A 56759-nucleotide genomic window follows, 5' to 3' on the forward strand; every position below is an offset into this window, starting at 1 on the left:
GGCCTCGGTGTTTTCGTGTTGTCGGGCAACCCCTTCGTCGGCTTGCTCGCCCTGTTCGTCGGCGGGCTCGGCGTGCCCGCCTGGCTGCTCAAACGCCTGCAGAAGCGGCGCATCGCGGCATTCGTGCAGGAACTGCCCAACGCCATCGATGTGGTGGTGCGCGGCCTGCGATCCGGCATTCCGCTCGGCGACTGCCTGCGCATGATCTCGCGCGAGGCGAAGGAGCCGCTGCGCGGCGAGTTCCGGGTCGCGATCGAGGCGGAGACGCTCGGTATCCCGATGGCCGACGCGATCCTGCGCATGTACGAGCGCGTGCCCGTCACCGAGGTCAACTTCTTCGCCGTGGTGATCGGCATCCAGCAGAAGGCCGGCGGCAACCTGTCCGAGGCGCTCGGCAACCTGTCGCGGGTGCTGCGGGAGCGCAAGAAGATGGCCGGCAAGATCCAGGCGATGAGCATGGAGGCGAAAGCCTCCGCGGTCATCATCGGCGCCCTGCCGTTCTTCGTCGCGCTGACGACCTACCTCGCCAGTCCCGACTACACCTCGCTGCTTTGGACGACCGCGATCGGCAAGATCGCCCTCGTGCTCTCCGGCGTGTGGATGGGCATCGGCATCCTCGTCATGAAGAAGATGATCAGCTTCGACATCTAATACCGACCGGCGATGACCTTGACTCATCGCCGGTTGCCCGCGCGAAGGCGCGGCGGCGGGCGTCCGCCGGTCGCAGGAAAGCCGACCATCGGTCGGCTTTCCTGCAGCTTGGTACAAGGTGCTGTGTGCGCCGAAGGTGGATGCCGTTGTGGGCTTGGCGGTGCGAGCCGCCTCGGATGGAGGAGCGGAATGAACAGCGATGCTGGATGATGTCGTCAACGCCGCACTCGCCCCGCGCACCGTCGCGACGGTGCTGACCGGCATCGCCGCCGCGGCCACGGTCTTCACCCTGGTCCAGCCCCTGATCGAGACCGATCAGCTCGGCAAGCGGATGAAGCTCGTCAGCGACGAACGCGAGCAGATCCGCCAGCGCGAGCGCGAACGGCTCAACAGCCGCGCCACGCTGCGTGCCGAGCCGAAGGCCTACATGAAGCGGGTCGTCGAGCAGTTCAACCTGAGCCGGTGGCTCGGCACCGACACCGCCAAGATCAAGCTGAGCATGGCGGGCTACCGCGGCGCCGGAGCCGAGACCGCCTTCCTGTTCTTCCGCCTCGTGATGCCGATCGTCCTCACGGCGGTCGCGCTGTTCTATCTGTTCGTGCTCGAGGTGCTCGACCAGCCCTTCGCGATCCGGATCGGCATCGTCCTCGCAGCCGGCTTCTTCGGCCTCAAGCTGCCGGAGGTCTATCTGTCGAACCGCACCTCCAAGCGGCAGGCGGAGATCCGTCGGGCTTGGCCCGATGCCCTCGATCTCTGCCTGATCTGCGTCGAGGCCGGCATGTCGATCGAGAACGCCTTCCGCCGGGTCAGCGTGGAAATCGCGAGCCAGTCGGTCGTGCTGGCCGAGGAACTGGCCCTGCTGACCGCCGAACTGTCGTTCCTGCCCGAGCGGCGGGTGGCCTACGAGAACCTCGCGCAGCGCACCGGACTCGAGATCGTCAAGTCGCTCACCACGGCGCTGATGCAGGCCGAGCGCTACGGCACGCCGCTGGGCCAGGCGCTGCGGGTGCTGGCGCAGGAGAGCCGGGACCATCGCATGACGGAGGCCGAGAAGAAGGCCGCCGCGCTGCCCCCGAAGCTGACCGTGCCGATGATCCTGTTCTTTCTGCCGGTGCTGTTCGTGGTGATCCTGACGCCGGCCGGCATCCAGGCCTATGCCCTGATGCATTGAAGGCCGGATCCGGCGCGAGGCTTCAGGGCAGGTCGCGCGCTGGGCGGGCCGGCACGGAATCCGCGAGGCCGGGGGAGGGCGGGCCGCTCGCCTCCACCGGCTTCGGGCCCGGCCTGGAGAACAACCGGTCCCGCAGCCGCATGAACGGCTGCTCGACGGCGAGACCGATGGCGATCGCCAGCAGGATCGAGAGGGCGTACTTGGCGATCACCACGAGATCGGGGCTGGTGATTCCGGCGATCTCGGCAAGCCGCGGCGTGATCCGGTTGCCGATGCCGTTGTGCCAGATATACATCGGATAAGAATAGAGGCCTATGATCGCCAGGGCCCGGGCGGCGGGCGAGGCGAAAAAGCGGTGACGGCTGCCATGGAGGGCCAGGATGGCGAAGCCGGAGCCGACGGCCGCGAGCGTGTAGCCGAGGCAGGAGCGCCACGGATCGTCGCTCAGCCAGAACAGGGCGGCGAAGGCGGCCAGCGCCGCGGCGAAGTTCGCGAGGCGCGGCCGGGCCAGCCGGGCGTAGAGCGCCGGAAAGCGCTGGGACAGCAGGGCGAGGGCGACGCCCAGCGCGAGGCCGTCGAGCCGGTACTGGGTCTGGATCTGGATCGCGACCGGATCGAGGCCGGCGAGCGCCACGATCGGGCGCAGCAGCCACGTCGCGAGCACGAGGCCGACGAGCCCCGCCAGGACATGCCGGGCGCTCAGGCGCAGGCGCGCCAGGAACGGCAGGGACAGCCCGATCAGCAGGTAGAACTGCTCCTCGACGGCGAGCGACCAGAGATGGTGCAGCGGCGTCTCGAAATAGTTCTGCACGTGCAGCAGCACCTGGGGCACGAAGCCGGTCCACGGCCGGTCGGTCAGAAGCACCTGGATCGCCAGATAGACGTACAGCACCGGCCAGAGCCGGAAGGCGCGCCGGATCAGGAAGCGCCGGTAGTCGAAGCCCCGCGTCGCGCTCACCTCGCGCACGACGAGGCCGCCGACGAGGAAGCCGCTCAGCACGAAGAACAGATCGACCCCGGCCCAGCCGATCATCCGGCCGGGATACAGCCACGCGGCGCTCGCGGCGTAGGCCATGGTGCCGCCGTTGAGGTGCCAGCCCATGGCGAGCACGATCGCGACGCCGCGGATGACGTCGAGCTGGATTTCCCGTGCCTTCCGGTCGAGCATGAGGGGGTCCGGGTGGGGGCCGACGACGCGTCTCGGCGGTGTCGCCGCCGATCGCCCTTTTCGCAAACCTAACCGATCCGCGTCGTTCTCGGCCTCGGGGCGCACTGCGCAATCGCGGCTAGGCTTAACGCGCGACCGCAGGGCAACCGCTTTAAGCGATCGCCCTGGTTTTTTGCAGGCCTCAATCGCCGGCGCCGGCTTCCGCGGACATCTCGGCCCCTTGGGCTTTCGCTCCGCTCGATGCTTGTCAGGACCGATGTCCTGAAACCCCGCTCCGCGCCGGCGCTCTTGGTTGTGTCCCTTGGCGCCTGGTTGTGTCCCTTGGCGCCGCGAAGCCGCTCGCGCGGCTTCGAGCGATGGCCCTGCCGCCGGCGCCCATCCCGGTCGCGCTTGGCCGTCCGATGCTGTAGCCACGGGTCGATCTTCACCCGCGATGCGGCACGAAATGGCACTGCTCACCTTCGACGATCTCGCGCCCGGCCAGGAATTCACGGCGGGACCGGTCACCGTCACCCGCGACGCGCTCGTCGCCTTCGCCCGGGAATACGATCCCCAGGCCTTCCATCTCGACGAGGCGGCGGCGAAGGACACCTTCGTCGGCACCCTGATCGGCTCGGGCTGGCAGACGGCCGCCTTCGGCATGCGCCTGCTCGCGGAGGGCCTGCTGTCGCGGGCGACCTCGATGGGCTCGCCGGGCATCGCCGCCCTGCGCTGGCTGAAACCCGTCCTGCCGGGCGATTCGTTGAGCGCCGCGATCCGCGTGGAGGACGTTCGCCCCTCCGCCTCGAAGCCGGATCGCGGCATGGTGCGTCTCGCCATGACCCTGACCAACGGGCGCGGCGAGGCGGTGATGACGCAAGCCTTCGCGGTTCTGCTCGCCAGGGCGGGGGCCGCGCCGGCGCCACGCCCGGTCGTGCCGGCGACGGAGACCGACCCCGTGCCCGAGCCCCGGGATGCGGTGCCGCTGCCCTACCTCGCCGAGGCCGAGATCGGCGCGATCCGCGATCTCGGCGCCCATCGCTTCGAGGCGGAGGCGATCATCGCCTTCGCGCGGGCCTACGACCCGCAGGTCTTCCACCTCGACGCGCAGGCCGCGCGGGCGACGCATTTCGGCGCGCTCTGCGCCTCGGGCTGGCAGACCGCCGCCGTCTGGATGAAGCGGCTCCACGCCACCTTCGCGCGCGACATCGCGCTCGCCGCCCGATCCGGGCCGGTGCCGCAACTCGGTCCCTCGCCGGGCTTCAGGGACATGCGCTGGCTGCGGCCGGTCTATGCCGGCGACACCATCCGCTACGCCAGCCGGCTGGTCGACAGGCGCGCCTCGGCCTCGCGGCCGGGCTGGGGCATCGCCACCCACCACAACACAGCACGGAACCAGCGCGGCGAGCCGGTCTTCGAATTCACCGGCTCGGTGTTCTGGCAGTGGCGGGCGTGAGCGGCATGAGCCCTCCCTCCGCCCGACGCATCCTGGCCGCCAGCTTCGTCGGCACTGCAATCGAGTTCTACGATTTCTACATCTACGCCACCGCCGCCGCGCTGGTGATCGGACCGATCTTCTTCCCCGCCGGTGCGGCCGGCGTGCAGACGCTCCAGGCGTTCGCCACCTTCGCCATCGCCTTCCTCGCCCGGCCGGTCGGCGCGGCGGCCTTCGGGCATTTCGGCGACCGGATCGGGCGCAAGGCGACCCTGGTCGCCTCGCTGATGATCATGGGCGTCTCGACCGTCCTGATCGGCTGCCTGCCGGGCTATGCCAGCATCGGCTGGTGGGCCCCGGCCCTGCTCTGTCTCCTGCGCTTCGGCCAGGGCGTCGGCTTCGGCGGGGAATGGGGCGGGGCGGCCCTGCTCGCCGTCGAGAACGCGCCGCCGGGGCGTCGCGCCCTCTACGGCATCTTCCCGCAGCTCGGCGCGCCGATCGGCTTCATCGCCGCCAACCTCCTGTTTCTCGGCCTCAGCGTGACCTTGAGCCCGGCCGACTTCGAGGCCTGGGGCTGGCGGCTGCCCTTCCTCGCTTCCGCCGCCCTCGTCGGCGTCGGGCTCTACGTGCGCCTGAAGCTCACCGAGACCCCGGCCTTCCGCGCCGCCCTCGAACAGGCACCGCCGGAGCGGGTGCCGCTCGCCACGATCTTCTCCGCGCATCTCAGGGCGACGCTGCTCGGCACCCTGGCGATGGTGGCGGCCTACGCGGTGTTCTACCTCTCGACGGTGTTCGCCCTCAGCTACGGCACCGGCACGCTGGGCTACGCGCGAAAAACCTTCCTGCTGTTCGAGTGCGTGGCGATCCTGTTCATGGTGCTCGCGATTCCGCTGTCCGGACTGGCCGCCGACCGTTTCGGACGCAAGCCGGTGATGCTCTCGGGCCTTGCCGTCACGGCCGCACTCGGCGCCGCCTTGGGGCCGATGCTCGGCAGCGGCGAGCCCGCGCTTGTGCTCGGCTTCCTCTGCCTCGCGCTGTTCGCCATGGGCTGGATCTTCGGGCCGATGGGCGCGCTGCTGCCCGAACTGTTCCCGACCCGGGTGCGCTACACCGGCGCCTCGGTGACCTACAACCTCGCCGGCATCGTCGGCGCCTCCGGCGCGCCGCTCGCCGCGCAATGGCTCGTCGGATGGGAAGGGATCGGCGCGGTCGGGCTCTATCTCGGACTCGCCGCCGGGATCAGCCTCGCCGCCGTCGCCGCCATGCCGGAGACCGGGCGGGATGGTTAAGGTTCTGGCAGCTCGGTCGATTTCCGGCGGCCTGCCATGCGCTGCGCGAGGAGCGGAAGACATATTTTAATTGCGCGCAATCTAGTTACCCGCTATCCCGCCGCCGAGCCGAACGGATCGGCCCTCCCGACACCGACCACGAGGACGTAACCCATGACCGTCGACGTCAAGTACCGCACCACCGCCAGCGCCACCGGCGGCCGCGACGGCACCGCCCGCACCGAGGACGGCAGCTTCCAGGTTCAGCTCTCGACCCCGAAGGAACTCGGCGGCGCGGGCGGCCCCGGCGCCAACCCCGAGCAGCTCTTCGCCGCGGGGTATTCCGCCTGCTTCATCGGCGCCCTGAAGGTCGCCGGCGGCCAGCTCAAGGTGAAGGTGCCCGCCGACACCACCGTCGCCGCGACGGTGGGCATCGGTCCGCGCTCCGAGGGCGGCTTCGGCATCACCGCCGACCTCAAGGTCAGCCTGCCGGGCCTCGACCGCGCCGAGGCCGAGCGCCTCGTCGAGGAGGCCCACAAGATCTGCCCGTACTCCAACGCCACCCGCGGCAACGTGGATGTCGGGCTGACGCTGGCGTAAGCCGCACGCCTGCAGGCCTCGCTTCGAAGCGCCCTCGGCTCGTGAGCCGGGGGCGTCTTGTCGTCACGGTCCCTCGATCGTCCGCTTCTGCAACCCGCCCTTGGCCATCTGCGGCTTCCTCGCGCTGAGGATGCGGGAATTCACGCCCGTCCAGCCGATCTCGCCGGAGATCCGCCCGTACTCGATCTTCGGGCAGCGGTTCATGATCACCGTGACGCCCGCCGCCTCGGCCCGCGCGGCGGCCGCGTCGTCGCGCACGCCGAGCTGCATCCAGATCACCTTCGGCGGCACCGGCAGCGCCAGCGCCTCGTCGACCAGCGGCCCCGCCGCCGTGGAATTGCGGAAGATCTCGACCATGTCGACCGGCTCGCCGAGGTCGGACAGCCGGGCGATGACCGGGCGGCCGAGCAGGCTCCGTCCGGCGAGCCCCGGATTGACCGGGCTCACCGCGTAGCCGCGTTCGGCGAGATACTTGAACACGATGTAGCTCGGCCGGGCCGGGTTGGCCGAGGCGCCGACGAGCGCGATCGTGCGGGTGTCCTTCAGGATCGCGCGAATCTGCGCATCGGGATAGCGGTCGTGCCGGGTGGCGAGCCCCGAGGGCACGCTGTCGAGCGTCGGGATCATGCGGCCCTTGTCCGCCAAGCGCGGGCGTGCTGCAAGGCGGGCCATCAGCCTGACCACGACGCGCCTGGAGGAGACCGCGCCTTCCACGAACGCGGGCGGTCGGACCGCTCTGCGCGCGGATGGCTTCGACCGCCACCTGCGCCCCGGTCTCCGGCCCGTCGATGACGGCCCTGACCGATTACGCGCTCGACACGGCGATCCTCTCGACTCTCGGCCCGGTGGGGCTCGCCGTGACGACGAGCCCGAACGTCAACGTCCTGCGCCGGCCGGATCGCGGGCGGCCTACTCGGCCGGCACCGCCAGTGGTGCCGTGGGCGTCTTCGGCGGCGCGTCCGTCGGGCGGGGCTCGTAGCCGAGCGTCTCGGGCATGAACAGCAGGTACAGGGCGAAGCCCGCACCCGCGATGGCCGCGAGCACGAGGAAGGCCGCCGCGTAGCCCGCGCCGACGATGACCACGCCGGCCAGCGTCGCGCTGAGCGCCGCGCCGAGTCCCTGCGCGGTCGCCGCCGCGCCCTGCGCCACTTTGAACCGGCCGGTGCCGCGGGTGAGGTCGGCCACGACGATGGGGAACAGCGCGCCGTAGATGCCGGCGCCGACGCCGTCGAGACACTGGACCGCCACGAGGTAGAAGGGGTTGTCGGAGACGGTGTAGAGCACGCCGCGCAGGGCCAGCACGCCGAAGGCGGCGAGGAAGATCGGCTTGCGCCCGAAGCCGTCGGCCTTGGCGCCCACCAGCACCGCCATCGGCACCATCACGCATTGCGCCGCCACGATGCAGACCGCGATCAGCGAGGTCGCGTTGTCCTTGCCCACGACCTTGGTGAGCAACTGGCCGACCGAGGGCAGCATCGCCGCGTTGGCGAGGTGGAAGGCGGCGCAGAGCAGCGCGAACAGCATGAGGTGGCGGTTGCGCAGGAGCAGGCTCAGGCCCGAGGGCTGCTCGCAATTCCGCTCCTCCGCGCAGTCGAGGCCGCGGGCGAGGTCGTCGTCGATCTCCGCGGCCGGGACCAGCAGCATCGCACCGATCGAGCAGGCGGCGAGGATCCCCATCAGCCAGAACACGACGATCGGGCCGAACAGGTAGGCGAGCCCGCCCGCGAGCATCGCCGAGACGGCGTTGCCGGCATGGTTGAAGCCCTCGTTGCGGCCGATGCGCTTCGAGAACAGTTTCGGGCCGACGATGCCCAGCGTGATGCCGGTCAGGGCCGGGGCGAAGACCGAGCCGGCCATGCTGGCGACCGCCTGCGTGCCGGCGACGAGAGTGAAGTTCGAGATCCAGGGCAGGACGAGGCAGCTCAGCGTCACGAGGACCGCCGCGGCGATGACGACGCCGCGCTTGGCTTTGGTGCGGTCGATCAGGGCACCCGCGGGCGTCTGCGCCAGCAGGCCGGCAATGCCGGCGATCGTCATCACGAGGCCGATCGTCGCTTCGTTCCAGCCCTGCTCGGGGCCGCGCACGGCGAGCAGGTAGATGGCGAGATAGGGACCGAGGCCGTCGCGGACGTCGGCGAGGGTGAGGTTGAGCAGGTCGAGGCCGCGCAGGGCGCGGAGCGAGGGCTGCCGCGACGCGGGGGCGGTGGACGGGCGCTCGACACGCATCGGCGGTTCTCGCGAACTGAGATGTCGGGAGATCGACGCCGCCGTCTCCAAGTTGCCGGAGGGCGCTTCGATCTCGCCGCCAAGTCCCTTTTCGCGTCTTCGTTCCCCGGCCGGTCGCCGTTAATCCCGATCTCGGCATCACGTATGCGTGCGGTAACGCGGCCTTAGCCATGCGGGGATCGCGGAACGGAAATCCCTCGCGACTCAAAGGAAGGCTTAGCGGATCGCGCGCGATGGGAGCGAGCCATCCCTGCCGATGTTGCCATGCCTGACACGAACAGCGAGCCCGCCGGGGCGAACGAGGGGCGTTCGGCGATCCGAGCGCCGATCCTGGCCCTCGTGCGGCACCTCCGATCCGCCCGGGGCCGGACCTTCCTCGGCGTCCTCGCGCCCGTCGGCATGCTGCTGCTGTCGGGGTCGATGCTGCTCGACTTGCGCCAGGATGCCTGGGACAAGGCGGAGCAGACCTCGAAGAACCTGCTTCAGGTGATCCAACGAGACATCGCCCGCAACGTCGAGATCATCGACCTGTCGCTGCAAGCCGTGGTCGACAATCTCAAGGCGCCCGGCGTGACGGAGATCAGTCCGGCCCTGCGCCAGCTCGTCCTGTTCGATCGTGCCGTGACCGCGCGGGACATGGGGGTGATGCTCGTCCTCGACGAGAACGGCGACAGCGTGATCGACGCGAACGCCGTGCCGGCGCGCCGCGTCAGCAATGCCGACCGGGGCTACTTCCAGGCCCACAAGGCGCGGGCCGATCTCGGCCTCGTCATCAGCCCGCCGCTGGTCTCGCACCTGATGGGCGAGCCGGTGATCGTGCTGAGCCGCCGCATCGACAAGCCGGACGGCACGTTCGGCGGCGTGGTGCTGGCGAGCCTCAAGCTGTCCTACTTCAGCACCCTGTTCGGCTGGATCGGCCTCGGGCGGGAAGGGGGGATCAACCTCTACCTGCGCGACGGCACCCGCCTGATGCGCTACCCCTACGTGGAGGCCGATCTCGGAGCCAACATCGCCGGGGCGCCGACCTTCCGCCGCTTCGTCGCCGAGCGCAGCGGCAGTTTCATCGGGGTCTCGGTCCGCGACGGGGTCGAGCGCTACTACGCCTTCACGCAGGTCGGAGACCTGCCGCTCGTCCTCAACGTCGCCCTCGGAACGCGGGAGATCGAGGCCGACTGGCGCAGCAAGGCCGTGGTCATCGGCCTCGCGGTGCTGGTGCTGTGCGGCCTGGCCATCCTGCTCTCGCTGCTGCTCGGGCGGGAGCTGCGCCGCAGCACGGCGATGCAGGCGGAACTGGCTCGCCTCTCGCACACCGACGCACTGACGGCTCTACCGAACCGCAGGCGGTTCGAGGAGGTCTTCGAGCGCGAATGGAAGGCGGCCCGGCGCAGCGGCCGGCCGCTCGCGCTTCTCGTGATCGATGCCGATCATTTCAAGCGCATCAACGACCGCCACGGCCACGCCGTCGGCGACGTGGTGCTCAGGGGGCTCGCCGACAGCCTGACGGCGAGCCTGCGCCGGCCCGGCGATCTCGCGACCCGCATCGGCGGGGAGGAGTTCGCCGTCCTGCTGCCCGCGACCGACCGGGACGGCGCACAGCGCGTCGCGAAAGCCATGCACGGCGCGGTCGCAGGTCTTGCCGTGTCCGCGGCCGGAATCGGGCCCGGAACGGTCACCATCAGCATCGGCCTCGCCGTGAGCCGCGGCAGCGAGGCGGCCGAGGAGCTTTACCGTCGCGCCGACGCGGCGCTTTACGAGGCCAAGGAAGGCGGCCGCAACCGGACCCGCTTCGCCGACGCCTGATCCGACATCCGGTCGATGAGTTCGGCCTCTCCTGCGTTCTTGCGAGGCGAAGCCGTGGCGATCCAGGGCGCGCCCTTTCCGGACCTGTCGCGCCCTGGATCGCTTCGCGGCCGCTCGCGAGGACGGAGGGGGGCCGAACCCGAAGCGATCGATCGGACGATCAGGGTCGCCGGCTTCGGCGCGGCGATCAGGCCGCCGACGAGGGAGGCCACGATGCCGGAGCCGACGAACCATGCCCCGGCGCCGAGCGAGAAGTTCGAGCCTCAGTCGCGGCCGCGCACCAGCAGGCCGAGGCCGAAGCCGATCAGGCCGGCAATGAGGAGGGAGGTGTGCGGCCACGCGACGGAGCGCTCGTGGCCTTCCCGCAGGGTGCGGCGACCGCGGTCGTACACGTCCCCGGCCGCGTCGTAGGCCTCGTCCGCCACGTGCCGCGCGGCGTCCCTGGCTTGGCCGTAGACGTTCTCCGCCCGTCCGGCCGCCTCGCGCAGACGGCCCTCCGCGCGATCGTCGCGCGAGCCGGTCACGTCGCCGAAGGCGCTCTGCACCTTGCCGCCGACCTCCCGGGCGGCGCCCGTGATCCTGCTGCTGTCGACCATCGCCGGTGTCCTCTCGATTGTTCCACGGCATCCGCCGCGTGCCGAACGGCGCCCACCGGTGCCGCGGCGGTGCACGAACGAGTTGCGAGCAGGCAGGTTCCGCAAGGGGGAGGATGCTTCCATCGCAAACGTTCCGGCGCCGACGGTCCGATTGGGGAATCCATGGCGTTCAAATACGGTTCAACCGAACGGCTCTACGTGGATGAAGCCGGCGCGGCGCCCCGCCGCCCGATATGTACGGGAGATCGACATGCGTTCTTCTCTTCTGCGCACCCTCACCGTTCTGATCGGCCTCGCCGCGGCGCCTGCGCTGGCGCAGGCGCCGAGCCCCGCCACATCGCCCGCACCCGCGAAGCCGCCCGCTTCCGCGCCCGCGACGCCGCCCGCCGCCCAGACCGGGAAGGCGGCCGGCGAGAAGGCGGACGCGACGGCGGCGCCGATCGACATCAACTCGGCCAGCGCCGAGGAACTGAGCCAGCTCAAGGGCATCGGCGCGGCGCGCTCGGCCGCCATCGTCAAAGGGCGTCCCTATCGCGGCAAGGATGATCTCGTCCGCAAGAAGATCCTGCCGGAGGCGGTCTATGCCGGCATCAAGGACAGGATCATCGCCAAGCAGAAATAGGCGCGCATCCGTGAGCCGAGGCGGATGACGGGCTTTCCGCCCGGGTCCGGCGGTGCTACGCGCCGCCGGACCCGCCTTTCGAAGTCTGTCGCGAAACGATGTCCGCCGCCCATACCCGGATCCGCCTCCATCACGGCGACCTGCCGCCCGGTTTCGAGCCCGGCGCGGCGATCGCCATCGACACCGAGACGCTGGGGCTCAACCCGCACCGCGACCGGCTCTGCGTGGTGCAGATCTCGCGCGGCGACGGCAGCGCCGACGTGGTGCAGATCCGGCCCGGCGCCCCGGCGCCGGAGCGTCTCAAGGCGGTCCTGGCCGATACGAGCGTCGTCAAGATCTTCCACTTCGCCCGGTTCGACCTCGCGGTGCTGTTCAACGCCTTCGGCGTGATGCCGGCGCCGGTCTACTGCACCAAGGTCGCCTCCAAGCTCGCCCGCACCTACACCGACCGCCACGGCCTCAAGGACGTGGTGCGCGAACTCGTCGGCGTCGATCTCTCCAAGCAGCAGCAATCCTCGGATTGGGGTGCCGACAGCTTGAGCCAGGCGCAGATCGACTACGCGGCATCCGACGTGCTCCACCTCCACGCCGCCCGCGAGCGACTCGATGCGATGCTCGCCCGCGAGGGCCGCACGGAGATGGCGCGAGCCTGCTTCGACTTCCTGCCAACCCGGGCCAGGCTCGATCTCGCCGGCTGGCCGGAGGTCGACATCTTCGCTCATACCTGACGGGAAGCGCTTCGGGCGGCGCCCGCAGCGATGCCGGAGCGCAACGCCTGCGCGGAAGACTGCCGAGGCGGCGTGCGCCGCACCGCTTTCGGTGCGGGGGCGCACGCGGGCGACGTTGATCATTTCTCCCGGACGAGGCCATAACTTCGCCACCGCACCGGGGCATCCGGCCGGCAGGGCGCGCGTGCGGGCGCGCCGACCCTCAGGAACGCGATGCAGGCGGCCGACACCATCCAGACGGAGACGGATCTCCTCGCGCTCGCCGCGAACGAGAACGCGCGCCGCAGGCGGGCGCACGGTCGGGCGCGCCGGCATTCGGCGCAGGTGCGGACGCTGCGCCGGGTGATCCCGCTCGCCGCCGGCCTCGCCGTGCTGGGATTGGCCGCGGTCGTGCTCTGGGGGCCGCTCTCGGGCCGCATCCCCGACGTGTCCATCGGCCCGATCAGCGTGTCGGGCACCAAGGTCACCATGGAGAATCCGCGCCTGTCCGGCTTCCGCAAGGGCGAGCGCGGCTACGAGGTGATCGCCGATGCCGCGCAGCAGGACGTGCGCAGGCCCAGCATCATCGAGCTTCAGGCCATGAAGGGCCACGTCGCCACCGACGACAAGGGCGGCCGCGCCTATCTGGAGGCGCAGGGCGGCGTGTTCGACTCCACCCGCGAATCGCTCAATCTCGAGAACGACATCCGTCTCCGGACCGACAAGGGCGAGGAGGTTCGCCTCTCGGTCGCCACCGTGGATTTCAAGGCCGGCAGCCTGCGCTCGTCCAAGGCCGTGACCGTGACCGTGCCGTCAGGCTCGATCGTCGCCGACAGCCTCGACGTGGTCGAGAACGGGCGGGTCATCTCCTTCGTCGGCCGCGTGCACGCCGTGTTCCACGGCGAGGACAAGGCCGCGAAGCCGGAGGAGGCCAGGGTCGCCACGGCCGAGGCGGGACCGGAGCGCGAGCGCATCCGCACCTCCTCGGCGGAGCCCGCGGAGCGGGTGCGATGAGTGCGCGTCTCGGCCCGGCCTTCGCCGTCGGCCTCCTGTTGCTGGCGATGCCGTTCGCCGGCACGCAGGCGCAGCAGCCCGGCAAGGATGCGGGCAAGGACAAGGCGTCCGCGCCGCTCGGCACCGTCGGCGGCGGCAAGGGGCCGATCAAGATCGATGCCGATCGCCTCGACGTGTTCGACAAGGAGAACAAGGCGATCTTCGCCGGCAACGTCGTGGCGGTACAGGGCGAGAGCACCATCCGCTGCTCGGCGATGACGGTCCACTACAAGCGCGACAAGGACAAGGATGCCGCGAAGGCGGAGCCCGCGGCATCCGAGGACGTCAAGGCCAAGGCGGCCGGTGCGCTGGGCGGCGACGGCAACGGCATCCGCAAGGTCGAGTGTGCCGGTCCCGTCACCGTGGCGCAGAAGGATCAGGTCGCCACCGGCGACAACGCGGTGTTCGATCAGGTCGCCAAGCGCATCGTGCTGACCGGCAACGTCGTGCTCAGCCAGTGCCAGAACGTCACCCGCGGCTCGCGCCTCGTCTACGACATGGCCACGGGCCGGGCGAACATGGACCCGGTGGCGGGCGGGCGCGTCTCGGCGATGTTCGTTCCCGGCGAGGGCGCCGACAGGAGCGGCGCCGCGAAGGGCGGCGGGCCGAAGGGCTGTGCGGCTCCGGCCATGGCGGCCAGGCCCGGCGGAAAGGCGGCCGAGAAACCTGCCGTCAAGACGCGGGCGCAGGCGAACTGATCGTGGCGGGCGCCGGAATGCCTGCGGGCGTGCCGCTGCGGGCGGTCGCCGAGCCGAGGCCGGCCGGCCGCAAGGGCACGGGCAAGAGCCCGGGCAGGCGTTCGTGGTTCGGGCGCCTGTTCGGACGCGGCGGCGCGGCGCAGCCTGCGCCGGACGGTGCGCTTGCCGAGGGCGGCGGCCCGGGCGTCCTGCACGTGCGGGGCCTGCGCAAGAGCTACGGCGCGCGCACCGTCGTCCACGAGGCGGGCCTCACCGTCCATAACGGCGAGGCGGTGGGGCTGCTCGGTCCCAACGGCGCCGGCAAGACGACGGTCTTCTACATGATCACCGGCCTCGTGCCGGCCGACCGCGGCTTCATCAGCCTCGACGGCATGGAGATCACCCACCTGCCGATGTACCAGCGCGCCCGGCTCGGCATCGGCTACCTGCCGCAGGAGGCCTCGATCTTCCGCGGGCTGTCGGTCGAGGACAACATCCGCGCCGTGCTGGAGGTGGCCGAGCCCGACCGCAGGGCGCGCGAGCGCAAGCTCGATTCGCTGCTCGAAGAGTTCGACATCGCCCGCCTGCGCAAGTCGCCCTCCATCGCGCTCTCGGGCGGAGAGCGCCGCCGCTGCGAGATCGCCCGGGCACTCGCCTCCTCGCCGACCTTCATGCTGCTCGACGAGCCGTTCGCCGGCATCGATCCGATCGCGGTCGGCGATATCCAGGATCTCGTGAAGCACCTCAAGCAGCGTGGCATCGGCGTGCTCATCACCGACCACAACGTGCGCGAGACGCTGGGCCTGATCGACCGCGCCTACATCGCCCATTCCGGCCGCATCCTCACCGAGGGCACGCCCGAGCAGATCGTGGCGAACGAGGATGCGCGCCGGCTCTATCTCGGCGAGGATTTTCGGCTTTAGGCTGGCCTTCTTGGCCGGACCCAAGCTTTTCTCGGTCCTGATCGTGCAATCCATCGAAACGGTTTCGCGCGGCGCACGTGGAGCTTCGTCCTGCATGAGCGCGCAAAGGTCCGATACTGCCGGACCGCCCGAATGCTTCTTCCAGAACCGTTGTGCTGCCGGATTGCTTCGCCTGACGGCTCGCAATGACGGTGTGGGCCTGCTCTCCGTGTCATTGCGAGGCTTCAGCCGAAGCAATCCAGATCGCGACGACGGGCTGTGGCAATGCTGCCGATCTGCACGGATTTCGGGCGGCTGACGCCAAACAGACTTTGACGCGCGGTTCCGATGAGGCTAGACCTGAACGAAGGAGAAGCAAGGAACGTGCCGATCGCGGCGCGGCTCGCGTGCGGGCCGCGATTTGCCAACGAATTCTGAGGGTTGGGCGTCGAGATGAGTCTGCTGCAACGGCTCGAAATGCGCCAGGGCCAAGCCCTGGTGATGACGCCGCAACTGCTGCAGGCGATCAAGCTGCTTCAACTCTCCCAACTCGATCTCGCAGCCTATGTCGATGCCGAGCTGGAGCGCAATCCGCTTCTCGAACGCATCGACGGGGAAGGGGCGGCCGAGCGCGAGGCGCCGGAGGCTTCCGGCGACGGCGAGGGCTACGACGGCGGCGAGGGACCGGAGCCCGAGGCGTGGCTCGCCTCCGACCTGGCCCCGAGCCGCAGCGAGATCGAGGGCGCGCTCGACACCCGCCTCGACAACGTCTTCGCCGACGAGAACCCGGCCCCGCGCGATGCGGGCAGCGGCGACATGCTCTCGCTGACGGCCGCGCCCTACGGCAATACCGGCGGCAGCTTCGACGGTGAGCTTCCCGATTTCGAGGCGACGCTCACCGCCGAGACATCCTTGCGCGAACATCTCGCCGCGCAGCTCGACCTCGCCACGCGGAGCCCGTTCGACCGGCTGATCGGCAGCTTCCTGATCGATGCGGTGGACGATGCCGGCTACCTGCGCGAGGCGATCGACGGCGTGGCCGAGCGGCTCGGCGCTTCGCTCGACGATGTCGCCCGCCTCCTGAAACTGGTCCAGACCTTCGACCCGCCGGGCGTGGCCGCCCGCGACCTCGCCGAATGCCTCGCGATCCAGTTGCGCGAACAGGACCGGTTCGATCCGGCCATGCAGGCGCTGGTCTCGCGCCTCGACCTCGTGGCCAAGCGCGACTTTCCGGCGCTGCGGCGGCTGTGCGGCGTCGACGACGAGGATCTGATCGCGATGCTGGCCGAGATCCGCCGGCTCGACCCGAAGCCCGGCCGCGCCTTCGGCGCCCACGCCGTCGAGGTGCTGATCCCGGACGTGTTCGTCCGCGCCGCCCCCGACGGCTCCTGGCTGGTCGAGCTGAATTCCGAGGCGCTGCCGCGGGTTCTGGTGAACCAGAGCTACTACGCCCGCGTCTCGAAGGGCGCGGTGGCCGATGGCGACAAGGCGTTCCTGTCCGAATGCCTTCAGACCGCCAACTGGCTGACCCGCAGCCTGGAGCAGCGGGCGCGCACCATCCTCAAGGTCGCCACCGAGATCGTGCGCCAGCAGGACGCCTTCTTCCTGCACGGCGTCGCCCATCTGCGGCCCCTGAACCTGAAGACGGTCGCCGAGGCGATCGGCATGCACGAATCCACCGTCTCGCGCGTCACCTCCAACAAGTCGATCGGCACCAGCCGCGGCACCCTGGAGATGAAGTACTTCTTCACCGCGGCGATCCCCGGTGCGGCGGGTGCGGCGTCCCATTCGTCCGAGGCCGTGCGCCACCGCATCAAGCAACTGGTCGATGCGGAGGCCGCCGACGTGCTCTCCGACGACGCGCTGGTGCAGCGCCTGCGCGACGAGGGCGTCGACATCGCCCGCCGCACGGTCGCGAAGTACCGGGAGTCGCTGCGCATCCCCTCGTCGATCGAGCGCCGCCGGGCGAAGACGGCCACCGCCGGCCGCTGACCGGATTCTTTCCATCGCGGTTCGAAACGCCGCGGTCCAAGGCTGCGCACTACGCCTCACTATGACGCGGCGCGAGCGCGCGTCGCGCGATCGGCTCCGATCGTCTTGCGCCGGCTCCCCTTCGCGTTGACTTGGCCTCCACCCCTTTCTAACTCTCGAAGCCCTCGGGAGGAAAAGCGGAGACGTCGATGGCAGGTTTGCGGGTGACGGGGCACGGCCTCGATCTCGGTACGGCCCTGCGGGGCCGGGTCGAAGACCGCATGGCGGCGACGCTCTCGAAATACCTCGACTCCCATATGAGCGACACCTGCACCGGCCACGTCACGCTTCGGCGGGACGGCGCCGCCTACCGCACCGATTGCGTGCTGCACCTCGTCACCGGGTTGACGCTGGAGGCCTCGGGCGCGGCGCACGATGTGCACGCGAGCTTCGAGCAGACGGCCGACAAGCTCGAAAAGCGCCTGCGCCGCTACAAGCACAAGCTGAAGGACCACGCCGCGCCGAGTCACAACGGCGCCGACATCCAGGCGGCCTACGCCGTCTTCGCCGCGCCCGACGAGGAGGTCGAGGACGAGCCGGTCGAGGCGGAGACCGGGGACCACCCGCCGGTCGTGGCCGAGAGCACCCGGACCCTCAAGCGCCAGTCGGTCAGCGAGGCGGTGAGCGCCCTCGACATGACGGGCGCCCCCGTCGTCGTCTTCGTTCACGCTGGCACCGGGCGCATCAACGTCGTATATCGGCGCAGCGACGGCGCGATCGGGTGGGTCGATCCTCCCGGCGACGGCCGCTGAGGCACGGCTCGATCCGGGTTTTGCGGGCGGGGTGTGAGCCGGGGCTTCGGAGCCCCGGAGGCCGCGCATGGGGGCGGGACCATCGGATGGATCCCGCCGACGAGGCGTTTAGTTTTCATGCCGATGCTCGAATTCCTGAATCCGGATTCCGTGGTCTCGTCCCTGCGCGTGCGGGACAAGAAGCACGTGCTCCAGGAGCTGGCCGCCCACGCCGCCCGCCGCCTGGCCGGCCTGTCCGAACGCGACGTCTTCGAGACGCTGCTTCAGCGCGAACGGCTCGGCTCCACCGGCATCGGCGACGGCGTGGCGATCCCTCACGGCAAGCTCGGCCAGCTCGACCGCTTGTTCGGCCTCGTCGCCCGGCTGGAGAAGCCGGTGGATTTCGACGCCCTCGACGGACAGCCCGTGGATGTCGCCTTCCTGCTGCTCGCCCCCGAGGGCGCGGGGGCCGATCACCTGAAGGCGCTGGCTCAGGTCGCGCGGCTCCTGCGCGAGCCCGGGATGCTGGAGCGCATCCGCAGCGCCCGCGACGCCACCGCCCTCTACGCCCTGCTGGCCAACGGCCCGGCGACGCAGGCGGCCTGACCGTGCGCGTCCCTGTCCATCGCGCCGCCCTCGTCGCGGCGGCCCTGCTCGCGCCCGGCAGTCTGCGGGCGGAGAGCGAGGCGGCCTGCGCCCGCGATGTCCTCGTGGCCGGTTCGATGCAGCGTCAGGCGATCGAGCAGTTGGAGAGCGGCGGCGAGGACGATGCCAGCCGCTGCCGCGTCTGGCGCCGCCATGTCGAGACCATGCGCCGGATCGCCGGCGTCTACGGGCGCTGCCTGTCCGGTCCCGAACGCACCGAGCGCCTGGGGCAGGTCCAGACCTCGGAGAAGGAATTCTCGGGTCTCCTGCGCACCCGCTGCCGCGGGCCGTGAGGGCGAGCGCGGCTGTTCGCGGCCCGCAAATCGTGCATGATCGTTGCCGCGTGCCCGTGAGACTCGACCGGGCCCCCGGCCACGGATAGCTGATCGCCTTGCCTCCCTTTCCGTTCACCGCCATCGTCGCCCAGGAGGAGATGAAACGGGCGCTGCTGATCGCGGCGGTCGACCCGTCCGTCGGCGGCGTCCTCGTGTTCGGCGACCGGGGCACCGGCAAGTCGACCGCGGTGCGGGCGCTCGCCGCGCTGCTGCCGAGGATCCGCGCGGTGGCCGGCTGCCCCTATTCCTGCTCGCCCGACAGCCCGGCCGCCGACTGCCCGCACTGTGCGCAGGGACGGGGCAGGAGCCACATGATCCCGGTGCCGGTGGTGGACCTGCCGCTCGGCGCCACCGAAGACCGGGTCGTCGGCGCCCTCGATCTGGAGCGGGCGCTGACCCGGGGCGAGAAGGCGTTCGAGCCCGGGCTTCTGGCGCGGGCCAACCGCGGCTTCCTCTACATCGACGAGGCGAACCTGCTGGAGGACCATCTCGTCGACCTCCTGCTCGACGTGGCGGCCTCCGGCGTCAACACGGTGGAGCGCGAGGGTCTGTCGCTGCGCCACCCCGCCCGTTTCGTCCTCGTCGGCAGCGGCAATCCGGAGGAGGGGGAACTGCGCCCGCAGCTCCTCGATCGCTTCGGCCTCGCCTGCGAGGTGGCGACGCCGACCGACATCGCCACCCGGATCGAGGTGGTGCGGCGGCGCGATGCCTACGAGCGCGACGGCGAGGGGTTCTGCGCCGCTCGGGCGAAGGCGGAAAAGGCGCTCCAGAAGACGATTCTCGCCGCCCGCGAGCGTCTGGACGGCGTGGGCGTACCCGACGCGGTGCTGGAGAATGCCGCCCGGCTCTGCCTCGCGCTCGGCACCGACGGCCTGCGCGGCGAACTCACGCTGATGCGCACCGCCCGGGCGCTCGCCGCCCTCGACGGGGCCGAGACGGTCTCGACGGTGCATCTGCGGCAGGTCGCCCCGAGCGCGCTGCGCCACCGCCTGCGCCGCAACCCCCTCGACGAATCGGGCTCCACGGCGCGCGTGGCGCGGGCCGTGGAGGAGGTTTTGGGGGCGGGCTGAGGCCCGGGCCTCAGTTCTCCTGGTCGATGTCCTTGTCCAGGATCGTCTTCGACTCGACCGTGGTGTCGGCCTTGAGCCGGTAGACCAGCGGGATGCCGGTGGCGATCTCCAGGCTGGCGATGGTCTTGGTGGTCATGCCGTCGAGCACCATCACCAGGGCGCGCAGGGAATTGCCGTGGGCGGCCACCAGCACCCGCTCGCCCGCCATCACCCGCGGCAGGATCGTCTGGATGTAGTAGGGCAGCACCCGCGCCGCGGTGTCCTTCAGGCTTTCGCCGCCGGGCGGGGGGACGTCGTAGGAACGGCGCCACTCGTGGACCTGGGCGTCGCCCCAGCGCTCGCGGGCATCGTCCTTGTTGAGGCCGGAGAGGTCGCCGTAATCGCGCTCGTTCAGCGCCTCGTTGCGGATGGTCTCGAGCCCGCTCTGGCCCATCGCCTCGAGGATCAGCGTGCAGGTGTTCTGGGCCCGGCGCAGGTTCGAGGTGAAGGCGACGTCGAAGCGCGTGCCCTGGCCCTCGAGCCAGCGCCCGGCCTGCCGCGCCTCCTCGACGCCGAGGTCGGTCAGTTCCGGGTCGCGCCAGCCGGTGAACAGCTTCTTCAGGTTCCACTCGCTCTGGCCGTGCCGAGCGAGGACGAGCAGGCGCTCCATGGGACGGGTCTCTCCGGAGAAGGGCAAGGCGAGGCCGCCGCGGCACGGAAGCCTCGCCATCATGGGGCGGGCCTCTACCAGAGGCGGCGGCGCCCCCCAAGCCCGAGCCTGACGTTCGGCCGGATTCGTCATTCGGACGAAGGCCTAATCCCGGAGGCCGAGCACGTCGTCCATGCCGTAGAGCCCCGGCGGCTTGTCGAAGGCCCATTGCGCCGCCCGCAGGGCGCCGCGGGCGAAGATCGCCCGATCCTCGGCATGGTGCGCGAGGGTGATGCGCTCGGACGGCCCGGCGAAGATCACGCTGTGGTCGCCGACCACCGAGCCGCCGCGCAGGGTCGCGAAGCCGATGTCGCCGGGCCGTCGCGCGCCGGTATGGCCGTCGCGGGTCGAGACGCGGGTCTCGGAGAGCGCCACGCGCCGGCCTTCCGCCGCCGCCTCGCCGAGCAGCAGCGCGGTGCCCGAGGGCGCGTCGACCTTCATGCGGTGGTGCATCTCCAGCACCTCGATGTCGAAGTCTTCGCCCAGCGTCGCGGCGACCTTGCGCACGAGGCCGGCGAGCAGGTTCACGCCGAGCGACATGTTGCCCGAGCGCACGATGCGGGCGTGGTAGCTCGCCGCTTCCAGCCGCTTCAGGTCGTCATCGGAAAAACCCGTGGTGCCGACCACGTGGACGATGCGGGCCTGGGCCGCGAGTTCGGCGAAGGCGAGCGTCGCGGCGGGCGCGGTGAAGTCGAGCACGCCGTCGGCGGCCACGAACAGCGGCAGCGGGTCGTCCGAGACCGGCACGCCGCGTTCGCCGATCCCGGCCAGGAGCCCGGCGTCCTTGCCCAGGACGGGCGAGCCGGCGCGCTCGACGGCACCGTGCAGGGTGCAGCCCTCGGCCTCCGCGACCGCGCGGATCAGCATCCGCCCCATGCGCCCCTCGGCGCCGACAACGACGAGCTTCATGATGGTCGACGATCCCACTCCGATATCCGATGATGCTTGTAGCCCAACGCGCCGTGGCTGTGGCCCCTCGTACGACATCCGATCGATCCCTTCGGGATGTCGGATTCGCTCAAGCGCCGTGCGGGCTTGCTGTACGGTTTCCGCTTGATCGCTTCGGGTTTGGCCACTCTCCGTCATCGCGAGCGGCCGCGAAGCGATCCAGGGCGCGACAGGTCCGGAAAGGTCGCGCCCTGGTTTGCCACGGCTTCGTCTCGCAAGGACGCAGGACAGGCCGAAGTCATCAACCGGATAGCGTATCATACCCGCTGCGCGGCGATCAGCGGGCCGAGCACGTCCGAAACGCCGTTCACGGTGATCTGCGTGCCGACGCACAGAAGCAGGAAGGCCGAGAGGCGGCCGAGCACCCGCGCCCGCACCGGCCCGATCAATGTCACCACCCGGTCGGCGGAGCCGTAGGCGAGGCGGATCATGCCGGCGATGGCCACGGCCGCCAGCGAGGCGCCGAGGAAGAAGCCGACGAGGTTGCCCGGTTCGGAGGGGCGATTGGCGCCGAGCGCGATGGCGACGGCGATGGTGCCGGGCCCGGTGGTGAAGGGCAGGGTCAGGGGGAAGAAGGCGATCTCGGCGAGATTCTCGCCGGCCTCCGGTTCGGCCTCGGCATGCTTGCGCGCCTCCCGCGTCTCGGGCGCATTGAGCAGAGTCCAGGCGAAGGCCGCCACGAACAGGCCGCCGGCGATGCGCAGGGCGGCGAGCGACACGCCGAAGAAGTTGAGGATCGGCGCGCCCGCCCAGAGAGCGGCGAGCACCACCAGGGCGGCGTAGAAGCCGATCCGCCGCGACAGCTCCGCCCGCTCCGCTTGCGACCGCTCGGAGGTGATCTGCGCGAACATCAGGGCCGAGCCGATCGGGTTCACGATGGAGAACAGGCCGGACAGCGCGAGCAGGAAGCTCGTCAGCACGGTCTCGAATCCGATGGATGCCAGCATGCGGGCTCGGCTCGGCAGCGTCCGGGAAAGGGGCAGGCTCTAGCCCGGCTGCCCGGCCGGCACCAGTACCCGCGCCGGCACGCGGCTCTCCAGGCGCCGCACCTGCCGCACCGTGACCGGTCGGTAGAGCTGCTTGGTCGCATCGACCACGTGCAGGCCGGCGAACGGCATGGCGAGCCCGGTGCCGAACCGCTCCCAGGCGACGGCCGTGCGCAGCCAGAACCGGCTGCGGGTCGGCGGCATGTAGAGCGTCTCGGCCCAGCCTTCGGGCGAGAACAGCGTGTCGCGCATCAGCCGCGAGAGCTGCGAGCGGCTGTAGGGCTGGCCGTGGCCGAAGGGCGTCGCGTCGCGCCGCGCCCAGACGCCGGTGCGGTTGGGCACGACCAGGATCAGGCGCCCGCCCGGGGTCAGCACCCGCCAGACATCGGCCAGCAACTCGCTCGGGCTCTCGACGGCTTCCAGCGCGTGGACGAGGACGACGCGATCGACCGCGGCCTCCGGCAGGGGCAGCATGGTGAGATCGGCCAGTGCCGTCACCGAGCGTCCGCTGGAGGGCCAGTTCACCACCCCTTGCGTCGCCGGCATGAAGGCCAGCGTGCGCTCGGCGATGACGTGGACCGGCCCGAGATAGGGCGTGACGTAGCCGAGCCCGAGCACCCTCAAGCCCGAGACCGAGCCGAGGAAGCCGTGGATCGACCGGCCGACGACGCGGTGCGTGACGACGCCGAGCGGACTGGCGTAGAAGGCGCGCAGGTCCGTGACGTCGAGGCGCATCGGATGGGGTGCCGGCACGGCCGGTTGTCCTCCGCAGGTCTGATGCCGCATCAATGGGGATCGCGGGCGCGTCCGGCAAGCGCGGAGGAGGCTCCGTCGCCGGAACCGCTCCGGCGATGCACCGGTTCCCGCCGAGCTTCCCCGGGACAAGATATCGTCGAAAGGGTCTTCGATGGCGAACGCTCACCCCGCGATCCGCACCTTCCCGTGCCGGAGCGACAATGTCGGCGTGCTGATCCGCGATCCCGAGAGCGATGCCTGCGCGGCCATCGACGTGCCGGAGGCCGGAGCCGTGCTCGCCGCCCTCGACGCGGAGGGCTGGAGGCTGACCGACATCCTCGTCACCCACCGCCACGGCGACCACATCGAGGGCATCCCCGAAGTGGTGGAGCGCACGGGCGCCCGGGTGACGGCGCCGGCGAAGGCCCGCGCCGCGGTGCCGGGCGCGGCGCGCTACGTGGCCGAGGGCGATACGGTCGGCGTCGGCGGCCTCACCGCCGCGGTGTGGGAGACGCCGGGGCATTGCGCCGACCACGTGACCTATCATTTCGCGCAATCCGGCGTGGTGTTCGCCGGCGATACCCTGTTCACGCTCGGCTGCGGCCGGGTGATGGAGGCCGAGCCCGCCACCCTGTGGCGCTCGCTCACCCGCTTCCTCGACCTCCCCGACGCGACCGCGGTCTACAGCGGCCACGACTACGTCCTCTCCAACGGCCGCTTCGCCCTCGCCGCCGATCCGGACAATGCCGACCTGAAGGAGCGGGTGGCCGAGGCCGAGGACCTGGCCGGACAGGGCCGCTTCCTGATCCCCTCGACCATCGGCGCGGAGCGGGCGACGAACCCGTTCCTGCGCGCCGGCGATCCGGTGCTGGCCCGCGCGGCCGGCCTCGAGCCCGGCGGCGACCCGGCGGCGGTGTTCACCGCCTTGAGAGCCTGGAAGAACAGGTTCTGAGGGCCGGAGGCGATCGCTCCGTTTCCGGAGCCGCCCGTGCTCCGGCGGACTTGCCTTCGGGCCGGTGGCATGTGATCGAAACCCACGGTTTTGCGCATTGCAACACGACCCGCTCGTCCGCATGTCTTCGGCGAAAGGCCGGTTCCCTTGCCCACCCTGTTTCGCTTCCTCGCCACGATCGCGATCCTCGCGGGTCTCGTTTTCGCCGGCATGTTCGCCCTGGCCACCTTCGTCGCGCCGACGCCGCGGGAGATGAGCATCACGATCCCGCCCGCGAAGCTCCAGCCGGGCGGCCGATGAGCGGTGACGGCTCCGCGGTCTCGCGCGGGGCGGAGGAGCCCGGGCGGCTCTTCCTCGACATGCTCGCCGCCGAGCGCGGCGCGGCGGCCAACACCCTGGCCGCCTATCGGCGCGACCTCGACGACTATCTCGGCCACCTCGCGGGGGAGGGGGTCGATCCCGGGGAGGCGGAGGCCGAACACGTGCGCGCCTACATCGCTTCCCTGGAGCCGCGCGGGCTGAAGGCGTCCTCGGCCGCCCGGCGCCTCTCCTGCATCCGCGGCTTCCACCGTTTCCTCTACGCCGAAGGATTTTCGGAGTCCGATCCGACCGCGCCGGTCGCCGCGCCGCGCCGCGCCAAGGGCCTGCCGAAGATCCTCTCGGTGGCCGAGGTCGACCGCCTGCTCGCGACTGCGCGCGAGCGGGGCGAGGCGGCCGGCGCGAACCGCGCGGAGGCGCGCGCCGCCGCGCGGATGCTGTGCCTGCTCGAACTCCTCTACGCCACGGGCCTGCGCGTCTCCGAACTCGTCGCCCTGCCGCGCGCGGCCGCCGCCACGCGCGAGCGCTACCTCGTGGTCAAGGGCAAGGGCGGGCGCGAGCGTCTCGTGCCGCTCACCGACTTCGCCCGGGAGGCGATGCGCGCGCACGTGGCCCACCTGCCTCCCGACGGTCCCTGGCTGTTTCCCGCCGAGAGCGAGAGCGGCCATCTCACCCGGCAGGCCTTCGCCCGCGATCTCAAGGCCGCCGCCTCCGCCGCCGGCCTGCGCACCGACCGGGTGAGCCCGCACGTGCTGCGTCACGCCTTCGCCAGCCATCTTCTTCAGAACGGCGCGGATCTGCGCATCGTCCAGGAACTGCTCGGCCACGCCGACATCTCGACGACGCAGATCTACACCCACGTCCTCGACGAGCGCTTGAAGGGCATGGTGCGCGACCTGCACCCGCTCAACGACCGTGACGAAGGAGCTGAAAGGGATCCGTTTTCTTCCGATTGACGGAACGAACATTGCCTTTGGCATCGAAATCCTGTTCTGCCTGCCGACGCGACAGGACACGATGCAGAGGGTGCGGCGCAACGCCTCGGGCGCGCCGGTCCGGGGGAACGATGCACCTCGATCTCACGACCCTCTTCATGATGACGGTCGCCGTCACCTTCACGGTGGGGGTGCTGTTCCTGCTGTCGTGGAGCCAGACCCGACGGGAGCGATCCCTGGCGATCTGGGGTGTCGCCCACCTCGTCGGCAGTGTCGCCTCGTCGATGCTGGCCCTGCGCGATCAGATCCCGGACAGCCTCTCCATCGGGCTGGCCAACGCGCTGATGATCGGTGTCTACGGGATGATCTGGAGCGGTGTGCGCGCCTTCGAGCGCCGCCCGCCACGGCTCGGCCTGGCGGTGGCCGGCGGCCTGGTCTGGCTCGCCGCCTGTCTCGTGCCTCCCTTTTTCGAATCGCTGGCAACGCGCGTCATCCTCGCCTCGACGCTGGCCGGCCTCTACTGCGCCTTCGGTGCGCGCACGATCTGGCGGGGGCGGGACGAACCGCTGGTCTCACGCTATCCGGCCCTCGTCCTGCTCGCGACCTATGCCGGCCTGTACTGGATCCGCATCCCGCTGGCGCTCGCGGCGCCGCTGCCGGCCTCCGTCTCGATGGCCTCGCCCTGGTTCGCCATCCTGTGCTTTGCCGGCACGCTGTTCTCGGTCGCGATCGCCTTCGTGTTCATGGCGCTGACCAAGGAGCGGGCCGAGCGGGAGCAGCGTCAGGCCGCCGAGACCGACCCGCTCACCGGCATCGCCAACCGCCGGGCGCTCGTCGCCCGCGCCGAGGAGCACCTCGCCGCCGCTCCGGCCGCCCTGCTCCTGTTCGACCTCGACCACTTCAAGGCGATCAATGACCGCTACGGTCACAGCGTCGGCGACGCGGTTCTCGCCGCCTTCTGCCATATCGCGGCGCCCCTGCTGCCGAACGGCGCGGTCTTCGGCCGGATGGGCGGCGAGGAGTTCGCCTGCCTGCTGCCGCGGTGCGACGAGCGGGCGGCGGCCGACGTGGCGGAAGGGATCCGGACGGCCGTGGCCGGGTTCGCGCATCCGGACCACCCGGACCTGGCGCTGCGCGTCAGCATCGGCGCGGCGGCCGAGAGCCAGATCGGCGGCAGCCTGGACTACCTCCTGCGGCAGGCCGACGAGGCGCTCTACCGGGCCAAGCATGCCGGGCGCGACCGGGTGGTGATCGGCGGGACCGCCGACTCGCAGCACGCGCTCGACAACGACGCGCCGTCGAAGCGGACGAGCCCGCGCCTTCCGCGGGAAGGCGCCACCGTGAGCCCCCTCCGCATCGATCCGTCGGCCTGATCCGCGGCGACGTAGCAGGGCCCATCGCGCGACGCTGCGTGAACGGCTTCGCGGCGCGACCCGCGGCCTCTGTCTTCACGGTCGAGACCGGCTGCTGGCGCGGCCCGCCGGGCGGTGACGAGGCCCGGCGCCGATGAGCCGAACGACGTTCCTTCGGCGAGTCTTGCCCTCTTCATCGCCGATCCCGAATCCGCGATGTCCTCCGAGAGGGGCGGCGCCGGTTGAGGCCCGCCGCGTCGTGGCGACACGAAAGAAATCAGCCGAAGGTTTTCCGCGGGTCGAAGGCGTCGCGCACCGCCTCGCCGGCGAAGACGAGCAGGCTCAGCATCAGGGCCACCACGAAGAAGCCGGTCAGGCCGAGCCAGGGCGCGTTGATGTTGTCCTTGCCCTGCGCCAGCAGTTCGCCGAGCGAGGGCGAGCCCGGCGGCAGGCCGAAGCCGAGATAGTCGAGCGAGGTCAGCGTGGTGATCGAGCCGTTGAGGATGAACGGCAGGAAGGTCAGCGTCGCCACCATGGCGTTGGGCAGCAGGTGGCGGGTCATGATGCGGATGTTCGACAGGCCCAGCGCGCGGGCCGCGCGCACGTACTCGAAATTGCGTGCCCGCAGGAATTCCGCGCGCACCACGCCGACCAGCGCCGTCCAGGCGAACAGGGTCAGGATGCCGAGCAGGGTGAAGAAGCTCGGCACGAGGAAGGCCGACATGATGATGATGAGGTAGAGCGTCGGGATCGCGCCCCAGATCTCGATGATCCGCTGGAAGATCAGGTCGGTCCAGCCGCCGAAATAGCCCTGCACCGCGCCGGCGATCACGCCGATCACCGAGGAGAGCGCGGCCAGAACGAGGCCGAACAGCACGGAGATGCGGAAGCCGTAGATCACCCGGGCCAGCACGTCCCGCGAGGCGTTGTCGGTGCCGAGCCAGTGCCATTCGATGTCCCGGCAGCCGGGTTCGCGCCCCTCTGCCGTGAGGCCCGCCCGCTCGGCGACCGGGCGGCACTCGGCCTCGCTCAGCATCCAGGTCGGCGGCGAGGGCGACGGCGTCGGCAGGTCGCTCATGAAGGTGTCGTAGGAATAGGGGATCGGCGGCCACAGAACCCAGCCGTTCGACTCGATCTCCTTGCGGGTCTCGGGCGCCCGGTAATCGGTCCGGGCCAGGAAGCCGCCGAACTTCTCGTCCGGGTAATCGACGAGGACGGGAAACAGCCACTCGCCCTTGTACTGCATGACGATCGGACGATCGTTGGCGATGAACCCCGCGAACAGGCTCAGCACGAACAGCGCGCAGAAGGTCACCGCCGACCACGAGCCGCGCCGGTTGGCCCAAAAGTTCGCGAGGCGCCGCCGGTTGAGCGGCGAGAGGCCGCGGCGGGTCGCGGTCGGGAGAACCTGCATCTGCGGCGCGTTGCCCGGCGCGGTGACCGGCACCGCGTCGGGTTCGGGTCGCAGGTGCTCGTTCATCGGCTCTCCCCTCCCGCTCGGGCGGCCGATGCCGGGCTCAGTCGAGCCGGACCGCGGTGCCCTCGATCTCGCTCGGCCGCAAGGCACCCTTGCGCTCGAGATGGCGGCGCAGCAGGCGCACGTTGCGACGGTTCGCCTTGAAGGCCGCGTCGAACAGGTCGCCGGCCAGCGGCACCGAGCCCACCGCGCCGTCGAAGGCGACGTTGGCCATCATGCGCCAGACCAGCCAGCGCGGCGCGCCGAGCCGTCTCGCCTCGTAGACGATGTAGGACGCGATCACCATGCCCGCGATGTCGCCGAGCACGGGGACGAGGCCGATCGCCGCGTCGAGGCCGACGCGGCGGTTGAGGCCCGGCAGGAGGAAGGCCGAGTCCATCAGGTGGGCGAGCCGCTCCAGGCGCCGGAGGCTGGCCTCCGTGCCGGTATCGGCGAAGCGGCGCAACTGCGCCGCGCCGTCGGGCTCGCGGTAGGCCATGCTGGGAGTGTGGGCGGAGGTGATCATGGCGGAGGATGTGGCGGCGCCCGCCGCGTGGCACAAGGAAGCCGGCGGCACGGCGGCTCACGACGGGCGAAAGAATCCCGCCAGCCTCGCGACCGCCGCGTCGAGGGTGGCGTCGGTCTTGGCGAAGCAGAAGCGCACGAGGTTGCGCACCCGTCCCCGTTCGTAGAAGGCGCTGACGGGGATGGCGGCCACGCCGTGCCCGGTCACGATCCGCTCGCAGAAGGCGGCGTCGTCGGTGCCGAACGCGGCGATGTCGACGGTGAGGAAGTAGGTGCCCGCACTCGGCAGCACGGTGAAGCCGAGATCGGTCAGCCCGGCCGCGAGCCGGTCGCGGGAGCGGCCGAGCCCGGCGCGCATCGCCTCGAAATACGTGTCGTCCTTGGCAAGGCCGTAGGCCACCGCCTCCTGAAGATTCGGCGGCGTGGTGAAGGTGAGGAACTGGTGCGCCCGCGACAGCACGCGCATCAGCGGCTCGGGGGCCATCACGAAGCCGACCTTCCAGCCGGTGAGGCTGAAGATCTTGCCGGCCGAGCCGATCTTCACCGTGCGCTCCCGCATGCCGGGCAGGGCCATCAGCGGGACGTGGCGCCGTCGATCGAAGACCACGTGCTCCCACACCTCGTCGCAGACCGCCACCGCGTCGGTGCGGCGGCAGAATGCCCCGAGCAGGGCGAGATCGTCCTCGGTGGAGACGGTCGCGCTCGGGTTGAGCGGGTTGTTGAGGAGCACGACGCGGGTGCGCTCGGAGAATGCGTCGGCCAGGGCCGCCTCCTCGATGCGGAAATGCGGCGGCTTCAGCGTCACGAAGCGCGGCATGCCGCCCGCGCGCCGCACCAGCGGCAGGTAGGCGTCGTACATCGGCTCGAACAGCACGACCTCGTCGCCGGGCCGCACCAGGGCCATCAGCGCACCGGCCAAGGCCTCGGTCGCGCCGGACGTCACCATCACCTCCCGCTCGGGATCGAGGTCGAGACCCTGATGATGCCGGTAATGGGCGGCGACGGCCGCGCGGAGCGAGGGCAGGCCCATCATCGGCGGATACTGGTTGCTGACGGTCTCCAACGCCCGCGCCGCGGCGGCCCGCACGTCGTCCGGCCCCTGCCCGTCGGGGAAGCCCTGGCCGAGATTGATCGCCCCGTGCTGCCGCGCGAGGCGCGACATCGTCTCGAACACGGTTTCCGGCAGTTCGGCGAAGACGGGGTTGGTGCGGCAGCTCATCGGCATGTCTTCGCAGACCGATCGCGCGGCTCCAAGAGCGGTTCCAAGAGCGGTCGTGCAAGACGGACGGGGAGAGGAGACTTGGCGACGGGTGGTGTCATCGTGCGCGAAAGCAAGAGGTGTCTTGCAAAAACTTGCAGAAGACGGCGCCAGCCCGTCGAGGTCGGGTGCGTTCACGCACACGAGCTTGCGGGCCGGGCGCGAAAACCCGGCTTCGCGGCCTGTCAGCCGGCTGACGAATGTTGACGATCATCAGTCGTAAGCGCATGGTCTCTCCACGGCCGGACCGGCCGCCGCCCCGAAGGGACTTCGCCCCCTCGTCTCCAAGGGGTGGCAGACCGGTCCGGTCGTCCGCTGAAAAAGGCCGCCGCTCGACACGGCGGCCTTTTTCATGTCCGATCGCGCCGGCCGGGCGGCCGGTCCGGCGTCTCGGCGCTCCTGACCGGCCATCGCCGAAGGCCCATCGAATGGCGGCGGATCATGCGTCTGGGAACCTGCCTCCTGCTCGCCGTCGTTTCCGGAGCCTTCGGTCTCGGCCTGCGGACGGCCTTGCCCGTGACCCCCGTGGATGCCTCGTTCAGAGAGGTGGTGCACCTCTATCGGCCGCAGGGCGGGGTGGGGATCAGCAACATGCCGGAAACGTCGCCGCCGTAGGAACACCGCATTATCGAGCGAGGCTCGCGCGCTGCCCGCTCGAGGCTTGGCCGTTCCCGCGGATGCGGCAGCCCGGCTGGACCGGGTCACGAAGCCGACGCGCCTTCCAGGGGCGGCCTCCGCCACGGCCTCGGATCGTCACGAGCCCGAAGTTCTTTCGACGAGTGTGAGGGATGAACGAGAGTTCGCCGATACGCAGGGAGACGGCCCGGGAGTACCGGCCGGCGGCGCCCCTGCCGACCGCGGCGCCGGTTCGTCGGCGCAGCCGGTTCGGCCGCTGGATGCTCGCGCTGCTGATCCTGGGCGGGGCCGGTGCGGTCGCCCACCGGACTTACGAGGCCCGTCAGAAGCCCGCCGCGGAGACGGCGCAGGCGCCCGGCCATGGCGGTCACGGCCGCGGCGGGCGGCCGGCCGACATGAAGCAGGCGGTCGGCGTCGCCCCGGTCGTCGCCGGCGACATGCCCGTCGTACTCCAGGGCCTCGGCACGGTGACGCCGCTCGCCACCGTCTCGATCCGCTCGCAGATCAGCGGCTACCTCACCAAGATCGGCTTTCGCGAGGGCCAGATGGTGAAGGAGGGCGACTTCCTCGCCCAGATCGATCCGCGCCCCTACGAGGCCCTGCTCGCCCAGTACCAGGGCCAGCTCGCCCGCGATCAGGCGCTGCTGCAGAACTCGAAGCTCGACCTCCAGCGCTACCAGACCCTGAACCGCCAGGATTCGATCTCGCGCCAGAACGTCGACACCCAGGCCGCCCTGGTGAAGCAGAACGAGGGCACGGTCGCCGCCGATCAGGCGCTGGTCGATCAGCAGAAGCTGAACCTGACCTATGCCCGGATCGTCTCGCCGGTCGAGGGCCGGGTCGGCCTGCGGCAGGTCGATCTCGGCAACTACATCACCGCCGGTTCGACCAACATCGTCGTCGTCACGCAGTTGCGCCCGATCTCGGTGGTGTTCGTGCTGCCGGAGGACGAGGTGGCGCGGGTGATGCGCCGGGTGCGCGAGGGCGCCAAGCTGACCGTGCGTGCCTTCGACCGCAGCGACCAGCACGCGATCGCCACCGGCCGTCTCGATACGGTGGACAACCAGATCGACACCACGACCGGCACGGTGAAGCTGCGGGCGATGTTCGACAACGACGACGAGGGCCTGTTCCCGAATCAGTTCGTCAATGCGCGCCTCACCGTCGAGACGATCCACGACGCGCCGCTGGTGCCGAACGCCGCGATTCTGCGCGGCTCGCCGGGGACTTACGTCTATCGGATGGACGGCGACGAGAAGGTCGTCGTGCGCCCGATCAAGACCGGCGAGACGGACGGCGTGAACACCGTGGTGCTCTCCGGCCTCAACCCGGGCGACCGCGTCGTCACCGACGGTACCGACCGCCTGCGCGACGGCGCGCCGGTGCGGGTCGTCGGCCACACGCCCGGCCCCCAGGCCGCCGGGCCGGCGGCGGGCGCGCCCGGTGCGACGCTGACTTCGACCCCGGCGGCCGGTGCGCCGGCCGAGACGGGCTCGACGCAGGGCGGCCAGGAGCGCCGGGGCCGCCGGCGGCAGGCACCTTAAGGGGACGCGGCCGTGAACCCGTCCCGCCTCTTCATCCTGCGGCCCGTCGCGACGACGCTGACGATGCTGGCGATCCTGATCGTCGGTGCGGTGTCGTACCTGAACCTGCCGGTCTCGGCCCTGCCCGCCGTCGATTACCCGACGATCCAGGTCCAGACCTTCTATCCCGGCGCCAGCCCGGAGGTGATGACCTCGGCCGTCACCGCGCCGCTGGAGCGGCAGTTCGGCCAGATGGCCAACCTCAACCAGATGTCCTCGCAGAGTTCGGCGGGGGCCTCCGTCATCACGCTCCAGTTCAACCTCGACATCCCCCTCGACATCGCCGAGCAGTCGGTCCAGGCGGCGATCAACGCGGCGGGCAACCTCCTGCCGACCGACCTGCCGGCGCCGCCGATCTACGCCAAGGTCAACCCGGCCGACGCGCCGGTGCTGACGCTCGCGCTCACCTCGGCGACGATGCCGCTGACCCAGGTCCGGGATCTGGCTGAAACGCGGCTCGCCCAGAAGATCAGCCAGATCGCCGGCGTCGGCCTCGTCAGCATGGGCGGCGGGCAGCGGCCGGCGGTGCGGGTGCGGTTCAACTCCCTGGCGATGGCCGCCTACGGCCTGAACATCGACGACCTGCGCACGACGATCGCCAACCTCAACGTCAACACGCCCAAGGGCAACATCGACGGGCCGACCCAGTCCTACGCCATCAACGCCAACGATCAGATCCGCGACCCGGCGATCTACGCGAGCGCGATCATCGCCTACCGCAACGGCGCGCCGGTCCACCTCACCGACGTGGCGCAGGTCGTGGACGGGGCCGAGAACACCCGGCTCGGCGCCTGGGCCGACCGCACCCCCGCGGTGATCCTCAACATCCAGCGCCAGCCCGGCGCCAACGTCATCGACACGGTCGACCGCATCAAGCGGCTGCTGCCGCAGCTCGAAGCCACCATGCCGGCTTCGGTCTCGGTCGCGACGCTGACCGACCGCACGACGACGATCCGTGCCTCGGTGCACGACGTGCAGTTCGAGCTGATGCTCGCCATCGCGCTCGTCGTGATGGTGATCTTCCTGTTCCTGCGCAGCGTCTCCGCGACGCTGATCCCGAGCCTGTCGGTGCCGCTCTCGCTGATCGGCTCGCTGGCCGTCATGGACGCCTGGGGCTTCTCGCTCGACAACCTCTCGCTGATGGCGCTCACCATCGCCACCGGCTTCGTCGTGGACGACGCCATCGTCGTCATCGAGAACATCGCCCGCCACGTGGAGGAGGGCGACAGCCCGTTCGAGGCGGCGCTGAAGGGAAGCCGCGAGATCGGCTTCACCATCATCTCGCTCACCGTCTCGCTGATCGCGGTGCTGATCCCGCTCCTGTTCATGGGCGACGTGGTCGGGCGCCTGTTCCGCGAGTTCGCGATCACGCTGGCGGCCACCATCGTCATCTCGGCGGTGGTCTCGCTGACCCTCGTGCCGATGCTGTGCGCGCGGCTCCTCAAGCCCGTCGTCCACGGCGCCGACACGCCCGCCGCCCGACACGAGGGCCCCGTCGCCCGCTTCGGCCGCCGTCTCAACGACGGCGTGATCGCCCTCTACGGCCGGGCTCTGCGCGTCGTGCTGGCGCATCAGGGCCCGACCCTGCTCGCCACCCTCGGCACCGTCGCGCTCACCGCCTACCTGTTCGTGGCGATTCCCAAGGGCTTCTTCCCCGTGCAGGACACGGGGGTGATCCAGGGCATCTCACAGGCCGATCAGAGCGTGTCCTACGAGGCCATGGCGGAGCGCCAGCAGGCGCTGGCCGACATCGTCCTGAAGGATCCGGACGTGGCGAGCCTGTCCTCCTTCATCGGCGTGGACGGGCAGAACGTCACCCTCAATTCCGGCCGCTTCCTCATCAACCTGAAGCCCCGCGAGGCGCGGGGTTCGGATGCGGGCGCGATCATCCGCCGCCTCAGCGACGCCACCGGCACCGTGCCGGGCGTGCGCCTCTACATGCAGCCGGTGCAGGATCTGACGATCGATACCGCGGTCTCGGCGACGCAGTACCAAGTCATCCTCGAGAACCCGAACCTGTCGGAGTTCGAGACCTGGGTGCCGCGTTACGTCGAGGCCCTGCGCCGCTCCCCCCTGCTCGCCGACGTGACCAGCGACTATCAGGGCAACGGTCTGGCGGCCTACGTCACCATCGACCGGGCCACGGCGGGCCGCTACGGCATCACCCCGGCCACCATCGACAACGTGCTCTACGACGCCTTCGGCCAGCGCATCGTCTCGACCATCTTCACCCAGTCGAACCAGTACCGGGTGATCCTGGAGGCGAACCCGGCGCTGCACACCTCGCTCGCCTCCCTCGACAACCTCTACCTGCCGTCCTCGACCGTGGCGTCGGGGCAGGTGCCGCTCTCGGCGGTGGCGAAGGTGGAGGAGCGGCGCGCCCCGCTGCTGATCGGCCATCTCGGCCAGTTCCCGGCCACCACCGTCTCGTTCAACCTCGCCCCGGGCGCCGCCCTCGGTCAGGCGGTCGACGCGCTCGAAGTCGCGCGAAAGGATATCGGCCTGCCGGCGAGCTTCAACGTGGTCCCGCAGGGCTCGGTCTTCGCCTTCGAATCGGCGCTCTCCAACGAGCTGTTCCTCGTCTGCGCCGCGGTTCTCACCGTCTACATCGTGCTCGGCGTGCTCTACGAGAGCTTCATCCATCCGATCACCATCCTCTCGACCCTGCCGTCGGCCGGCATCGGCGCGCTGCTCGGGCTGATGTGGTTCGGGCTCTCCCTCGACATCATCGCGATCATCGGCATCGTGCTGCTGATCGGCATCGTGAAGAAGAACGCGATCATGATGATCGACTTCGCGCTCCAGGCCGAGCGCGAGGAGGGCCGGGCCCCGCGCGACGCGATCTACGAGGCCTGCCTGCTGCGCTTCCGCCCGATCCTGATGACGACGCTGGCCGCCCTGTTCGCGGCGGTGCCGATGATCGTCGGCTCGGGCGTCGGCTCGGAGCTGCGCCAGCCGCTCGGCATCGTCATCGCCGGCGGCCTGATCGTCAGCCAGATGCTGACGCTGTTCACGACCCCGGTGATCTACCTCGCCTTCGACCGGCTGGAGCGGCGCCTCACCCGGCGGCGGGAGCATGACGGGCTGGCGCCGGGTGGGTCGGTGCCTTGAACCTCTCCGAACCCTTCATCCGCCGCCCGGTCGCGACGACGCTGCTGACCGTCGGCCTGCTTCTCGCCGGCCTGTTCGCCTATGTGCGCCTGCCGGTGGCGCCGCTGCCGCAGGTCGATTTTCCCGTCATCCTCGTCCAGGCGCAGATGGCCGGCGCTTCGCCGGAGACCATGGCGACCACGGTCGCCGCGCCGCTGGAGCGGCGGCTCGGGGCCATCGCCGACGTCAACGAGATGACCTCGACGAGTTCCACGGGCACCGTGCGGATCGTCCTGCTGTTCGGCCTCAATCGCGACATCGACGGCGCCGCCCGCGACGTCCAGGCGGCGATCAACGCCGCGCGGGCCGATCTGCCGACCTCGCTGCGCACCAACCCGACCTACCGCAAGTTCAACCCGGCCGACGCGCCGATCCTGATCCTGGGCCTCACCTCCGACACCCTGACCCCGGGCCAGCTCTACGATTCCGCCGCCACGGTCGTGCAGCAGCGCATGAGTCAGGTCGAGGGTGTCGGCAACGTCGATATCGGCGGCTCGTCCCTGCCGGCGGTCAGGGTCGAGCTCGATCCGACCGCCTTGTTCCACTACGGCATCGGCCTCGAAGGCATCCGCGCGGGCCTCGCCTCCGCCAACGCCAACTCGCCCAAGGGCGACATCGTGGCGGGGGCGCGCCGCTATCAGCTCTACGCCAACGACCAGGGCCGGCAGGCCTCCGACTATCGCGACATCGTCGTGGCCTACCGCAACGGCGCCGCCGTGCGGCTGGCCGACGTCGGCGAGGTGGTCGATTCGGTCGAGGACAAGCGCAACCTCGGCCTCGTCGACGGCAAGCCGGGGGTGATCCTGTTCATCTACAAGCAGCCCGGTTCCAACGTGGTCGAGACGGTGGAGCGGGTCCGCGCGGCGATCCCGCAGGTGAAGGCGGCTCTGCCCGGCGACATCGACCTCAACATCTCCGGCGACCGCTCCGCCACGATCCGCGCCTCGCTCGCCACCACCGAGGAGACGCTGCTGATCGCCGTCGGCCTCGTCGTCTTCGTGGTGTTCATCTTCCTGCGCTCGTGGCGGGCCACCCTGATCCCGGCGGTCGCGGTGCCGATCTCGATCATCGGCACCTTCGCGGCGATGTGGCTGCTCGGCTACTCCCTCGACATCCTGTCGCTGATGGCGCTCATCATCGCCACCGGCTTCGTCGTGGACGACGCCATCGTCGTGCTCGAAAACATCCAGCGCCACATCGAGGCCGGCACGCCGCGGGTCGAGGCGGCGCTGCTCGGCGCCCGCGAGGTCGGCTTCACCGTGGTCTCGATGAGCCTGTCGCTCATCGCCGTGTTCCTGCCGATCCTGCTGATGGGCGGCATCGTCGGCCGCCTGTTCCAGGAATTCGCGGTCACGCTGTCGCTGGCGATCCTCGTCTCGCTGGTGCTGTCGCTGACGACGACGCCGATGATGTGCGCGCTCCTGCTCAAGCCCGAGGCGCAGATATATGGGGGCAAGCGCCCCAACATCCTGCTCCGCATCCTGGAGGGCGGGTTCGACGCTCTGCTCGCCGGCTACGAGCGGACCCTGCGCATCGCGCTCCACCATCGCCGCCTGACGGCGCTCAGCGTGTTCGCGGCGATCGGGCTCACGGTCTACGGCTACGTCATCGTGCCGAAGGGCTTCTTCCCCGATCAGGACACCGGCCAGCTCATGGGCGGCATCCAGGCCGACCAGCGCATCTCGTTCCAGTCGATGAAGGACAAGCTGGAGCGGGCCAGCGCCATCGTGCAGGCGGACCCGGCGGTGGAGAGCATCGTCGGCTTCACCGGCGGACGGGGGACGAACTCGGCCAACGTCTTCGTCGGGCTCAAGCCGCTGGGCAAACGCGATTCCATCGAGACCGTGATGGGCCGCCTGCGGCCCAAGCTCGCGCAGGTGGCGGGTGCGCGCCTGTTCCTGTTCCCGCGCCAGGACCTGAAGATGGGCGGGCGCCAGAGCTTCGCCCAGTATCAGTACACGCTCCAGGGCGACACGGCGGAAGAGCTCTACGCCGCCTCGCCGAAGCTGCTCCAGGCGTTGCAGAAGCGCACCGACATCTTCGCCGACGTGACCTCCGACCAGCAGGAGGGCGGCCTGGAAAGCCGCCTCGTCATCGATCGGCCGACCGCCTTCCGCTACGGCATCACGCCCGACCAGATCGACAACACCCTCTACGACGCCTTCGGGCAGCGGCAGGTCTCGACGATCTACAACCCGCTCAACCAGTACCACGTGGTGATGGAGATCGCGCCGCGATACCTGCAGAACCCGGAGGTGCTGAAGACGATCTACGTCTCGACCACGGGGGGCAGGGCGCGGGGCTCGGCCACGACCAACGCGGTGGCCGGCACGGTCTCGGGCGGCGGGACCACGACGGGCTCGACCGCCTCGGTCTCCGGCACCGCCGCCACCGACACGGCGGCGAGCCTCGCCGCGGATTCCGCGCGCAACGCCGCCGCGAACGCCATCGCCGCGAGCTGGGGCGGCGCTTCGTCGAGCGCGCCGGTGTCGAGCGCCAAGGAGACCATGGTCCCGCTCTCGGCCTTCGCGCATTTCGAGACCGGCAACGCGCCCGTTCAGGTCTCGCACCAGGGCCTGTTCGTGGCGACCACGATCTCGTTCAACCTCGTGCCGGGCAAGAGCCTCAGCGACGCCACCGCCGTGATCGACCGGACCATGCTCGACCTGCAACTGCCGCAGACCATCCACGGCGAGTTCGCGGGCGCGGCCAAGAGCTATCAGGAATCGGCCTCGCGCCAGCCGCTGCTGATCCTCGCGGCGCTCCTCGCCGTCTACGCCGTGCTCGGCATCCTCTACGAGAGCTACGTGCACCCGGTCACGATCCTCTCGACGCTGCCCTCGGCCGGCATCGGCGCCATCGTCGCGCTGCTCGCCACCGGCACCGAGTTCACCATCATCGCCCTGATCGCGGTGTTCCTGCTGATCGGCATCGTGAAGAAGAACGCGATCCTGATGATCGACTTCGCCCTCGATGCCGAGCGGAGCCGGGGCCTGGCGCCGGGCGAGGCGATCTTCGAGGCCTGCATCCTGCGCTTCCGCCCGATCATGATGACGACGCTGGCCGCCCTGCTCGGCGCGGCGCCCCTCATCATCGCGGGCGGCGAGGGCGCGGAGCTGCGCCGGCCGCTGGGCACCGCCATCGTCGGTGGGTTGATCGTCAGCCAGATCCTGACCCTCTACACGACACCGGTCGTCTACCTGTATCTCGACCGTCTCCGGCTCTGGGCGAAGCGTCGCCGGGGCGGAACCGCGGCGGTGCCGGCCGAGTGAGGATGGTTGTTTCGTGATCGGTGATTCGCGCAAGAACCCTCCCCTCTCTGCGGGGGAGGGTGCCCTGCGGATGCAGGGCGGGAGAGGGGAGCCGCGTTTCCGGACGTCGCGCCGCCCCTCGTCCGATCCGCTTCGCGGGCCACCCTCTCCCACCCAAGCCGGGCCCGCCCGACTCGGGCAAACCCGAGATCCGGAGGGGAGAGGGAAGAGACCGGTGACATTCTTGAAAGTCGCTTTGGCAGCGGCGCTGGGCCTGTCCACCTCCGGCTGCCTCGTCGGTCCCGACTATTCGCGCCCCTCGGTCGAGACGCCGCTCGCCTTCAAGCAGGGCGGAATGCGTGAGGACAGCCTCGCCTACGTCCAGGCGCAGAAGGGCTGGCGTCCGGCTGTTCCCAACGATGCGGTCGAGCGCGGCGACTGGTGGCGGGTCTTCAACGATCCGACCCTCGACCGGCTGATCCGCTCCATCGACGTCGACAACCAGAACCTCCGTGCCCAGATCGCGGTGTACGATCAGGCCCGTGCCCTGGTGGCGCAGGCCCGCGCCGCCCTGTTCCCGACGGTGATCGGCGCGCCGGGCATCACCCGCTCGCGGGCGCTGGGGGTCGAGCGCACCACCGTCTCGCTCCAGGGGCAGGCGAGTTGGGAGCTCGACCTGTTCGGCGGCATCCGCCGCCAGATCGAGAGCGACGTGGCCTCCGCCCAGGCTTCCGCCGCCGACCTCGCCCTGGTGCGCCTCAGCGTGCAGGCCGAACTGGCGACCGCCTATCTCCAACTGCGCTACCAGGATTCGCTGAAGCGGGTGCTGGAGGAGAACGTCGAGGGCTTCAGGCGCAGCCTCGCGATCGCCGAGAACCAGTACGCGGCCGGCGTCGCGGCGCGCTCCGACGTCATCACCGCGCAGACGCAGCTCCAGACCACCCAGGCCTCCCTGATCGCCGTCGATCTGCAGCGGGCGACCTTCGAGCACGCGGTGGCGATCCTCACCGGCCGCCCGCCCTCCGAGTTCAAGCTGCCGTTCTCGCCGCTGCCGGTGCGGTCCCCGGCGGTGCCGGTCGGCATCCCCTCCGACCTGCTGGAGCGCCGCCCCGACATCGCCCAGTCCGAGCGTCTGGTTCAGGCGCAGAGCGAGCAGATCGGCGTGGCGGTGGCCGCCTTCTATCCGACGGTGACGCTCTCGGCCTCGGGCGGCATCTCGGGCGCGACCAGCAACGGCGTGTTCTCGGCCGCCAACCGCGTCTGGTCGATCGCCGCCAACGGCTCTCAGGTGTTCTTCGACGGCGGCGCCCGCGCGGCGGTGCTGCAAGCGGCCCGCGCCGCCTACGAGGCGGCCGTCGCCAACTATCGCCAGACGGTGCTCACCGCCTTCGGCGAGGTCGAGAACGGTCTGGCCGGCGTGCGCATCCTCGCCCGGCAGCAGGCGAAGCAGGACGAGGCGGTGGCCTCGGCCCGCCGCGCCGTCGAGATCGCGCTCAACGAGTATCGGGCCGGCACGCAGAACTACACCACCGTGGTCACCGCCCAGGCCTTGCAGATCAACAACGAGGTCACCGCGCTCCAGATCCGCCTGAACCGTTTCACCACCGCCGTGGCGCTGATCCGGGCCCTCGGCGGCGGCTGGGATGCCCGCTCGCTGCCGACCGGCGAGGAGCTGAAGGGGCCGCGCCTGCCGATCGACGGCGGCTCGGCCGTCCGCACGGACGAGTGAGGCCGGACGGCTCGGCCGGAACATGGGCCGTCCGGCTCTGTTGAAAGCGGGATTCCAGCGGCCGGCCCATCGCCGGCCGGCAACTCCGGATGTCCCATGCCCGACGCTCCTGTCCACGACACCCCCGAAACGCCGCAGGCCCCGCCCTGCACCCTGGTGATCTTCGGCGCGGGCGGCGACCTGACCAAGCGACTGCTGATGCCCGCCCTCTACAACCTCGCGGGCGGCGGGCTCCTGGCCGAGGGCTTCTCCGTGCTCGGCGTCGACCACAACCCGCTGACCGACGAGGGCTGGCGCGACGACCTGACCGAGACGATGGACTCCTTCACCAAGGATCCGTCCGCCGAATTCCACGCCGAGACGATCGATCCGCGGCCCTGGGGCTTCATCCGCGACCGGCTGCACGTGATGCAGGGCGACTTTTCCGAGGCGTCCACCTTCGAGGATCTCGCGGGCCGCGTCAGCGGCAACGTCGTGTTCTATCTCGCGGTCGCCGCCCGCTTCTTCGGTCCCGTGGTGGAGGGGCTCGGCAAGGCGGGTCTCCTCAAGGAGAAGGACGACGCCTTCCGCCGCGTCGTCATCGAGAAGCCGTTCGGCTCGGACCTCGAATCGGCCAGGGCCCTCAACCGGACGATCCTGGCGCAGGGTGACGAGAGCCAGTTCTACCGGATCGACCATTTCCTCGGGAAGGAGACGGTCCAGAGCCTTTTGGCGATCCGCTTCGCCAACGCGATGCTGGAGCCGATCTGGCGGCGCGACCATGTCGATCACGTCGAGGTCACCGCCGCCGAGACGATCGGCGTCGAGGAGCGCGGCCGCTTCTACGAGCCGACCGGAGCGCTACGGGACATGGTGCCCAACCACCTGTTCCAGCTTCTCACCATGGTGGCGATGGAGCCGCCGGCCGCCTTCGACGCCGAGACCGTGCGCGACGCCAAGACCGAGCTGGTCAAGGCGATCCGCCCTGTCGCACCCGAGAACGCGGTGCGCGGCCAGTACGCCGCGGGACGCGCGGACGGGAAGGACGTGCCGGCCTACCGTGACGAGCCGGACGTGGCAGAGGCTTCGCGGACCGAAACCTATGTCTCCCTCAAGCTCGAGATCGAGAACGAGCGCTGGAGCGGCGTGCCGTTCTACCTGCGCACCGGCAAGCGGATGGCCGGGCGGCGCACGGAGATCGCGGTGCACTTCAAGCCGGCGCCCTTCACGCTGTTCCGCGGGGCGGATGGCGGCGACCTCGCCCGGAACGTCATGCGCCTGCGCATCGATCCCGAGCCCGGCTCGGCCACCCGGATCAACGTGAAGCGGCCGGGTCCGCAGATGCATCTCGCCCCGGTCGAGACCGGCTTCCGCTACGGCGATTTCTTCGATCCGGCCCCGACGGTCGGCTACGAGACGCTGCTCTACGATTGCATGACCGGCGACACGACGCTGTTCCAGCGCGCCGACAGCATCGAGGCGAGCTGGGCCGCGGTCGAGCCGCTGCTCCGGGCCTGGAAGGACGCACCGGTCTCGTTCTACGCGGCGGGCAGCCCGGGGCCGAAGGAGGCCGACGATCTGCTCGCCCGGGATGGGCGGGCGTGGCTGCCGCTGGGGGAGGGGTGAGCGGTCACGCCGTCATCGCGAGCGTCAGCGAAGCGATCCAGCGGCGCGACCTTTCCGGATGAGGCGGCGCCCTGGATCGCTTCGGCTTCGCCTCGCGATGACGGAGAGCGGACGACGCCCTCAGCCCGCCTGCGCCTCCAGCTCGCGCAGGATGGCGTCGCCCATCTCGGCGGTGCCGATCGGGGTTTGGCCCTCGCCGGCGATGTCGCGGGTCCGGGCGCCCGCGGCGAGCGCCCGGGTGATCGCGCCCTCCACGAGGTCGGCGGCCTCGCCCAGCCCGAAGGAGTAGCGCAGGCCCATGGCGAGCGAGCCGACCATCGCGATCGGGTTGGCGCAGCCCTTGCCGGCGATGTCGGGCGCCGAACCGTGGACCGGCTCGTAGAGCGCCTTGCGGGTGCCGCGCGCGTCGGTCGCGCCGAGCGAGGCGGAGGGCAGCATGCCGAGCGAGCCCGTCAGCATCGCCGCCACGTCCGAGAGCACGTCGCCGAACAGGTTGTCGGTCACCAGCACGTCGAACTGCTTCGGACGCCGCACCAGTTGCATGGCGCAGTTGTCGGCGAGCACGTGCTCCAGTTCGACCTGGGCATAGTGCTCGGCATGGACGCGGGTGACGACCTCCTTCCACAGGACGCCGGTCTTCATCACGTTGTTCTTCTCGGCCGAGGCGACCCGGCCCGAGCGCTTGCGGGCGAGGTCGAAGGCCACGTGCGCGATCCGCTCGATCTCGGCGGTGGTGTAGACCTGGGTGTCGACCGCCCGCTTCGAGCCGTCCTCAAGCGTGGTGATCTCCTTCGGCTCGCCGAAATAGACGCCGCCGGTCAGCTCGCGCACGATCATGATGTCGAGGCCCTCGACCAGCTCGCGCTTGAGGGCCGAGGCGTCGGCGAGCGCCGGGTAGCAGATCGCCGGGCGCAGGTTGGCGAAGAGACCCAGATCCCGGCGCAGGCGCAGCAGGCCGGCCTCGGGGCGGATGTCGTAGGACACGCCGTTCCACTTCGGACCGCCGACCGCGCCGAGCAGGATCGCGTCCGCCGCGTCGGCGCGGGCGAGCGTCTCGTCGGCGAGCGGCCTGCCGTGCGCGTCGATGGCCGAACCGCCGACGAGGTCGCGCTCGGTCTCGAAGTCGGCGAGGCCGGCGCGCTTGAGCCAGCCGACGACCTTCTCGACCTCGGCCATCACCTCGGGGCCGATGCCGTCGCCGGGCAGGAGCAGGAGCTTGTAGGTGGTCATCGGGCTGGCTCCGGGCTGAGAGCGTCGTGTCGGAGCCCGGGGCTCTATCGGCGCGGCCTGACGGCCGCAAGTCCGCAAGGCGAACGGTCAGCCCACCCGCTTGGCGGAGCGGAAGGGCCTCAGCATCCAGGCCATGCGTCCGACCTCGTCCTCGTCCCGGCGGCGGCCGGCCCGCTCGGGGGCCGAGGTGCCGATCTCGTGCACGATCTGCCCGAGCAGCGGGGGCAGTTCCTGGCCGTACGCGTCGAGCAGCACGGCGGCGTCGAGCAGGGCCTGGATCTGATCGTCGGGGATCGGACGGCTCATGATCTGCGCGTCGAGCGCCTGGTCGGCCAGCAGGGTCGCGAGGCGCGAGACCTCCGACAGGCCGCCGGGTGGTGCTGAGAGACCGCTGCTCATCGATGGATGCCCTCTCGATCGATCGAAGGTCCACGGTAATCCCGGGATGGTGAGCCAATCGTTTCACCGGCCGATTTCGTTCCGTCCCGCGGGCACCATCCTCGCGACGGGGCTGTGCATCGGCGGCCGAGCCGGTGTCCTCCGATCGGGCCGATGTTCTAAGATCGGCTCGTGAATCGGATGTCTCTCTTCCCCTCCCGCGCCCAGGGGCGCCGGGTTGCCCGGCCCGCCTTCGCGGCGGCGTTGGGCGGGCTGGCCGCCGGGCTGCTTCCTGCCACGCCGCCGGGCCCGTCCGCGGCTCCCGCCCGCACCGGAAGCGCGGCCTGCTACGTCACCGGCGGCGGCGCCCTGGAGATCTGCCGATCGGCGGACGAGGCGGAGGGCGTCTACGCCGTCCCCCCGCCCTGCCGCTACGTCCACGACGTGCAGATCCTGCGCCTCAAGGATACCGGCCCGCCGGGACCGCTCCAGGTGATCTACCGGGCCGAGCCGCCGCGCCGGTCCGGCCGACGCGGCGACGACGCCTGCCCGGCCGACCTGCGCGCCACCGATCCGGGCGCGGGCGGGACGGTGCGGATCGGCCGGCAGGTCGAGGCGCTGGCCGCGACGCTGCCGCCGACCGACCCGCGGTTCTGGAGCGAAAGTCTCGGGGGCGGCGCGTCGGCGGAGGCTTCGCGCCCGCGCCGCCGCAGCCGGACGAGCCGGCAGGCGCGGCGCGAGGTCCGCCGTGCGGCCCGCGAGGCGGGCGAGGGAGCCGAGATGACCTTCCGGGCCCAGGCGCCGGTCCCGGAGGACGACGCGTCGGGCAACGCGATGATGGTCGCGGGTCGCGATTGGGCGGGCGACCCCTACTACGCCATCCTCGCGACGGTGACGGAGCCGGCGGCCGAGGGGCGCCGCCGCGTGCTGGTGCAGGCGCGGACCTACGACTTCCAGGGTCTCGACCTGCGCGTCGCGGCCGATCCCGGCACCGCGTGGAAGCCGTTCGGCCCGCAGGCGCCGGAAGACCGGCGGCGCGGGCGCCCACGCAACGCGGCGCCGCCCGCACCCGCGCGGGTGCTCGACGAGATGGGCCGGCCGATCGTCGGCAACTGTGCCGCGCCGGGCTTCGAGGTGCGCGGCCTGACCGGTTCGATCAGCGTGGTCGACCGGGTCTACCACTACTTCTACACCGACGTGCTGCCCGCCGATTGCGGGGCGCCGCGGGCGAAGCGGCGGATGGGGCTCTACCTGCGCACGAGCCGCGACCCGCTCGCCGAGCGCACGTGGTCGGCCCCGGTCACGCTGATCGAGGGCCTGCCGGCCGAGACCGAGATCCGCGTCGCCAAGGCGCGGGGCATGGAGCGCTGGGCCGTGGCCTATTCCTGCTCGCGGCCGGTCAACGCCGCGGGCGGCCCCGTCGCCGACCTCTGCCTGCACTACACCGCCGACCTCTCGCCCGGCAGCATCGGCGCCCTGACCCTCTATGCCGAGCCCGTCGCGGCGGGGCATTCGGGCGCCTATCTCGGCCTGCGCTCCGGCGGCGACGCCCTGGGGCGCTTCGCCCGCGAGGGCTTCGGCTGGATGACCGACCGCTACGGCAATCTCGACGCGCCCGCGATCTACCCCGACAAGGGCGGCTTCCTGACCTGGCTCGACCGCCGGGCGCCGCGGATCGACGGCGGCGACGCCTCCTCCCTCTACGGCCGGCCGGTGTTCTGGACGACTTGGAGCGTGCGGCCGCGGGCCGAGCCGTAGGCATGTCCGGTGATCGTTCCACATGACGGAGGGGGTCGGCGGACGAGGCGGGGCGGGCGGACCGTTCGAGACGATAGGGGCCTTGCGGATCGACAGGAGGGCAAAAGCATATGACGGTCGCGAAACTCGAATCCCTGGCCGAGCGCCGGGGCGCCGACGTGCTGGTCGAGGTGCTGCGCTCGGAAGGCGTGGCTTACGTCTTCGGCAATCCCGGCACGACCGAGCTGCCGCTGATCGACGCGCTGACGGACGCGCCCGACATCGCCTACGTGCTGGCGTTGCAGGAGGCGAGCGCGGTCGCCATGGCCGACGGCTACGCGCAAGGGGCGCGCCGGCCGGGCTTCCTCAACCTGCACACCGCCGGCGGGCTCGGCCACGGCATGGGCAACCTGCTCAACGCCCAGATCTCCGGCACGCCGCTGGTGGTGACGGCGGGCCAGCAGGATTCGCGGCACGTCATCACCGACCCGCTGCTGTTCGGCGACCTGACCACCATCGCGGGCCCGACCGTGAAATGGGCCCGCGAGGTGACCCATGCCGACCAGCTTCCGATCCTGCTGCGCCGCGCCTTCCACGACTGCGCCGCGGCGCCGTCCGGCCCGGTCTTCCTGTCCCTGCCGATGGACGTGATGGAGGCCACGACCGACGCGCCATTGGGCGAGATCTCGACCATCGACCACCACGCCGTGGCCGGCTCCCTCGACCGGCTGGCGGACCACCTCGCGGGCATCGCGCCGGGGCGCCTCGCCCTGATCGCCGGCGACGAGGTCGATGCCAGCGACGCCTCGGCCCAGGCGGTGCGGCTCGCCGACCTCCTGGCGGCGCCGGTCTACGGCTCGTCCTGGCCGGCGCACATTCCGTTCCCGACCGCGCACCCGCTCTGGATGGGCAACCTGCCGACCAAGGCGAGCGCCATCGCCGAGATCCTGGGCCGCTACGACGCGGTGTTCGCGCTCGGCGGCAAGTCGCTCATCACGGTGCTCTACACCGAGGGCTCGGCCGTCCCGCCGGGGACGGCGGTGTTCCAGCTCTCGGCGGATGCGCGCGACCTCGGCCGCACCTACGCGACGCAGCTCTCCACGGTCGGCAACGTCCGCGCCTCCCTCGACGCGCTGCTGCCGCTGCTCGAAACGAGGGCCGCTCCCCGCGCCGAGGCCTATGCCTCCCTGCGGGGCGCGGCGGTGGAGGCCTACGATGCGCGCCGGGCCGCCCTGGAGGCCAGGGCCGACGCCGCCTTCGCCGATCCGGTGATCCATCCCCTCGTCGCCGCCCGCGAGATCGCCCGCGCGGTCGGCTCCGATGTCGCCATCGTCGACGAGGCGCCCGCGACGCTGGGCCATCTGCGCACCATCCTGCACAGCACCTGGACGCGCCAGTACGCCTCGATCCGCGGCGGGGTGCTGGGCTGGGGCATGCCGGCCTCGGTCGGCTTCTCCCTCGGACTCGACCGGTCGCCCGTGGTCTGCATCGTCGGCGACGGCGCGGCGATGTACTCGCCCCAGGCGCTGTGGACCGCGGCGCACGAGCGGTTGCCGGTGACCTTCGTGGTGATCAACAACGCCGAGTACAACATCCTCAAGCAGTTCATGAAATCGCAGACGCACTACGCCTCGGTGCGGGCGAACCGCTTCATCGCCATGGACCTCACCGAGCCGCGCATCGACTTCCTGGCATTGGCCGCCTCCATGGGCGTGCCCGCCCGGCGCGTCGAACGGGCCGCGGACGTCGCCGGGGCGGTCGAAGCGGGCATCCGTTCGGGGCGGCCGAACCTCGTGGAAGTGGTCGTCAGCGCGGCGTGACGACCTTGGCCCCGCGGCCGATGCCGCCGACCCTCGTCTTCGACACCGCTTGCGTGCTCTGCGCCGGGTCGGTGCGCTTCGTGCTCGCGCACGAGCGCGACGACCGCCTGCATTTCATGGGCGCGTGGTCGCGGGAGGGGCTCGACCTCGCCGGGGCGCACGGCTTCACGGCGGAGGACCTGAACGGCACCTTCCTGCTCGTCGCGGATGGGCGGGCGTTGACGGGCTCGGATGCCGCCCTCGGTGTGGCGCGGCATCTCCGGGCACCCTGGCGCTGGCTCAGGGTCCTCGGGGTCGTTCCCAAGCCGCTGCGGGACCGCGCCTACGGCCTCATGGCGCGGCACCGCTACCGCTGGTTCGGCCGCCGCGAGGACTGCGCCCGGGTGCCGCCGGATCAGCGGCACCGCTTCCACGGCGTGCGGCCGGCCGATCTGCCGCCTCGGTCGAATTGAGCGTCGCTGCGGCTGGCCGCCGTAGCCTCGGCGGTCGATCGGGAGCCCCATCCCATTCGCTTCCTCATCCTGAGGTGCCGGAGCGAAGCGGCGGCCTCGAAGGGTGTCCCAGGGCTCGCGCGCGGGATCGTGAGGATCCTTCGAGGGCCGTTGGCGCGGCCACCTCAGGATGAGGGCGGCGTATGGAAGGTTTGCAGTTGGACGGGTTCGGAGAGAGAATCAGGCCTTGCGGGCGACCGTGAAGCGGGCGGCGTCCCGGAGCACCCGCGCCCGCTCGCCCCAGGGGGCGACCGCCTCCTCGCACAGGGCGACCAGCCGGTCGCACTCGGCGCGCGCGCCGTCGAGGCCGAGGCGGTCGACTAGGGTCGCCTTGCCCGCGTCCTTGTCCTTGCCGGTGGCCTTGCCCATCGCCTCGGGCGAGGCCTCCCGGTCGAGGATGTCGTCGGCGACCTGGAAGGCCTGACCCAGCGCCTTGCCGTAGCGCAGCAGCGCGGCCCGCTCGTCCGCGCCCGCGCCGCCGACCAGCGCGCCGGCCTCGACGGAGAAGGCGAGGATCGCCCCGGTCTTCATCGCCTGCATCCGCAGGGTGTCGTCGATGTCCATGCTCGCCGGGCCGAAGCGTCCCTCGGCCGAGAGGTCGAGGAGCTGGCCGCCGACCATGCCGCCGAGGCCCGAGGCCCGGGCGAGGCCGAGCACCAGCTCGGCGCGGATCGCCGGATCGGGCTGCCAGCGCGGGTCGGCGGTGACCTCGAAGGCGAGGGTCTGGAGGGCGTCGCCGACGAGGATCGCGGTGGCCTCGTCGTAGGCCTTGTGGACGGTCGGCTTGCCGCGGCGCAGGTCGTCGTCGTCCATCGCCGGCAGGTCGTCGTGGACGAGGCTGTAGCAGTGCACGAGCTCCACGCCCGCACCGGCCGCCAGCGCGGCCGCCTCGCGGCCGCCGAGCATCCGCGCCGTCTCGATGGCGAGAAACGGCCGCAGCCGCTTGCCGCCGCCGAGCACCGCGTGGCGCATCGCCTCCATCAGCCGCGGCGGCCGGGCGATCTCGCCGGGCTGCAAGTCCGGCCCGAGCCGATCGACGAGGAAGGTCTCGACGGTGTCGGCGACCCGAGCGAGCCTGTGGGTAAAGTCACCCGTATAGGCATCCGCCTTGACCGAAGGGTGAGGAGCCTGCGTTGAGGTCATCGGAACGGGCCTGGATCGGGGAGGGGCGGACGCGACGTGGCGGTGCCGGAGGACAGCGAAGCCGGTGGGCGCGGGCGCGATCTGCGGAGGATGTCTCCCGCGCGGGCACGCGCGCCGAGGCGCGGGAGCGGGCTGCGGCGGGCCGCCACCCTGATCACCCTTGCTCCCATCGCGGTACTCGCGCTCACGCTCACGTTGGCGCTCGTCTATCGCGTGGCGACCCCGCCCTCAACCCTGATGCTCGGCCGTTGGTTGACGCTCCAGGGCGCGCAGCGGGAGAGCGTCCCGCTGGAGGCGATCGCGCCGGCCCTGGTCCAGGCGGTGATGGCCTCGGAGGACCAGCGCTTCTGCCTGCACAGCGGCGTCGATTGGGGGGCGCTGCGCGACGTGGTGGACGACGAGGAGGGCCCGAGCCGCGGCGCCTCGACCATCACCATGCAGACGGTGAAGAACGTCTTCCTCTGGCCGGGCCGCTCCTACATCCGAAAAGGTCTGGAGATCCCGCTCGCGGTGCTCGCCGATGCGGTCTGGGGCAAGCGCCGCACCCTGGAGATCTACCTCAACGTCGCCGAGTGGGGGGAGGGGATCTTCGGGGCCGAGGCGGCTGCCCGCCGCTGGTTCCGCAAGAGCGCCCGCGACCTCACCCGCAACGAGGCCGCCCTGCTGGCCGCGGTGCTGCCGAACCCGATCCTGCGCAGCGCCGGCAAGCCGTCGCGCGGGGTGCGGGCCATCGCGGCGCGAATCCAGGGCCGGATGGGGCAGGTCGACGGGCTGATGGGGTGTGTGAGGCGGTAGCGGCCCTGCCGGTGAAAGAGGGTCGAACGATGCGGACGCCTCTTCCGGGACCGCGACGATCGCCGGTCTCGCCCGCGATCGTCCGCTTTCGCCAGCAGGAACGGGAGCGGACCGAATCGGATGGCCGGCGATCAGTCCAGCGCCTTGTCATGTAGACGCGACGCAAGCCCCTCTCCTCCCGGTGAGTCTCCGCGTAGCCGATCCGGAGATAGAGTTTGCACGAGACCGTGCAGGCGGGAAGCGGCGCCGGATGTTTGCCCGAAAGATCAGAGAAGCGAGAGGATTCTGTCGACGTAGGGAAGGGGACTTTCGTCGAGATCGAAGCAGACAGAAACGTGGCCGTTCGGCCTGTCGATCACGAGCTGATGGAAGTGGCCATATCCGACGATTACATAGCGCGCGCCGCCGCAATCGACATTTCCCCGCTGTTTCGCCAATTTCAACAGAACGGGATTGATGAAAAGCTCCTCGTACCTGTCGGACTCGGACGAGGATGCGTTGGACAGGCCGTCTCTCTGCATCGTCTCCAGTTCCGCCCCGGCGTAGATCGAGACGTAGCGGATCGAGGGGCTGAGACGAAAAATTTTATCGAAAACGATCATCGCATGTCCATAACCAAGATTGATCTGAGAAAGCGGTATAGGGAAATAAATCGCGTCTCGGCCGCCACTTTTTCAGAAACTCTGGCTCCACCGTTGACCTTCGTCAAGATAAATGGCGAAGGCGCTCCCAAAACGGCCGGCGCCTACCGGATGATCGTCGCTTGGCTGTACGGTGCGAGCTACGCGATGAAGTTCGCCACCAAGGCGCTCGGACGCGACTACGTGGGGCCGTCGCTGGAAGCGCTCTGGTGATCCGACGATCCCGCCAGTTTCGCCCGGCGTGGGAAGGACTGCTGGCGCTGGACCGTCATGATCCCGGCTCCGGACTTCGTCACGGAGGCGACGCCGTCCCGTGGAGGCGCGTCGTTCAAAAGCCGGATGCGGGCCGGTCGGATGGCCATGCCGTCATGCGCCCTCGACGCGGCTCACCGCGGCGTCAGCGATCGAATCGGTCCCACCGGCATATGGCGTGACGATTCGAGGCGGGCTCGGGTGGCCTCGGGCCCGAGGCCCTTCGCGGCAGCGAAGGCGTCAGCCCGGCGAAGGTTGCGCGCCCGTTCACGGGTCGCCTCGGCCGCCACGGGCGGCGGCGTCCGCGCGAGGAGGGAAATCACGAGACAATTCAGGGCGATAGGGGCAACGCAGTCGGTTTGGAGGCCGCAATCGATCGATGTTGTGGCGGTGAAGATCGATGACAGCGCCCTGAAAGCGGATGCGGCATTTCGGATACATGCCGGGGGCGATGTGCGCAGCCACACCCGGAAAAGGAACGATTGCCGGCCAACCGCCTTGAAAAAACCTGCCGTCGGATCATTTTGTGCATTGCGGGATCGCGGACGGCGTCCGTTTCCCGCTGCCCTCCTTGGGCGTTTCCTCCCTAGACTTCGGGCCGCTCTCACGGGCGGCTTTTTTTTGCTCGGCGCCGTGGGTCAACCGCGGGCGCGGGCGCGGATCATGAAGTTGTCGTAGGTGTATTCGGCCACCTGGAACCAGAGATACGCCTCGTTCCGGAAGGCCTTCATCGCCTCGTAGATGCGCTTGAAGTCCGGGTTCCTGGCCGAGAGGTCGGCGTAGACCTCGTTGGCGGCCTTCAGTGCCGCCTCCATCACGTCCTGCGGGAAGGGGCGGAGCTGCGCGCCGCTGGAGACGAGCCGGCGCAGGGCCTGCGGGTTGCGCGCGTCGTAGCGGGCCTGGACCTCGGCATTCACCTGGGCGGCGGCGGCCTGGAGAATGGCGCGGTAGGTCTTGGGCAGGCCCTTCCAGGCCTCGGCGTTGATCCAGAAATGCAGCAGCGCGCCGCCCTCCCAGAAACCGGGATAGTGATAGATCGGCGCCACCTTCTGGAGGCCGAGCCGCTCGTCGTCGTGCGGGCCGATCCATTCGGCGCCGTCCAGCGCCTTGCTCTCCAGCGCGGCGTAGATCTCCGGCCCCGGCGTCGACTGGACCGAGGCGCCGAGCTTGGCCAGCACGGTGGCGCCGAGCCCGCCGATGCGCAGCTTGAGCCCCTGGAGATCGGCCACCGCCTTGATCTCCTTGCGATACCAGCCGCCCATCTGCGCGCCGGTATTGCCGCCGGGCAGGGCGACGACCCCGTTCTTCGAAAAGATTTCGGCGAACAGTTCCGCCGCACCGCCCTGAAGCCACCACGCGTTCTGTCCGCGGGCATTGAGGCCGAAGGGCATGGCGGTGGCCAGCGCGAAGGCCGGGTTCCTGCCCATGCCGAAGCTCGCCGGGGCGTGGCCCATCTCGATCCTGCCGCCGCCGATCGCATCGAGCAGCCCGTCGGCGGGAAGCGCCTCGCCCGCGGCGGAGACCTGGATCTGGAAGCGCCCGTCGGTCGCCTCGGCCACCGCTTTGGCGAGGCTCTCGGCGGCGCCGAACAGGATGTCGAGACTGTGCGCATAGGCCGAGGACAGGCGCCAGCGCACCTCGGGAGCGGCCTGCTGCGCGCGGGCGGGTCCGGCCGCGCCGAAGCCGGCGCCGAGTCCGGCGGCGAGCAGGGTCCGCCGCTGCAGGATGTTCGTCATGGATCTCCCGGCCCGTCCCGACATCGCCGTCTGCTGGCACATCGTCTTCTCCCGAGAAGCCGGTCACCACCGTTCGGGACGATGCTTGAGCGACCCGTGCCATACACGGGATGGGCGGCATCGGGAAACCGGGGTGCCGCGCGCGATCCGCCGTCGCCTCCCGCGGCAGGGCGTGGTAGCAGCCTTCCCGTGAAGACCGGGAAGCTCAACCTCCACACCGTCTGCGGCCTCGACGAGCTCGTCGAACACCGGGCCCGCGGCGTCAGTCACGTCCTGTCGATCCTCGACCCCGACCGGGCCGATCCGGAGGCGTTTTCCGCCTACGGGACGCATCGGCGCACCATCCTGCGCTTCCACGACGCCATCGAGCCGGCGCCCGGCATCGTCCTGCCGGAGCGCGCGGACATCGAGAAGATCCTGGCTTTCGGCCGCGAGGCGATCGCCGATGGCGGGGAGATCCACATCCTCGTCCATTGCCATGTCGGCATCTCGCGCTCGACTGCGGCGCTGGCGACCCTGTTCGCGCAGGCCGAGCCCGAGACGCCGGCCGAGGCCCTGATCGCACGCCTGCACGAGCAGCGTGAGAAGGCGTGGCCGAATGCGCGGATGATCGCCTTCGCCGATGCGATGCTCGACCGGAAGGGCAGCCTCGGCGAGGCGGTGCGGCGCCTGCATGCCCTGCAACTGCGCAAGCGCCCGCATCTCGATCAGGTGATGCGCGACCTCGGCCGCGGCGCGGAGGTCGACGCGGCCCTGCGCGGCTGACGGGCGGTCAGTTCGATCTGGCCGGCGTGAAGTTGCCGTCGCGCCAGACGTAGAGCACGTAGCCCTGGGCGGTGATGTCGCCCTTGGCGTCGAAGCCGACGGGGCCGAGCACCAGATCGAAGCGCTCGCCATGCAGAGCCTTGGCGATGGCGGCCGGTGCGGTGCTGTGGACGAAGTTGCCGGCCTCGACCAGCGCCTGAAGCGCAGCGTAGCCGTAGATCATCGAGCCGTCCGCCTCGACCCCCTTCGCCTTGAACGCGGCGACGACCCCCTGCGCTTCCGGCTTGCGGCTCGGATCGAGGTAGAAGGTCATCAGCACGCCGTTGCTCGCCGGTCCGGCGATGCGGGCGAAGTCCGGCGTGGCGATGGCCGAGGTGCCGAACCATTGCGGGCGAAAGCCCCGCTCGGCCGCGATGCGCACGAGGCGGCCCATCTCCTGCGCGTCGCCGCCGTAATAGACGACGTCGATGCCGGCTCCCTTCAGCCGATCGGCCAGCGCCGCGTCGTCGGCGTCGCTCGGCTGGAAGGCGGCGGACAGGGCCTCGTTCACGCCGATGCGGTTGAGGTTGTCCTTGGTCGCCGCGGCCAGCGTGCGCGAGGCCGGGGAGAGGTCGTTGAGGATGGCGATCTTCCGATCGCGAAAGCGCTCGGCGAGGATCGCGGCGGACAGCTTGGCCTGATCGTCGTCCCGGCCGCAGACCCGGAAGATCGTCGGCAGGCCGCGGTCGGTCAGCTTGGCGGCGACCGAGGCCGCGGTGATCATCACGATGCCATGGGCGGCGTAGACGTCGGACGCCGCGAGCGAGGCGTTCGAGCAGACATGGCCGACCACGAGCCGCACGCCGGACTGGACGTAGTGATGGGCCACGGCCACGGCCTGGTTCGAGTCGCAGGAATCGTCCTGCATGTCGAGCACCACGGTCTCGCCGTTCATGCCGCCCTTGGCGTTGGCGTCCGCGGCCGCCGCCTCGACCCCGCGCAGCACCTGTTCGCCGACGGTGACGTAGGGGCCGGTGCGCGGCACGGCCACGCCGACCCTGACCTCCGCCGCGGCCGGCACGGCCGTGAGCATCAGCCCGGCCAGCAGCGCGAGGGAGGCCGAACCGGGGGCGAGGGGGCGTCGGACGGTCATGGCGCCTCTTTCCCAGCCCGCTGCCCCGTTGCCAAGGTCTGCCGGCCCGGACCTTCGTCGTTCGTCAGGACGCCGGTCCTGTCCCGTCCCGCTCTCCGGGCCCGGCACGGCCGAGCGTCCGGCATCGCGTTCGATGCATGGAATGACGCAGGCACGGCCGTTGGCAAGTCGCGATCTCGACGAAATGGAAAGACTTTTGCGGGCGGAGCGGAGCGCGCCGGGCGCCTGCGCCCCAATCCACGGGCGGGACGATGATCCTATTTCGTGACGGTGTAGATGGAGGCGCCGGCGCCGATCGGGGCGGCCACGGTCGAGAACACGCCGAGCACCTTGCCGAGTTCGGCGAACGGCGAGCTCGACACGTAGACGAGGTCGCGGTTGCGCATGCGGAAGCTCTGGGTCAGGAACAGCCCCTGCGCGTCGCGCAGGTTGACCCGGTAGACCACCGGCACCTGGGGCGCGGCCAGCAGCGGCGAGTTCGGGCGCAGCCGCCGCACCACCGCCGACGGCTCGTAGCGGAAGAGGAACACGCCGGCCGGATCGGCCTGGGTCTCGCGCAGGCCCGCGGCGCGGGCCAGCGCCTGCGACAGCGTCAGGCCGTCGGCGGAGAACGGCACCTCGGTGGTGCTGCCGAGCGCGCCCACCGACAGGAAGGTCTGCGGGTCGCGCACCAGCGTCAGCGTGTCGCTCGGCCGCACGAAGATGTTCTCGCGCGGGTTGGCGACCACGGTGCTCATCGGCACCGTGACGGTGCGGTTGCCGCGCGAGAGCCGCACGAAGGTCTCGGCCACCGGCGTGCGCACGCCGCCGGCCAGCGCGATCACGTCGAGCAGGCGGTCGCCGCGGCCCGAGAGCGGCACGCGCATGCCCATGGCGCCTTCGCCGGTGACCGAGACCGACTGCGAGACCGGCTTGGTGACGGAGACGAGCACCTGCGGCTGGATCGCCTTGCCGGCGAGGTCGGCCTCGATCAGCGCCTGGACGTCCTGGGTGCGGCGGCCGGCGACCTTGATGCGGCCGGCATAGGGCACGGAGATCGCGCCGTCCGGCCCGACCACCTGCTCGGGGATGAGGGCGGACTTGGAGCCGGCGGAGAAGCGGTCGGCCACCAGCGGGCCGGAGAACAGGCCGCCGGAACCGGCCTCCCAGACCTGCACCGCCACGTAATCGCCGACGCCGATCACGGGTTCGAGCGCCGGGCGGTTGTCGCCGAAGGTGACGAGGAGGCTGTCGAGGGGGCGGGTGCGCAGGGACTCGACGATGGCGGGGGTGACGTCGATGATCTCGTAGCGCGCGAACAGGCCCTCGGCGGTGGCGACGTCGGCCCCGCTCTCGATCGCCGAGGTGGTCGGGCCCGAAGCCGGCAGGATCGAGCAGCCCGACACGGCGAGCGAGGCGCCGAGGATCGCGAGCGCCGCCGCGCGCTTCATGGGAGTCTCCCTCCGGGTCGAGGCGGACCGTTCGGTCGCGCCCGTCCCCGTCCCGATAGCAGCGCAATCACTGCGAACCATTGAACGCCTGCCCCGAAACACTTGCTCCAAAACCTTCGCCCCAAAACCTTCGCCCCGGCCCGACTCTCGAACGGCGCGTCACGCTGCGCCGACGGCCGGCGATGGCTCACGCAGCAATGCGTCACCACCGTGGCACGGCCACGCTTATCCCCCTAATCCTGATCGATTCGGCAACACGGCCTTCCTCAGGACACGGCCGAGCCCGGCCGCGGCGAGATCGATCCGGGCGGGCGGGGGAACATCGCCCCGGCCGAAGCGGAACAGCGCGTAGTCGGTCGCGAGCGGGCCCGTCTCCGTCGGGCGCAAGCCCGGCAGCGAGGGGGCGTGATCGCCGAACACGCACAGCGTCGCCCGCCGTCCGGCGAGCCCGTCGATCAGCCGCTCGACCGCTTGGCCGGTATGGGCGACGTGGTGGAGATACTGCGCCAGCGGCGCGTCGAGGCCGGCGAGCCGCCCGGCCTTCCACGGGCCGTGGTTCTCCATGGTGACGGAGAACACGAAGGTACGCCCCCGCTCCGGCGCCGCTTCCGCCAGGATGCGCTCGGCGACCGCCACGTCGCCGATATAGGGGCCGACCCGGGGCGCATCGGCGAAATCCTCTTCCATCACGAGGCGCTCGAAGCCGAGGCGCCGGAACACCCGCGCGCGGTCGAAGAAGTCGCGATGGAAGGGATGGACGAACACCGTCTCGAACCCGGCCGCGCGGGCGAGCCGGGCGAGGCTCGTCGGCTCCTCGCCCTTGCGGGCGAGGTAGGGGTCGAACCGGCCGAAGCCGAGCGCCTCGGGCTCGCAGCCGGTCAGGACGGCGTGTTCGGTGCGCATGGTGTAGGCGCCGTGCGCCGGCACCGCGAGGCGGCCGTATTGCGCCGCCTGCGCCCGAATTCGCGCCATCAGCGGCAGGTCCGGGCCGCCGAGGCGGGCCGGATCGAGGAAGGATTCGAGCTGGACCACGACGACCACCTCGTCCTCGGGAGCCGCGCCCGCCTCCGCCGGCAGCGCCCCGAAGGCCGGTGGCGTCCGGGCCTCCCCGCGGCGGCGCAGGGCGTATCCCATCAGGCTCGCGACGAGGCCGAAGCGCGCCACGTCGCGGTCGAGGTCGGGCCGCGGAAGCCGCCGGCGCAGCCAGGCGCGGCCCGGGGGCGTCAGGGCGGCGAGGGCGAGGCTCGCCAGCGCCGCCGGCAGGCCGAGCATCGCGAGGAGGGATGCGGCCGTTCCCTCCGGCAGCGCCGCGGGTTCGAGCCGATACCAGGCGACGACGCCGGCGACGCCGAGCAGGAGCGGGCCTCCCATCCGCGGGTCGGTGAGCGGCAGGGTGTAGTACAGTTCCGGGTGGCGCGGCACCTGGGCGAGCAGG

The 56759-nt window shown here is 70.8% G+C and carries 50 protein-coding genes (2 of these 50 running past the window's edge); 31 read left to right on the forward strand and 19 right to left on the reverse strand.

All coding sequences use genetic code 11. The features are described 5' to 3' along the window. Nucleotides 1–651, forward strand: the 3' portion of a protein-coding gene (locus PGN25_18475; protein MEH3119504.1) for a type II secretion system F family protein. It extends 321 nt beyond the left edge of the window; only the last 651 of its 972 coding nucleotides appear in the window; its start codon lies off the left edge, out of view; its stop codon occupies nucleotides 649–651. A 199-nt stretch (nucleotides 652–850) separates the two neighbouring features. Continuing rightward, on the forward strand, nucleotides 851–1822 hold the full coding sequence (locus PGN25_18480) for a type II secretion system F family protein (GenBank protein MEH3119505.1): 972 nt from the start codon (nucleotides 851–853) through the stop codon (nucleotides 1820–1822). Between the two features lie 22 nt (nucleotides 1823–1844). On the opposite strand, the gene PGN25_18485 is transcribed toward PGN25_18480, so the two are convergent. After that, nucleotides 1845–2990 (reverse strand): acyltransferase, encoded by a 1146-nt coding sequence (locus PGN25_18485; GenBank protein MEH3119506.1) that lies wholly within the window; start codon nucleotides 2988–2990, stop codon nucleotides 1845–1847. A 445-nt stretch (nucleotides 2991–3435) separates the two neighbouring features. Here PGN25_18485 and PGN25_18490 point away from each other — a divergent pair, with 445 nt between their 5' ends. From PGN25_18490 to PGN25_18500, 3 genes are all read left to right on the forward strand, one after another. Next, nucleotides 3436–4425, forward strand: coding sequence for a MaoC family dehydratase (locus PGN25_18490; protein ID MEH3119507.1), 990 nt, complete (start codon nucleotides 3436–3438; stop codon nucleotides 4423–4425). A gap of 5 nt (nucleotides 4426–4430) precedes the next feature. Then, the gene (locus PGN25_18495) at nucleotides 4431–5693 is read left to right on the forward strand and encodes an MFS transporter (GenBank protein ID MEH3119508.1); all 1263 of its coding nucleotides are present in this window, start codon (nucleotides 4431–4433) and stop codon (nucleotides 5691–5693) included. Between the two features lie 153 nt (nucleotides 5694–5846). Then, nucleotides 5847–6272: an organic hydroperoxide resistance protein gene (locus tag PGN25_18500; GenBank protein ID MEH3119509.1), complete on the forward strand. Its 426-nt coding sequence runs from the start codon at nucleotides 5847–5849 to the stop codon at nucleotides 6270–6272. Nucleotides 6273–6335: 63 nt separating this feature from the next. Here the strand turns inward: PGN25_18500 and PGN25_18505 are convergent, their stop codons facing one another. Both PGN25_18505 and PGN25_18510 read right to left on the reverse strand, forming a co-directional pair. Then, the gene (locus tag PGN25_18505) at nucleotides 6336–6899 is read right to left on the reverse strand and encodes a CoA-binding protein (GenBank protein MEH3119510.1); all 564 of its coding nucleotides are present in this window, start codon (nucleotides 6897–6899) and stop codon (nucleotides 6336–6338) included. Between the two features lie 282 nt (nucleotides 6900–7181). Beyond that, a complete protein-coding gene (locus tag PGN25_18510; protein ID MEH3119511.1) occupies nucleotides 7182–8498 on the reverse strand; it encodes an MFS transporter in 1317 nt (438 codons plus the stop codon). A gap of 399 nt (nucleotides 8499–8897) precedes the next feature. Here PGN25_18510 and PGN25_18515 point away from each other — a divergent pair, with 399 nt between their 5' ends. Further along, nucleotides 8898–10298 (forward strand): sensor domain-containing diguanylate cyclase, encoded by a 1401-nt coding sequence (locus PGN25_18515; protein MEH3119512.1) that lies wholly within the window; start codon nucleotides 8898–8900, stop codon nucleotides 10296–10298. Nucleotides 10299–10561: 263 nt separating this feature from the next. On the opposite strand, the gene PGN25_18520 is transcribed toward PGN25_18515, so the two are convergent. After that, nucleotides 10562–10894, reverse strand: coding sequence for a CsbD family protein (locus PGN25_18520; GenBank protein MEH3119513.1), 333 nt, complete (start codon nucleotides 10892–10894; stop codon nucleotides 10562–10564). A gap of 250 nt (nucleotides 10895–11144) precedes the next feature. Between PGN25_18520 and PGN25_18525 the strand changes: the two genes are divergently transcribed. The 10 genes from PGN25_18525 (at nucleotide 11145) to bchI (ending at nucleotide 19667) form a co-directional block, all read left to right on the forward strand. Next, complete coding sequence (locus PGN25_18525; protein MEH3119514.1) at nucleotides 11145–11516, forward strand: helix-hairpin-helix domain-containing protein; 372 nt, start codon at nucleotides 11145–11147, stop codon at nucleotides 11514–11516. A gap of 98 nt (nucleotides 11517–11614) precedes the next feature. Continuing rightward, entirely contained in the window at nucleotides 11615–12244 is a 630-nt protein-coding gene (locus PGN25_18530; GenBank protein ID MEH3119515.1) for a ribonuclease D, read from the forward strand. A gap of 213 nt (nucleotides 12245–12457) precedes the next feature. Beyond that, entirely contained in the window at nucleotides 12458–13237 is a 780-nt protein-coding gene (locus tag PGN25_18535; GenBank protein MEH3119516.1) for a lipopolysaccharide-assembly, LptC-related protein, read from the forward strand. Beyond that, nucleotides 13234–13974: an organic solvent tolerance protein OstA gene (locus PGN25_18540; GenBank protein MEH3119517.1), complete on the forward strand. Its 741-nt coding sequence runs from the start codon at nucleotides 13234–13236 to the stop codon at nucleotides 13972–13974. Before PGN25_18535 ends, PGN25_18540 begins: the two co-directional genes overlap by 4 nt. 17 nt (nucleotides 13975–13991) lie before the next feature. Then, the gene (gene lptB, locus PGN25_18545; GenBank protein MEH3119518.1) at nucleotides 13992–14876 is read left to right on the forward strand and encodes an LPS export ABC transporter ATP-binding protein; all 885 of its coding nucleotides are present in this window, start codon (nucleotides 13992–13994) and stop codon (nucleotides 14874–14876) included. 432 nt (nucleotides 14877–15308) lie between these two features. Continuing rightward, complete coding sequence (rpoN, locus tag PGN25_18550) at nucleotides 15309–16847, forward strand: RNA polymerase factor sigma-54 (protein MEH3119519.1); 1539 nt, start codon at nucleotides 15309–15311, stop codon at nucleotides 16845–16847. Nucleotides 16848–17035: 188 nt separating this feature from the next. Beyond that, nucleotides 17036–17638 (forward strand): ribosome-associated translation inhibitor RaiA, encoded by a 603-nt coding sequence (gene raiA / locus PGN25_18555; GenBank protein ID MEH3119520.1) that lies wholly within the window; start codon nucleotides 17036–17038, stop codon nucleotides 17636–17638. 117 nt (nucleotides 17639–17755) lie between these two features. After that, nucleotides 17756–18223: a PTS IIA-like nitrogen regulatory protein PtsN gene (ptsN, locus tag PGN25_18560; GenBank protein ID MEH3119521.1), complete on the forward strand. Its 468-nt coding sequence runs from the start codon at nucleotides 17756–17758 to the stop codon at nucleotides 18221–18223. 2 nt (nucleotides 18224–18225) lie between these two features. Beyond that, complete coding sequence (locus tag PGN25_18565) at nucleotides 18226–18555, forward strand: hypothetical protein (GenBank protein ID MEH3119522.1); 330 nt, start codon at nucleotides 18226–18228, stop codon at nucleotides 18553–18555. Nucleotides 18556–18653: 98 nt separating this feature from the next. Continuing rightward, the gene (bchI, locus tag PGN25_18570) at nucleotides 18654–19667 is read left to right on the forward strand and encodes a magnesium chelatase ATPase subunit I (protein MEH3119523.1); all 1014 of its coding nucleotides are present in this window, start codon (nucleotides 18654–18656) and stop codon (nucleotides 19665–19667) included. Nucleotides 19668–19677: 10 nt separating this feature from the next. Here the strand turns inward: bchI and PGN25_18575 are convergent, their stop codons facing one another. From PGN25_18575 to PGN25_18590, 4 genes are all read right to left on the reverse strand, one after another. Continuing rightward, nucleotides 19678–20316, reverse strand: coding sequence for a 2,3-bisphosphoglycerate-dependent phosphoglycerate mutase (locus PGN25_18575; GenBank protein MEH3119524.1), 639 nt, complete (start codon nucleotides 20314–20316; stop codon nucleotides 19678–19680). Between the two features lie 144 nt (nucleotides 20317–20460). Beyond that, nucleotides 20461–21264, reverse strand: a complete 804-nt coding sequence (gene dapB / locus PGN25_18580; protein ID MEH3119525.1) for a 4-hydroxy-tetrahydrodipicolinate reductase — start codon at nucleotides 21262–21264, stop codon at nucleotides 20461–20463. Between the two features lie 296 nt (nucleotides 21265–21560). Beyond that, nucleotides 21561–22250 carry a MarC family protein gene (locus tag PGN25_18585; protein MEH3119526.1) on the reverse strand — a complete coding sequence of 230 codons (690 nt, stop codon included), beginning with the start codon at nucleotides 22248–22250 and terminating at the stop codon, nucleotides 21561–21563. A gap of 39 nt (nucleotides 22251–22289) precedes the next feature. Then, the gene (locus tag PGN25_18590; GenBank protein ID MEH3119527.1) at nucleotides 22290–23024 is read right to left on the reverse strand and encodes a class I SAM-dependent methyltransferase; all 735 of its coding nucleotides are present in this window, start codon (nucleotides 23022–23024) and stop codon (nucleotides 22290–22292) included. A gap of 172 nt (nucleotides 23025–23196) precedes the next feature. On the opposite strand from PGN25_18590, the gene gloB reads away from it, so the two are divergent. From gloB to PGN25_18610, 4 genes are all read left to right on the forward strand, one after another. Beyond that, a complete protein-coding gene (gloB, locus tag PGN25_18595) occupies nucleotides 23197–23976 on the forward strand; it encodes a hydroxyacylglutathione hydrolase (protein ID MEH3119528.1) in 780 nt (259 codons plus the stop codon). 147 nt (nucleotides 23977–24123) lie between these two features. Further along, a complete protein-coding gene (locus PGN25_18600) occupies nucleotides 24124–24276 on the forward strand; it encodes a histidine kinase (GenBank protein ID MEH3119529.1) in 153 nt (50 codons plus the stop codon). Continuing rightward, the gene (locus PGN25_18605) at nucleotides 24273–25250 is read left to right on the forward strand and encodes a site-specific tyrosine recombinase XerD (GenBank protein ID MEH3119530.1); all 978 of its coding nucleotides are present in this window, start codon (nucleotides 24273–24275) and stop codon (nucleotides 25248–25250) included. Before PGN25_18600 ends, PGN25_18605 begins: the two co-directional genes overlap by 4 nt. A 110-nt stretch (nucleotides 25251–25360) precedes the next feature. After that, the gene (locus PGN25_18610; GenBank protein MEH3119531.1) at nucleotides 25361–26602 is read left to right on the forward strand and encodes a GGDEF domain-containing protein; all 1242 of its coding nucleotides are present in this window, start codon (nucleotides 25361–25363) and stop codon (nucleotides 26600–26602) included. A 256-nt stretch (nucleotides 26603–26858) separates the two neighbouring features. Here the strand turns inward: PGN25_18610 and PGN25_18615 are convergent, their stop codons facing one another. The 3 genes from PGN25_18615 to PGN25_18625 form a co-directional block, all read right to left on the reverse strand. Further along, a complete protein-coding gene (locus tag PGN25_18615) occupies nucleotides 26859–28061 on the reverse strand; it encodes an ABC transporter permease (protein ID MEH3119532.1) in 1203 nt (400 codons plus the stop codon). A 37-nt stretch (nucleotides 28062–28098) separates the two neighbouring features. After that, complete coding sequence (locus PGN25_18620; GenBank protein MEH3119533.1) at nucleotides 28099–28536, reverse strand: DUF4112 domain-containing protein; 438 nt, start codon at nucleotides 28534–28536, stop codon at nucleotides 28099–28101. Nucleotides 28537–28620: 84 nt separating this feature from the next. Then, a complete protein-coding gene (locus tag PGN25_18625; protein ID MEH3119534.1) occupies nucleotides 28621–29781 on the reverse strand; it encodes an aminotransferase in 1161 nt (386 codons plus the stop codon). A gap of 827 nt (nucleotides 29782–30608) precedes the next feature. Here PGN25_18625 and PGN25_18630 point away from each other — a divergent pair. From PGN25_18630 to zwf, 5 genes are all read left to right on the forward strand, one after another. Then, nucleotides 30609–32000 (forward strand): MdtA/MuxA family multidrug efflux RND transporter periplasmic adaptor subunit, encoded by a 1392-nt coding sequence (locus PGN25_18630; protein MEH3119535.1) that lies wholly within the window; start codon nucleotides 30609–30611, stop codon nucleotides 31998–32000. 12 nt (nucleotides 32001–32012) lie between these two features. Next, entirely contained in the window at nucleotides 32013–35150 is a 3138-nt protein-coding gene (locus PGN25_18635; protein ID MEH3119536.1) for a multidrug efflux RND transporter permease subunit, read from the forward strand. After that, a complete protein-coding gene (locus PGN25_18640) occupies nucleotides 35147–38461 on the forward strand; it encodes an efflux RND transporter permease subunit (GenBank protein ID MEH3119537.1) in 3315 nt (1104 codons plus the stop codon). Before PGN25_18635 ends, PGN25_18640 begins: the two co-directional genes overlap by 4 nt. 214 nt (nucleotides 38462–38675) lie before the next feature. Continuing rightward, the gene (locus tag PGN25_18645; GenBank protein MEH3119538.1) at nucleotides 38676–40169 is read left to right on the forward strand and encodes an efflux transporter outer membrane subunit; all 1494 of its coding nucleotides are present in this window, start codon (nucleotides 38676–38678) and stop codon (nucleotides 40167–40169) included. A 96-nt stretch (nucleotides 40170–40265) separates the two neighbouring features. Continuing rightward, nucleotides 40266–41774 (forward strand): glucose-6-phosphate dehydrogenase, encoded by a 1509-nt coding sequence (gene zwf / locus PGN25_18650; GenBank protein ID MEH3119539.1) that lies wholly within the window; start codon nucleotides 40266–40268, stop codon nucleotides 41772–41774. A 120-nt stretch (nucleotides 41775–41894) separates the two neighbouring features. Here zwf and leuB read toward each other — a convergent pair whose 3' ends face one another. Continuing rightward, a complete protein-coding gene (gene leuB, locus PGN25_18655; GenBank protein ID MEH3119540.1) occupies nucleotides 41895–43004 on the reverse strand; it encodes a 3-isopropylmalate dehydrogenase in 1110 nt (369 codons plus the stop codon). Between the two features lie 87 nt (nucleotides 43005–43091). Continuing rightward, nucleotides 43092–43403 (reverse strand): hypothetical protein, encoded by a 312-nt coding sequence (locus tag PGN25_18660; GenBank protein MEH3119541.1) that lies wholly within the window; start codon nucleotides 43401–43403, stop codon nucleotides 43092–43094. Between the two features lie 180 nt (nucleotides 43404–43583). On the opposite strand from PGN25_18660, the gene PGN25_18665 reads away from it, so the two are divergent. From PGN25_18665 to PGN25_18675, 3 genes are all read left to right on the forward strand, one after another. Continuing rightward, entirely contained in the window at nucleotides 43584–45140 is a 1557-nt protein-coding gene (locus PGN25_18665; protein MEH3119542.1) for a hypothetical protein, read from the forward strand. A 110-nt stretch (nucleotides 45141–45250) separates the two neighbouring features. Continuing rightward, the gene (locus PGN25_18670) at nucleotides 45251–46939 is read left to right on the forward strand and encodes a thiamine pyrophosphate-binding protein (GenBank protein MEH3119543.1); all 1689 of its coding nucleotides are present in this window, start codon (nucleotides 45251–45253) and stop codon (nucleotides 46937–46939) included. Next, on the forward strand, nucleotides 46936–47391 hold the full coding sequence (locus tag PGN25_18675) for a DCC1-like thiol-disulfide oxidoreductase family protein (GenBank protein MEH3119544.1): 456 nt from the start codon (nucleotides 46936–46938) through the stop codon (nucleotides 47389–47391). Before PGN25_18670 ends, PGN25_18675 begins: the two co-directional genes overlap by 4 nt. 219 nt (nucleotides 47392–47610) lie before the next feature. Here the strand turns inward: PGN25_18675 and PGN25_18680 are convergent, their stop codons facing one another. Beyond that, on the reverse strand, nucleotides 47611–48573 hold the full coding sequence (locus tag PGN25_18680) for a polyprenyl synthetase family protein (GenBank protein MEH3119545.1): 963 nt from the start codon (nucleotides 48571–48573) through the stop codon (nucleotides 47611–47613). Between the two features lie 36 nt (nucleotides 48574–48609). On the opposite strand from PGN25_18680, the gene mtgA reads away from it, so the two are divergent. After that, nucleotides 48610–49368, forward strand: coding sequence for a monofunctional biosynthetic peptidoglycan transglycosylase (gene mtgA / locus PGN25_18685; protein ID MEH3119546.1), 759 nt, complete (start codon nucleotides 48610–48612; stop codon nucleotides 49366–49368). Between the two features lie 266 nt (nucleotides 49369–49634). On the opposite strand, the gene PGN25_18690 is transcribed toward mtgA, so the two are convergent. Next, nucleotides 49635–49970 (reverse strand): hypothetical protein, encoded by a 336-nt coding sequence (locus tag PGN25_18690; protein ID MEH3119547.1) that lies wholly within the window; start codon nucleotides 49968–49970, stop codon nucleotides 49635–49637. Nucleotides 49971–49973: 3 nt separating this feature from the next. Between PGN25_18690 and PGN25_18695 the strand changes: the two genes are divergently transcribed. Beyond that, complete coding sequence (locus tag PGN25_18695) at nucleotides 49974–50222, forward strand: hypothetical protein (protein ID MEH3119548.1); 249 nt, start codon at nucleotides 49974–49976, stop codon at nucleotides 50220–50222. A gap of 677 nt (nucleotides 50223–50899) precedes the next feature. Here PGN25_18695 and dctP read toward each other — a convergent pair. Continuing rightward, nucleotides 50900–51997, reverse strand: coding sequence for a TRAP transporter substrate-binding protein DctP (dctP, locus tag PGN25_18700; protein ID MEH3119549.1), 1098 nt, complete (start codon nucleotides 51995–51997; stop codon nucleotides 50900–50902). Nucleotides 51998–52186: 189 nt separating this feature from the next. Here dctP and PGN25_18705 point away from each other — a divergent pair, with 189 nt between their 5' ends. Further along, nucleotides 52187–52762 (forward strand): protein-tyrosine-phosphatase, encoded by a 576-nt coding sequence (locus PGN25_18705; GenBank protein MEH3119550.1) that lies wholly within the window; start codon nucleotides 52187–52189, stop codon nucleotides 52760–52762. A gap of 7 nt (nucleotides 52763–52769) precedes the next feature. On the opposite strand, the gene PGN25_18710 is transcribed toward PGN25_18705, so the two are convergent. The 3 genes from PGN25_18710 to PGN25_18720 all read right to left on the reverse strand — a co-directional run. Further along, nucleotides 52770–53894 (reverse strand): branched-chain amino acid ABC transporter substrate-binding protein, encoded by a 1125-nt coding sequence (locus PGN25_18710; protein ID MEH3119551.1) that lies wholly within the window; start codon nucleotides 53892–53894, stop codon nucleotides 52770–52772. A 257-nt stretch (nucleotides 53895–54151) separates the two neighbouring features. Beyond that, a complete protein-coding gene (locus PGN25_18715) occupies nucleotides 54152–55324 on the reverse strand; it encodes a polysaccharide export protein (GenBank protein ID MEH3119552.1) in 1173 nt (390 codons plus the stop codon). A gap of 225 nt (nucleotides 55325–55549) precedes the next feature. Beyond that, nucleotides 55550–56759 carry the 3' portion of an LTA synthase family protein gene (locus tag PGN25_18720; GenBank protein MEH3119553.1) on the reverse strand. The gene runs 275 nt beyond the window's last position, so only the last 1210 of its 1485 coding nucleotides appear in the window; the start codon falls outside the window, past its right edge; it ends in the stop codon at nucleotides 55550–55552.

Source organism: Methylorubrum populi (genome assembly GCA_036946625.1).
Classification (GTDB): Bacteria; Pseudomonadota; Alphaproteobacteria; order Rhizobiales; family Beijerinckiaceae; genus Methylobacterium; species Methylobacterium populi_C.

What these genes read in the sequence shown, in the direction of transcription:
- PGN25_18480 (MEH3119505.1), top strand. Translation starts at nt 851, where the DNA reads ATGCTGGATGATGTCGTCAACGCCGCACTCGCCCCGCGCACCGTCGCG.
- PGN25_18485 (MEH3119506.1), bottom strand. Translation starts at nt 2,990, where the DNA reads ATGCTCGACCGGAAGGCACGGGAAATCCAGCTCGACGTCATCCGCGGC.
- PGN25_18490 (MEH3119507.1), top strand. Translation starts at nt 3,436, where the DNA reads ATGGCACTGCTCACCTTCGACGATCTCGCGCCCGGCCAGGAATTCACG.
- PGN25_18495 (MEH3119508.1), top strand. Translation starts at nt 4,431, where the DNA reads ATGAGCCCTCCCTCCGCCCGACGCATCCTGGCCGCCAGCTTCGTCGGC.
- PGN25_18500 (MEH3119509.1), top strand. Translation starts at nt 5,847, where the DNA reads ATGACCGTCGACGTCAAGTACCGCACCACCGCCAGCGCCACCGGCGGC.
- PGN25_18505 (MEH3119510.1), bottom strand. Translation starts at nt 6,899, where the DNA reads ATGATCCCGACGCTCGACAGCGTGCCCTCGGGGCTCGCCACCCGGCAC.
- PGN25_18510 (MEH3119511.1), bottom strand. Translation starts at nt 8,498, where the DNA reads ATGCGTGTCGAGCGCCCGTCCACCGCCCCCGCGTCGCGGCAGCCCTCG.
- PGN25_18515 (MEH3119512.1), top strand. Translation starts at nt 8,898, where the DNA reads ATGCTGCTGCTGTCGGGGTCGATGCTGCTCGACTTGCGCCAGGATGCC.
- PGN25_18520 (MEH3119513.1), bottom strand. Translation starts at nt 10,894, where the DNA reads ATGGTCGACAGCAGCAGGATCACGGGCGCCGCCCGGGAGGTCGGCGGC.
- PGN25_18525 (MEH3119514.1), top strand. Translation starts at nt 11,145, where the DNA reads ATGCGTTCTTCTCTTCTGCGCACCCTCACCGTTCTGATCGGCCTCGCC.
- PGN25_18530 (MEH3119515.1), top strand. Translation starts at nt 11,615, where the DNA reads ATGTCCGCCGCCCATACCCGGATCCGCCTCCATCACGGCGACCTGCCG.
- PGN25_18535 (MEH3119516.1), top strand. Translation starts at nt 12,458, where the DNA reads ATGCAGGCGGCCGACACCATCCAGACGGAGACGGATCTCCTCGCGCTC.
- PGN25_18540 (MEH3119517.1), top strand. Translation starts at nt 13,234, where the DNA reads ATGAGTGCGCGTCTCGGCCCGGCCTTCGCCGTCGGCCTCCTGTTGCTG.
- lptB (MEH3119518.1), top strand. Translation starts at nt 13,992, where the DNA reads ATGCCTGCGGGCGTGCCGCTGCGGGCGGTCGCCGAGCCGAGGCCGGCC.
- rpoN (MEH3119519.1), top strand. Translation starts at nt 15,309, where the DNA reads ATGAGTCTGCTGCAACGGCTCGAAATGCGCCAGGGCCAAGCCCTGGTG.
- raiA (MEH3119520.1), top strand. Translation starts at nt 17,036, where the DNA reads ATGGCAGGTTTGCGGGTGACGGGGCACGGCCTCGATCTCGGTACGGCC.
- ptsN (MEH3119521.1), top strand. Translation starts at nt 17,756, where the DNA reads ATGCCGATGCTCGAATTCCTGAATCCGGATTCCGTGGTCTCGTCCCTG.
- PGN25_18575 (MEH3119524.1), bottom strand. Translation starts at nt 20,316, where the DNA reads ATGGAGCGCCTGCTCGTCCTCGCTCGGCACGGCCAGAGCGAGTGGAAC.
- dapB (MEH3119525.1), bottom strand. Translation starts at nt 21,264, where the DNA reads ATGAAGCTCGTCGTTGTCGGCGCCGAGGGGCGCATGGGGCGGATGCTG.
- PGN25_18585 (MEH3119526.1), bottom strand. Translation starts at nt 22,250, where the DNA reads ATGCTGGCATCCATCGGATTCGAGACCGTGCTGACGAGCTTCCTGCTC.
- PGN25_18590 (MEH3119527.1), bottom strand. Translation starts at nt 23,024, where the DNA reads ATGCGCCTCGACGTCACGGACCTGCGCGCCTTCTACGCCAGTCCGCTC.
- gloB (MEH3119528.1), top strand. Translation starts at nt 23,197, where the DNA reads ATGGCGAACGCTCACCCCGCGATCCGCACCTTCCCGTGCCGGAGCGAC.
- PGN25_18605 (MEH3119530.1), top strand. Translation starts at nt 24,273, where the DNA reads ATGAGCGGTGACGGCTCCGCGGTCTCGCGCGGGGCGGAGGAGCCCGGG.
- PGN25_18610 (MEH3119531.1), top strand. Translation starts at nt 25,361, where the DNA reads ATGCACCTCGATCTCACGACCCTCTTCATGATGACGGTCGCCGTCACC.
- PGN25_18615 (MEH3119532.1), bottom strand. Translation starts at nt 28,061, where the DNA reads ATGAACGAGCACCTGCGACCCGAACCCGACGCGGTGCCGGTCACCGCG.
- PGN25_18620 (MEH3119533.1), bottom strand. Translation starts at nt 28,536, where the DNA reads ATGGCCTACCGCGAGCCCGACGGCGCGGCGCAGTTGCGCCGCTTCGCC.
- PGN25_18625 (MEH3119534.1), bottom strand. Translation starts at nt 29,781, where the DNA reads ATGAGCTGCCGCACCAACCCCGTCTTCGCCGAACTGCCGGAAACCGTG.
- PGN25_18630 (MEH3119535.1), top strand. Translation starts at nt 30,609, where the DNA reads ATGAACGAGAGTTCGCCGATACGCAGGGAGACGGCCCGGGAGTACCGG.
- zwf (MEH3119539.1), top strand. Translation starts at nt 40,266, where the DNA reads ATGCCCGACGCTCCTGTCCACGACACCCCCGAAACGCCGCAGGCCCCG.
- leuB (MEH3119540.1), bottom strand. Translation starts at nt 43,004, where the DNA reads ATGACCACCTACAAGCTCCTGCTCCTGCCCGGCGACGGCATCGGCCCC.
- PGN25_18660 (MEH3119541.1), bottom strand. Translation starts at nt 43,403, where the DNA reads ATGAGCAGCGGTCTCTCAGCACCACCCGGCGGCCTGTCGGAGGTCTCG.
- PGN25_18665 (MEH3119542.1), top strand. Translation starts at nt 43,584, where the DNA reads ATGTCTCTCTTCCCCTCCCGCGCCCAGGGGCGCCGGGTTGCCCGGCCC.
- PGN25_18670 (MEH3119543.1), top strand. Translation starts at nt 45,251, where the DNA reads ATGACGGTCGCGAAACTCGAATCCCTGGCCGAGCGCCGGGGCGCCGAC.
- PGN25_18680 (MEH3119545.1), bottom strand. Translation starts at nt 48,573, where the DNA reads ATGACCTCAACGCAGGCTCCTCACCCTTCGGTCAAGGCGGATGCCTAT.
- PGN25_18690 (MEH3119547.1), bottom strand. Translation starts at nt 49,970, where the DNA reads ATGATCGTTTTCGATAAAATTTTTCGTCTCAGCCCCTCGATCCGCTAC.
- PGN25_18695 (MEH3119548.1), top strand. Translation starts at nt 49,974, where the DNA reads ATGTCCATAACCAAGATTGATCTGAGAAAGCGGTATAGGGAAATAAAT.
- dctP (MEH3119549.1), bottom strand. Translation starts at nt 51,997, where the DNA reads ATGACGAACATCCTGCAGCGGCGGACCCTGCTCGCCGCCGGACTCGGC.
- PGN25_18710 (MEH3119551.1), bottom strand. Translation starts at nt 53,894, where the DNA reads ATGACCGTCCGACGCCCCCTCGCCCCCGGTTCGGCCTCCCTCGCGCTG.
- PGN25_18715 (MEH3119552.1), bottom strand. Translation starts at nt 55,324, where the DNA reads ATGAAGCGCGCGGCGGCGCTCGCGATCCTCGGCGCCTCGCTCGCCGTG.